The sequence below is a fragment of the Pseudomonas profundi genome, from assembly GCF_008638305.1.
GTDB lineage: Bacteria > Pseudomonadota > Gammaproteobacteria > Pseudomonadales > Pseudomonadaceae > Halopseudomonas > Halopseudomonas profundi.
This window is the reverse complement of the sequence record NZ_VTPZ01000013.1, coordinates 57672-113078: the sequence shown is the minus strand read 5'-3', so window position 1 is coordinate 113078 and position 55407 is coordinate 57672. Positions and strand designations below refer to the sequence as shown.

General features: G+C 59.1%; 60 protein-coding genes (1 of these 60 cut by a window edge). 38 read left to right on the top strand and 22 right to left on the bottom strand.

Translation table 11 applies throughout. The features are described 5' to 3' along the window. Positions 1 to 22: 22 nt before the first annotated feature. Both FZE95_RS16130 and FZE95_RS16125 read left to right on the top strand, forming a co-directional pair. Positions 23 to 331: a hypothetical protein gene (locus FZE95_RS16130; protein WP_150301904.1), complete on the top strand. Its 309-nt coding sequence runs from the start codon at positions 23 to 25 to the stop codon at positions 329 to 331. A gap of 254 nt (positions 332 to 585) precedes the next feature. Next, complete coding sequence (locus tag FZE95_RS16125) at positions 586 to 2391, top strand: phenylacyl-CoA dehydrogenase (RefSeq protein ID WP_150301903.1); 1806 nt, start codon at positions 586 to 588, stop codon at positions 2389 to 2391. Positions 2392 to 2567: 176 nt separating this feature from the next. Here the strand turns inward: FZE95_RS16125 and egtB are convergent, their stop codons facing one another. From egtB to yjgA, 3 genes are all read right to left on the bottom strand, one after another. Beyond that, the gene (gene egtB, locus FZE95_RS16120) at positions 2568 to 3767 is read right to left on the bottom strand and encodes an ergothioneine biosynthesis protein EgtB (RefSeq protein ID WP_150301902.1); all 1200 of its coding nucleotides are present in this window, start codon (positions 3765 to 3767) and stop codon (positions 2568 to 2570) included. Continuing rightward, positions 3764 to 4747, bottom strand: coding sequence for an L-histidine N(alpha)-methyltransferase (gene egtD / locus FZE95_RS16115; protein ID WP_190324589.1), 984 nt, complete (start codon positions 4745 to 4747; stop codon positions 3764 to 3766). Before egtD ends, egtB begins: the two co-directional genes overlap by 4 nt. Before the next feature lie 108 nt (positions 4748 to 4855). Further along, positions 4856 to 5377 carry a ribosome biogenesis factor YjgA gene (yjgA, locus tag FZE95_RS16110; protein WP_150301900.1) on the bottom strand — a complete coding sequence of 174 codons (522 nt, stop codon included), beginning with the start codon at positions 5375 to 5377 and terminating at the stop codon, positions 4856 to 4858. Positions 5378 to 5479: 102 nt separating this feature from the next. On the opposite strand from yjgA, the gene pmbA reads away from it, so the two are divergent. Beyond that, complete coding sequence (pmbA, locus tag FZE95_RS16105) at positions 5480 to 6838, top strand: metalloprotease PmbA (RefSeq protein ID WP_150301899.1); 1359 nt, start codon at positions 5480 to 5482, stop codon at positions 6836 to 6838. 12 nt (positions 6839 to 6850) lie between these two features. Here pmbA and FZE95_RS16100 read toward each other — a convergent pair whose 3' ends face one another. The 10 genes from FZE95_RS16100 to FZE95_RS16055 form a co-directional block, all read right to left on the bottom strand. Further along, on the bottom strand, positions 6851 to 7123 hold the full coding sequence (locus FZE95_RS16100) for an HPr family phosphocarrier protein (protein ID WP_150301898.1): 273 nt from the start codon (positions 7121 to 7123) through the stop codon (positions 6851 to 6853). 1 nt (position 7124) lies between these two features. Continuing rightward, the gene (rapZ, locus tag FZE95_RS16095; RefSeq protein WP_150301897.1) at positions 7125 to 7979 is read right to left on the bottom strand and encodes an RNase adapter RapZ; all 855 of its coding nucleotides are present in this window, start codon (positions 7977 to 7979) and stop codon (positions 7125 to 7127) included. A 6-nt stretch (positions 7980 to 7985) separates the two neighbouring features. Beyond that, positions 7986 to 8444, bottom strand: coding sequence for a PTS IIA-like nitrogen regulatory protein PtsN (gene ptsN, locus FZE95_RS16090; RefSeq protein ID WP_150301896.1), 459 nt, complete (start codon positions 8442 to 8444; stop codon positions 7986 to 7988). A gap of 21 nt (positions 8445 to 8465) precedes the next feature. Further along, positions 8466 to 8774: a ribosome hibernation-promoting factor, HPF/YfiA family gene (gene hpf, locus FZE95_RS16085; protein WP_150301895.1), complete on the bottom strand. Its 309-nt coding sequence runs from the start codon at positions 8772 to 8774 to the stop codon at positions 8466 to 8468. Between the two features lie 76 nt (positions 8775 to 8850). Then, a complete protein-coding gene (locus FZE95_RS16080; protein ID WP_150301894.1) occupies positions 8851 to 10353 on the bottom strand; it encodes an RNA polymerase factor sigma-54 in 1503 nt (500 codons plus the stop codon). A gap of 92 nt (positions 10354 to 10445) precedes the next feature. Next, a complete protein-coding gene (lptB, locus tag FZE95_RS16075) occupies positions 10446 to 11171 on the bottom strand; it encodes an LPS export ABC transporter ATP-binding protein (protein WP_150301893.1) in 726 nt (241 codons plus the stop codon). Beyond that, positions 11164 to 11703: a lipopolysaccharide transport periplasmic protein LptA gene (gene lptA / locus FZE95_RS16070; RefSeq protein WP_150301892.1), complete on the bottom strand. Its 540-nt coding sequence runs from the start codon at positions 11701 to 11703 to the stop codon at positions 11164 to 11166. Before lptA ends, lptB begins: the two co-directional genes overlap by 8 nt. Then, entirely contained in the window at positions 11690 to 12271 is a 582-nt protein-coding gene (lptC, locus tag FZE95_RS16065; RefSeq protein ID WP_150301891.1) for an LPS export ABC transporter periplasmic protein LptC, read from the bottom strand. Before lptC ends, lptA begins: the two co-directional genes overlap by 14 nt. Further along, on the bottom strand, positions 12268 to 12804 hold the full coding sequence (locus FZE95_RS16060; protein WP_223825096.1) for a KdsC family phosphatase: 537 nt from the start codon (positions 12802 to 12804) through the stop codon (positions 12268 to 12270). Before FZE95_RS16060 ends, lptC begins: the two co-directional genes overlap by 4 nt. Then, the gene (locus FZE95_RS16055) at positions 12801 to 13772 is read right to left on the bottom strand and encodes a KpsF/GutQ family sugar-phosphate isomerase (RefSeq protein ID WP_150301890.1); all 972 of its coding nucleotides are present in this window, start codon (positions 13770 to 13772) and stop codon (positions 12801 to 12803) included. Before FZE95_RS16055 ends, FZE95_RS16060 begins: the two co-directional genes overlap by 4 nt. 252 nt (positions 13773 to 14024) lie before the next feature. Between FZE95_RS16055 and FZE95_RS16050 the strand changes: the two genes are divergently transcribed. The 10 genes from FZE95_RS16050 to hisC all read left to right on the top strand — a co-directional run bounded on the left by FZE95_RS16050 (position 14025) and on the right by hisC (position 21784). Beyond that, a complete protein-coding gene (locus FZE95_RS16050) occupies positions 14025 to 14840 on the top strand; it encodes an ATP-binding cassette domain-containing protein (protein WP_150301889.1) in 816 nt (271 codons plus the stop codon). Then, positions 14837 to 15622 carry a lipid asymmetry maintenance ABC transporter permease subunit MlaE gene (gene mlaE, locus FZE95_RS16045; RefSeq protein WP_150301888.1) on the top strand — a complete coding sequence of 262 codons (786 nt, stop codon included), beginning with the start codon at positions 14837 to 14839 and terminating at the stop codon, positions 15620 to 15622. Before FZE95_RS16050 ends, mlaE begins: the two co-directional genes overlap by 4 nt. A 19-nt stretch (positions 15623 to 15641) precedes the next feature. Then, positions 15642 to 16109: an outer membrane lipid asymmetry maintenance protein MlaD gene (gene mlaD / locus FZE95_RS16040; RefSeq protein ID WP_150301887.1), complete on the top strand. Its 468-nt coding sequence runs from the start codon at positions 15642 to 15644 to the stop codon at positions 16107 to 16109. A gap of 12 nt (positions 16110 to 16121) precedes the next feature. Then, positions 16122 to 16769, top strand: a complete 648-nt coding sequence (locus FZE95_RS16035; RefSeq protein ID WP_150301886.1) for an MlaC/ttg2D family ABC transporter substrate-binding protein — start codon at positions 16122 to 16124, stop codon at positions 16767 to 16769. Then, a complete protein-coding gene (locus FZE95_RS16030) occupies positions 16766 to 17086 on the top strand; it encodes an STAS domain-containing protein (protein ID WP_190324588.1) in 321 nt (106 codons plus the stop codon). The genes FZE95_RS16035 and FZE95_RS16030 overlap by 4 nt, the downstream gene beginning before the upstream one ends. A 31-nt stretch (positions 17087 to 17117) precedes the next feature. After that, complete coding sequence (locus FZE95_RS16025) at positions 17118 to 17357, top strand: BolA family protein (protein ID WP_150301884.1); 240 nt, start codon at positions 17118 to 17120, stop codon at positions 17355 to 17357. Between the two features lie 27 nt (positions 17358 to 17384). Further along, entirely contained in the window at positions 17385 to 18650 is a 1266-nt protein-coding gene (gene murA / locus FZE95_RS16020) for a UDP-N-acetylglucosamine 1-carboxyvinyltransferase (RefSeq protein WP_150301883.1), read from the top strand. 10 nt (positions 18651 to 18660) lie between these two features. Continuing rightward, a complete protein-coding gene (gene hisG / locus FZE95_RS16015; protein WP_150301882.1) occupies positions 18661 to 19308 on the top strand; it encodes an ATP phosphoribosyltransferase in 648 nt (215 codons plus the stop codon). Between the two features lie 32 nt (positions 19309 to 19340). Then, positions 19341 to 20651, top strand: a complete 1311-nt coding sequence (hisD, locus tag FZE95_RS16010) for a histidinol dehydrogenase (RefSeq protein WP_150301881.1) — start codon at positions 19341 to 19343, stop codon at positions 20649 to 20651. 77 nt (positions 20652 to 20728) lie between these two features. Next, positions 20729 to 21784: a histidinol-phosphate transaminase gene (gene hisC, locus FZE95_RS16005; RefSeq protein WP_150301880.1), complete on the top strand. Its 1056-nt coding sequence runs from the start codon at positions 20729 to 20731 to the stop codon at positions 21782 to 21784. A gap of 46 nt (positions 21785 to 21830) precedes the next feature. Here the strand turns inward: hisC and FZE95_RS16000 are convergent, their stop codons facing one another. Continuing rightward, on the bottom strand, positions 21831 to 22973 hold the full coding sequence (locus FZE95_RS16000) for a S1C family serine protease (protein WP_150301879.1): 1143 nt from the start codon (positions 22971 to 22973) through the stop codon (positions 21831 to 21833). A 140-nt stretch (positions 22974 to 23113) separates the two neighbouring features. On the opposite strand from FZE95_RS16000, the gene FZE95_RS15995 reads away from it, so the two are divergent. The 5 genes from FZE95_RS15995 to tadA all read left to right on the top strand — a co-directional run bounded on the left by FZE95_RS15995 (position 23114) and on the right by tadA (position 27799). After that, entirely contained in the window at positions 23114 to 23887 is a 774-nt protein-coding gene (locus FZE95_RS15995) for a Nif3-like dinuclear metal center hexameric protein (protein ID WP_150301878.1), read from the top strand. A gap of 139 nt (positions 23888 to 24026) precedes the next feature. Then, the gene (cysD, locus tag FZE95_RS15990; RefSeq protein WP_150301877.1) at positions 24027 to 24932 is read left to right on the top strand and encodes a sulfate adenylyltransferase subunit CysD; all 906 of its coding nucleotides are present in this window, start codon (positions 24027 to 24029) and stop codon (positions 24930 to 24932) included. 67 nt (positions 24933 to 24999) lie between these two features. Further along, positions 25000 to 25365 (top strand): four helix bundle protein, encoded by a 366-nt coding sequence (locus FZE95_RS15985; RefSeq protein ID WP_150301876.1) that lies wholly within the window; start codon positions 25000 to 25002, stop codon positions 25363 to 25365. 64 nt (positions 25366 to 25429) lie between these two features. Continuing rightward, entirely contained in the window at positions 25430 to 27337 is a 1908-nt protein-coding gene (gene cysN / locus FZE95_RS15980) for a sulfate adenylyltransferase subunit CysN (RefSeq protein ID WP_150301875.1), read from the top strand. Between the two features lie 3 nt (positions 27338 to 27340). Next, on the top strand, positions 27341 to 27799 hold the full coding sequence (gene tadA, locus FZE95_RS15975; protein WP_150301874.1) for a tRNA adenosine(34) deaminase TadA: 459 nt from the start codon (positions 27341 to 27343) through the stop codon (positions 27797 to 27799). A gap of 78 nt (positions 27800 to 27877) precedes the next feature. Here the strand turns inward: tadA and mltF are convergent, their stop codons facing one another. Continuing rightward, positions 27878 to 29275, bottom strand: coding sequence for a membrane-bound lytic murein transglycosylase MltF (gene mltF, locus FZE95_RS15970; protein WP_150301873.1), 1398 nt, complete (start codon positions 29273 to 29275; stop codon positions 27878 to 27880). A 361-nt stretch (positions 29276 to 29636) separates the two neighbouring features. Here mltF and purL point away from each other — a divergent pair, with 361 nt between their 5' ends. Together purL and FZE95_RS15960 are read left to right on the top strand one after the other, a co-directional pair. After that, positions 29637 to 33533, top strand: a complete 3897-nt coding sequence (gene purL / locus FZE95_RS15965) for a phosphoribosylformylglycinamidine synthase (protein ID WP_150301872.1) — start codon at positions 29637 to 29639, stop codon at positions 33531 to 33533. 158 nt (positions 33534 to 33691) lie between these two features. Next, positions 33692 to 34003 carry a Nif3-like dinuclear metal center hexameric protein gene (locus FZE95_RS15960; protein WP_150301871.1) on the top strand — a complete coding sequence of 104 codons (312 nt, stop codon included), beginning with the start codon at positions 33692 to 33694 and terminating at the stop codon, positions 34001 to 34003. A 90-nt stretch (positions 34004 to 34093) separates the two neighbouring features. On the opposite strand, the gene FZE95_RS15955 is transcribed toward FZE95_RS15960, so the two are convergent. From FZE95_RS15955 to FZE95_RS15945, 3 genes are all read right to left on the bottom strand, one after another. Continuing rightward, positions 34094 to 35068, bottom strand: coding sequence for a cytochrome-c peroxidase (locus tag FZE95_RS15955; RefSeq protein WP_223825098.1), 975 nt, complete (start codon positions 35066 to 35068; stop codon positions 34094 to 34096). Positions 35069 to 35220: 152 nt separating this feature from the next. Next, the gene (locus FZE95_RS15950; protein ID WP_150301869.1) at positions 35221 to 35709 is read right to left on the bottom strand and encodes a L,D-transpeptidase family protein; all 489 of its coding nucleotides are present in this window, start codon (positions 35707 to 35709) and stop codon (positions 35221 to 35223) included. After that, the gene (locus FZE95_RS15945) at positions 35706 to 36266 is read right to left on the bottom strand and encodes an NUDIX hydrolase (RefSeq protein WP_150301868.1); all 561 of its coding nucleotides are present in this window, start codon (positions 36264 to 36266) and stop codon (positions 35706 to 35708) included. Before FZE95_RS15945 ends, FZE95_RS15950 begins: the two co-directional genes overlap by 4 nt. Before the next feature lie 311 nt (positions 36267 to 36577). Here FZE95_RS15945 and FZE95_RS15940 point away from each other — a divergent pair, with 311 nt between their 5' ends. From FZE95_RS15940 to purT, 4 genes are read left to right on the top strand one after another with little or no spacing between them, the layout of a single operon-like run. Continuing rightward, positions 36578 to 37186, top strand: coding sequence for a CoA pyrophosphatase (locus FZE95_RS15940; protein ID WP_150301867.1), 609 nt, complete (start codon positions 36578 to 36580; stop codon positions 37184 to 37186). After that, complete coding sequence (locus FZE95_RS15935; RefSeq protein WP_150301866.1) at positions 37183 to 37707, top strand: gamma carbonic anhydrase family protein; 525 nt, start codon at positions 37183 to 37185, stop codon at positions 37705 to 37707. The genes FZE95_RS15940 and FZE95_RS15935 overlap by 4 nt, the downstream gene beginning before the upstream one ends. A 6-nt stretch (positions 37708 to 37713) precedes the next feature. Continuing rightward, a complete protein-coding gene (locus FZE95_RS15930; RefSeq protein ID WP_150301865.1) occupies positions 37714 to 37929 on the top strand; it encodes a DUF1289 domain-containing protein in 216 nt (71 codons plus the stop codon). After that, positions 37926 to 39107 (top strand): formate-dependent phosphoribosylglycinamide formyltransferase, encoded by a 1182-nt coding sequence (gene purT, locus FZE95_RS15925; protein ID WP_150301864.1) that lies wholly within the window; start codon positions 37926 to 37928, stop codon positions 39105 to 39107. The genes FZE95_RS15930 and purT overlap by 4 nt, the downstream gene beginning before the upstream one ends. A gap of 27 nt (positions 39108 to 39134) precedes the next feature. Here the strand turns inward: purT and FZE95_RS15920 are convergent, their stop codons facing one another. Further along, positions 39135 to 40418 (bottom strand): HlyC/CorC family transporter, encoded by a 1284-nt coding sequence (locus FZE95_RS15920; protein ID WP_371923558.1) that lies wholly within the window; start codon positions 40416 to 40418, stop codon positions 39135 to 39137. 28 nt (positions 40419 to 40446) lie between these two features. Continuing rightward, the gene (locus tag FZE95_RS15915; RefSeq protein WP_150301863.1) at positions 40447 to 41247 is read right to left on the bottom strand and encodes a cytochrome C assembly family protein; all 801 of its coding nucleotides are present in this window, start codon (positions 41245 to 41247) and stop codon (positions 40447 to 40449) included. A gap of 156 nt (positions 41248 to 41403) precedes the next feature. Between FZE95_RS15915 and ffh the strand changes: the two genes are divergently transcribed. The 11 genes from ffh (at position 41404) to FZE95_RS15860 (ending at position 50786) form a co-directional block, all read left to right on the top strand. Continuing rightward, positions 41404 to 42807 (top strand): signal recognition particle protein, encoded by a 1404-nt coding sequence (gene ffh / locus FZE95_RS15910; RefSeq protein ID WP_150301862.1) that lies wholly within the window; start codon positions 41404 to 41406, stop codon positions 42805 to 42807. A gap of 137 nt (positions 42808 to 42944) precedes the next feature. After that, positions 42945 to 43193 carry a 30S ribosomal protein S16 gene (gene rpsP, locus FZE95_RS15905; RefSeq protein WP_150301861.1) on the top strand — a complete coding sequence of 83 codons (249 nt, stop codon included), beginning with the start codon at positions 42945 to 42947 and terminating at the stop codon, positions 43191 to 43193. 2 nt (positions 43194 to 43195) lie between these two features. Further along, a complete protein-coding gene (gene rimM, locus FZE95_RS15900) occupies positions 43196 to 43738 on the top strand; it encodes a ribosome maturation factor RimM (RefSeq protein ID WP_150301860.1) in 543 nt (180 codons plus the stop codon). Positions 43739 to 43741: 3 nt separating this feature from the next. After that, entirely contained in the window at positions 43742 to 44491 is a 750-nt protein-coding gene (trmD, locus tag FZE95_RS15895; RefSeq protein WP_150301859.1) for a tRNA (guanosine(37)-N1)-methyltransferase TrmD, read from the top strand. 30 nt (positions 44492 to 44521) lie between these two features. Further along, entirely contained in the window at positions 44522 to 44869 is a 348-nt protein-coding gene (gene rplS / locus FZE95_RS15890; protein WP_371923559.1) for a 50S ribosomal protein L19, read from the top strand. 168 nt (positions 44870 to 45037) lie between these two features. Continuing rightward, positions 45038 to 45934: a site-specific tyrosine recombinase XerD gene (gene xerD / locus FZE95_RS15885; protein ID WP_223825097.1), complete on the top strand. Its 897-nt coding sequence runs from the start codon at positions 45038 to 45040 to the stop codon at positions 45932 to 45934. A 48-nt stretch (positions 45935 to 45982) separates the two neighbouring features. After that, a complete protein-coding gene (dsbC, locus tag FZE95_RS15880; protein ID WP_150301856.1) occupies positions 45983 to 46702 on the top strand; it encodes a bifunctional protein-disulfide isomerase/oxidoreductase DsbC in 720 nt (239 codons plus the stop codon). Between the two features lie 79 nt (positions 46703 to 46781). Then, the gene (locus FZE95_RS15875) at positions 46782 to 48086 is read left to right on the top strand and encodes a homoserine dehydrogenase (RefSeq protein WP_150301855.1); all 1305 of its coding nucleotides are present in this window, start codon (positions 46782 to 46784) and stop codon (positions 48084 to 48086) included. A 90-nt stretch (positions 48087 to 48176) separates the two neighbouring features. Then, a complete protein-coding gene (thrC, locus tag FZE95_RS15870; RefSeq protein WP_150301854.1) occupies positions 48177 to 49586 on the top strand; it encodes a threonine synthase in 1410 nt (469 codons plus the stop codon). A gap of 142 nt (positions 49587 to 49728) precedes the next feature. Then, positions 49729 to 50313, top strand: coding sequence for an exopolysaccharide biosynthesis protein (locus FZE95_RS15865; protein ID WP_150301853.1), 585 nt, complete (start codon positions 49729 to 49731; stop codon positions 50311 to 50313). Between the two features lie 38 nt (positions 50314 to 50351). Next, a complete protein-coding gene (locus tag FZE95_RS15860) occupies positions 50352 to 50786 on the top strand; it encodes a CopD family protein (RefSeq protein WP_150301852.1) in 435 nt (144 codons plus the stop codon). Positions 50787 to 50797: 11 nt separating this feature from the next. Here FZE95_RS15860 and FZE95_RS15855 read toward each other — a convergent pair whose 3' ends face one another. Then, complete coding sequence (locus FZE95_RS15855) at positions 50798 to 51295, bottom strand: DUF2231 domain-containing protein (protein WP_371923578.1); 498 nt, start codon at positions 51293 to 51295, stop codon at positions 50798 to 50800. A gap of 81 nt (positions 51296 to 51376) precedes the next feature. On the opposite strand from FZE95_RS15855, the gene coxB reads away from it, so the two are divergent. The 3 genes from coxB to FZE95_RS15840 are packed head-to-tail and all read left to right on the top strand — an operon-like array spanning position 51377 to position 54904. Continuing rightward, positions 51377 to 52045 carry a cytochrome c oxidase subunit II gene (gene coxB / locus FZE95_RS15850; protein WP_150301850.1) on the top strand — a complete coding sequence of 223 codons (669 nt, stop codon included), beginning with the start codon at positions 51377 to 51379 and terminating at the stop codon, positions 52043 to 52045. Beyond that, a complete protein-coding gene (ctaD, locus tag FZE95_RS15845) occupies positions 52038 to 54554 on the top strand; it encodes a cytochrome c oxidase subunit I (RefSeq protein WP_150301849.1) in 2517 nt (838 codons plus the stop codon). The genes coxB and ctaD overlap by 8 nt, the downstream gene beginning before the upstream one ends. Continuing rightward, complete coding sequence (locus tag FZE95_RS15840) at positions 54554 to 54904, top strand: hypothetical protein (RefSeq protein ID WP_150301848.1); 351 nt, start codon at positions 54554 to 54556, stop codon at positions 54902 to 54904. The genes ctaD and FZE95_RS15840 overlap by 1 nt, the downstream gene beginning before the upstream one ends. Before the next feature lie 27 nt (positions 54905 to 54931). Here FZE95_RS15840 and FZE95_RS15835 read toward each other — a convergent pair whose 3' ends face one another. After that, a protein-coding gene (locus FZE95_RS15835; RefSeq protein ID WP_150301847.1) for an endonuclease/exonuclease/phosphatase family protein crosses the window boundary here: on the bottom strand, positions 54932 to 55407 show its 3' end. It continues 586 nt past the right edge of the window; only the last 476 of its 1062 coding nucleotides appear in the window; the start codon falls outside the window, past its right edge — the gene reads right to left on this strand; the stop codon is at positions 54932 to 54934.

Genomic DNA, 55407 nt, shown 5'->3' with positions numbered 1-55407 from the left:
GGCTGAAGGGAGGCAAAGTGCCATGGCTAGCTTGGATCTTGTGTCATCGGGGATGAACAGCGTCAGGCAGGGGCAGTATCGTGCGAACACAGCGGCGGCGGAAATCGCACGCAGTGGTGTGCAATCCGATCCCGCAGCCTCGCAAGCCATTCCCGTTCAGCCCGCCAATGGCCAACCCGCCGCCACCACGGCCGTCGATTCCAATCGGCCGGTCAACCTGGTCGACAGTCTTGTCGAGCTGCAGCGCGGTCAACGTGAAGTCGAAGCCGGCGCAGCGGTAATTGATACAGCCAATGAAGTGCTCGGCACGCTGCTCGACGTAACAGCCTGAATCACATTTTCTGTAACCCCTCCTTGGATTCGTTACCCTAACGTCACGGCTGCAATCGCTGCCAGCGGGCGGCTTCGCCGTATCCTGCTTCCCCCAATCCGAAAAATACTTGCCTGGAGCGACCGCGCGGGCTTGACATGTCTATGCGGTAAACGTAAGTTTCAAACGTCTGTTTGAATGCTGCCTTTGGCAGCCCTGTTTGCAGCGTTCGTCTGCTCTTGAAATCCCGATATAACCGTTGAGGTCAAGTTACCATGCCAGAATACAAGGCTCCCCTGCGTGACATCCGTTTCGTCCGCGACGAAGTTCTGGGTTATGAAGAACACTACAAGAGCCTGCCGGGCTGCGAAGAGGCAACCCCGGATATGGTCGATGCCATTCTGGAAGAGGGTGCCAAGTTCTGTGAGCAGGTTATCGCTCCGCTGAACCGTGTTGGCGACACCGAAGGTTGCACCTGGAGCGCGGAGGGGGTGACCACTCCGACCGGCTTCAAGGAAGCCTACGCCCAGTATGTTGAAGGTGGCTGGCCGAGCCTGGCCCATGACGTAGCCCATGGCGGTCAGGGTCTGCCCGAGTCACTGGGACTGGCGGTCAGTGAAATGATCGGTCAGGCGAACTGGTCCTGGGGCATGTACCCGGGCCTGTCCCACGGCGCCATGAATACACTGGACGCCCACGGTACTGACGAACAGAAGCACACTTATCTGAGCAAGCTGGTGTCCGGCCAGTGGACCGGCACCATGTGCCTGACCGAACCACATTGCGGTACCGACCTGGGCATGCTGCGTACCAAGGCCGAGCCGAATGCCGACGGCAGCTACAAGATTTCCGGCACCAAGATCTTCATCTCTTCCGGTGAGCACGACATGGCCGAGAACATCGTCCACATCGTCCTCGCCCGCTTGCCCGACGCACCGGCTGGCACCAAGGGTATTTCGCTGTTCATCGTGCCGAAGTTCCTGCCTGACGCCAGCGGCGACAAGGGCGAGCGCAACGGTGTGACCTGTGGTTCGCTGGAACACAAGATGGGTATCCACGGCAACGCCACCTGCGTGATGAACTTCGACGCGGCGACCGGTTTTCTGATCGGACCGCCGAACAAGGGTCTGAACTGCATGTTCACCTTCATGAACACGGCCCGTCTGGGTACCGCGTTGCAGGGGCTGGCGCATGCTGAAGTGGGTTTCCAGGGTGGTATCAAGTATGCGCGTGAGCGTCTGCAGATGCGTGCTCTGACTGGTCCGAAGGCGCCGGAAAAAGCAGCTGATCCGATCATCGTGCACCCTGATGTACGCCGTATGCTGCTGACCATGAAGGCCTTTGCCGAAGGTAACCGGGCAATGGTGTACTTCACTGCCAAGCAGGTCGATATCGTCAAGAACAGTCCTGATGAAGCGGCGCGCAAGCAGGCTGACGCATTGCTCGCATTCCTTACGCCGATTGCCAAGGCCTTCATGACCGAAGTTGGCTTCGAAGCGGCCAACCACGGCGTGCAGATTTACGGCGGCCACGGTTTCATCTCCGAGTGGGGCATGGAGCAGAACGTACGTGATGCACGTATCGCCATGCTGTACGAAGGCACCACCGGTATCCAGGCGCTGGATCTGTTGGGCCGTAAGGTACTCATGACCCAGGGCGAGGCGCTCAAGGGCTTCACCAAGATCGTGCACAAGTTCTGTCAGGCGCAGGAAGGCAATGAGGCAACCGCCGAATTCGTTGCTCCCCTGGCGCAGCTGAACAAGGAATGGGCTGACCTGACCATGAAGGTCGGTATGGCTGCAATGAAGGATCGCGAGATGGTCGGCGCAGCATCGGTCGACTACCTCATGTACTCCGGTTACGTATGCCTGGCGTATTTCTGGGCGGATATGGCACGCGTTGCGGCCGGGAAGCTGGCTGAAGGCACTTCCGAGGAAGCCTTCTACAAGGCGAAGCTGCAGACTGCACGCTTCTACTTCCAGCGCATCCTGCCGCGTACGCGCATGCACGTTGAGGCGATGCTGTCCGGTTCTGCGAACCTGATGGATATGGACGAAGAGGACTTTGCGCTGGGGTACTAAGTCGGTTGCGGTATCCGAAGGGCTGCCCCGCATGGGGCGGCCCTTTTTTTGCCTGGATCTCGCCGGGATAGGTGAGTATCGCGGGCCGGATTTGGGCTCGCCGATGGGGTTGGTGTTGCTGCAGGCTTGGCGTAGCGCAGGCGCGCTACACCCCCAGGTTGGTCCGGCGCAGAGATCTATCGCGCCAACCGCAACCCACTGAACTGCCAGCGCGCCGACGCCGGGAAGAAGTTGCGATAACTGAGGCGAGCATGGCCGGATGGGGTGGCCAGTGAGCTGCCGCGCAGCACCATCTGGTTTATCATGAATTTGCCGTTATATTCGCCGACGGCCCCGGGCGCGGGCTGATATCCGGGGTAGGGCAGGTAGGCGCTATTGGTCCATTGCCATACCTCACCGAACAGGCCCGGCAGCTCCCGGTGTGACGCTGCAGCAAACTCCCATTCCGCCTCGGTGGGAAGTCGCGCCCCGGCCCAGCGGGCGTAAGCGTCTGCTTCATAGAAACTGATATGCATGACCGGAGCGCTGTGGTCGAGCAACTGTTCTCCGTGCAGGGTGAAGCGACGCCAGCTTTCCCCATCGTGACGCCAGTACAAGGGCCCCTGGAGGTGCTCGTTAGAGACCATGTCCCAGCCGTCCGAGAGCCATAGTTCCGGGCGTTCATAGCCGCCGTCGGCCATGAACGCGAGATAGTCACCGTTGCTGACGTTGCGACTGGCAAGCTCGAAGGGCTCGAGCCAGGCTCTGTGCCGCGGGCGTTCATTGTCGAAGCAGAAATCGCTGCCCTGATGGCCGATGTCGATCAGCCCACCGTCAAGGGCAACGAAGGTATTGGCTGCTTGTACATCCGTCGCGCCGTCTGCAGAAGATGACCGCCACGCCGGCAACAGCGGATTCAGGGAAAAGTGGTGTTTGAGGTCGGTGAGCATCAGTTCCTGGTGCTGTTGTTCATGATTCAGACCCAGTTCGATCAGGTCCAGCGCATCCTCGGTCAGATTGCCGGCTTGGATTGCTGCGCGCATGTGAGCGTCAACATGGGCACGGTAAGCAAGCACATCGTCCAGTGTGGGGCGGGATAACATTCCCCGCTCCGCGCGAAGATGGCGTTCGCCCACCCCGACATAATAGGAATTGAAGAGCACCCTGAACGCAGGGTCGAAGGCTGCGGGTGGGTTTGGCGACGCCGACAGAATAAACGTCTCGAAGAACCAGCTGGTATGCGCCAGATGCCATTTGACAGGACTGGCTTCGGCCATCGATTGCAGCTGGCAGTCTTCAGCCGACAGGCCCTCGACCAAGGCCAGGGAGTACTGGCGTACCTCATGAAAGCGCGCTGCAACGCGGGTCGAACGAGAGATTGGTTGATGCATGCTCATTGGCCTGGCTCCGCAAGAAAAACACCAAACCATTGGTAAGGATCGGTCCAGAACTGGCATTGGGCAAAACCGGCTTCAATCAACATGTCGCGGAAGCCGTTCGGGGTGTATTTGTGGGAGTACTCGGTGAGCAGGTGTTCGCCGGCGCGAAAGCAGCGGTTGGTCTGGCTGCCAAGCTCTACGCGGTGGTCACGCTGGGCTACCAGTTGCATTTCGATGCGGTTGTGCACGCAATCGTACCGTGCCCGGTGACTGAAATTCGTCCGGTCAAAGTCCGAGCCGATTTTTTGGTTAACCACGTCCAGCACGTGCAGGTTGAATTCTGCGGTGACGCCCGCCGCATCGTCATAGGCTGCCTCGAGGATCTCGACCGGTTTGATCAGATCAATCCCGATCAGCAGCCTGCCATGCTTGCCACAGTTACGGCGAATATTACGCAAAAGCCGTAGCGCATCGGCACGGGCAAAATTGCCGATCGACGAGCCGGGGTAGAAAAATACCGGCGGCGCATCCGGACATTCGCTGAGTAGGGTGGAGAGATCAAGGTCACGGGTGAAATCGCTGACTACGCCAATGCATTCCACTTCGGGGTTATGGGCCGCGACTTCGATCAGCGAGCTTTGCAGGAAATCGCCGGCGATATCGACGCCGACCAGACGTTCCGGGGCGACATGGTGCAGCCATTCGCGAGATTTGCCGCAGTCGCCGCACCCCAGGTCAATCCACTGCGAGCCTGAGGGCAGCACGTCAGCAATTTCCCGCGCATAGCGGCGAAATATGCCGGCTTCAGTCCGCGTGGGGTAATACTCGCTGAGCTCGCAGATGCGGTTGAACAGCTGACACCCGGTATCATCGTAAAAATATTTGGAATCAATCCGGGCGGTGGGTTGCAGCAGCCCGTCGAGCAGGCTGGCGTTCTCCTGAAGTACGTCGTGCTGTATAGCGTTTTCGATGCGCGGTAGCGGCAGGGCAATATTCACGGGAAGCCTCAGCGTCAGGTCTACGACTTCTGAAACTAGCAGTCGCGCGCGGCTTTTGCCAACCCGATGCAGGCCAGATTAAGCCATGGTGCCCACGCGGAGCTTTGCTCAACCTTCGTCTTCTACTATTCCGCGGATCAGCTTGAACAGCTTGCGCGAGGCTGCCGGTGGCTTGTTTTCCGCAGTCTCCTTGCCGGCCTGACGCACGAGTTGCCGGAGCTGTTGACGGTCAGTTTGAGGGTACAGTGCGACAAAGGCATCCTGCTCCTCCGGTTTGCCAGTCAGCAACCGGTCACGCCAGCGTTCGAGCTGATGAAAATGTTGAGCGTGCGCCTGACTGCTACTGTCCAGCCGGTCAACGTAAGCCTGTATGGCGTCGATATCCTGATCGCGCATCAGCTTGCCGACAAAGCTCAGATGGCGTTTGAGGGCACCGCGCGCAGTATGCCGGTGGGCTTCATCCAGCGCCCTGCGTAGCTTGTCGGTGAGTTCGAGCTTGTCCAGCTGGGCTGGTTTCAGTTCAGTCAGACGCCGGCCAAGTTCCTGTAACTCATTCAGTTCGCGTTTTACCTGGCTTTTACTCTTGCCCTCGTCTTCGTCGTTCTGCTCTTCGTCGTTAAAATCTGTCATGGTGATCCCATTACGGCCTTTCGCCGGGTCTGTTCGATGCGCCATGATACCCGTTCACACTGCGGCTGTCCGGAGTACAATGGCGACCACAAAGGAGAACTTATGACTGATAACCTGCCTACCCGGAACGATGATCCGCAGGCCCTGCAAGCCGCTCTCGAGCAGCGCGTGGCCTTCATTCTGGACGAGTCGAAACGTCAGGGCGCTTCAGCCTGCGAGGTGGTCGTCAGCCACAATACCGGCCTCTCGGTCGGCGTACGCCAGGGTGAGGTGGAGAACGTCGAATTCAATCGCGACCAGGGCTTTGGTATCACGCTGTATTCGGGTCAGCGCAAGGGTTCTGCCAGCACCTCCGATACCTCCGACGATGCAATACGTTCGGCTATCGAAGCGGCGCTGGTTATCGCCCGTCACGCCTCCGAAGATCCCTATGCAGGGCTTGCTGACCCAGAACTGATGGCCAGGAATTTGCCGGATCTGGACCTCTACCATCCCTGGGAGCTCGGCGCCGAAGCGGCCATCCAGCGGGCCCTGGACAGCGAAGCTGCGGCGCTTGCACTGGACAGCCGGCTGAGCAGCGATGGTTCGCACGTCAGCAGCCACCAGGGTTGCCGGGTCTATGGCAACAGCAATGGTTTCATCGGCAGCTCGATTGGAACGCGGCACAGCGTAGCGACCTTGACCATTGCAGCGGACGCTCAGGGCATGCAGCGCGATTACTGGTATGGCGTGGACCGTATTGCAGAGCGTCTGCCAACTGCCGAGGCACTCGGCCAGAAGGCCGCCGAGCGGACGCTGGCGAGATTGGGAGCGCGCTCCATCAAGACTGCCAGGGTGCCGGTTCTGTTTGCGGCGGATCAGGCCGCCGGGCTGCTCGGGCATCTCGTTGGCGCGATTGCTGGCGGAGCGGTTTATCGTCAATCCACTTTTCTGCTGGATGCGTTAGGCCAGCCGGTATTCCCTGACTGGGTCACGATCGATGAACGCCCGCACCTGAAGCAGGCGCTGGGCAGCACCGCTTTCGACGGCGATGGCCTGGCGACGCGGGAGAAATCCTTCATTGAACGCGGTGTGCTGCAGAGCTGGATCCTGGGCACCTATTCCGGGCGCAAGCTGGGCTTGCCGAGCACCGCCAACGCTGGCGGGGTGAACAATTTGCACGTGTCCTGCAATATTCCGGGCGGTCTGGATGCTTTGCTCAAGGAAATGGGCACCGGTTTGCTGGTGACCGAACTGATGGGCCAGGGCGTGAATGGCGTGACGGGGGACTATTCCCGTGGTGCGGGTGGGTTCTGGGTCGAAGAAGGTGAGATCGCTTACGCTGTGAAGGAAGTCACTATCGCCGGCAATCTTCGCGATATGTTCGGCCAGCTGCGTTGCGTGGGTGCAGACGAAGAGCGCCGGGGCAATTACCTTACCGGCAGTTGGCTGGTCGACGGCATGACAGTGGGCGGGGAATAAGCGCGACGGCCACTACTCGCCTTCTTCAAAGTAGTTGTTGACCAGTGCCGTCAGCTCTTGCATGGCCTGGTCAGCCTGCTCGCCTTCGCAGGCGATGCAGATCTCGGTTCCCTTGCTCGCCGCCAGCATCATGACCTGCATGATGCTTTTGCCATTGACCATCTGATCCTCGCTGCAACCGATGCGGACATCGCAATCAAAACGGTTCGCTATCCCGACGAATTTGGCTGCGGCCCGTGCGTGGAGGCCTAACTTGTTGATGATCTCGAGATTGGCTTTTGGCATGTCAGGGCAAGTCACGGTGTCGTATCTGCAGGTTGGGGGTATGCGCGCTCAGCTCCCGTACCAGGCGCTCGGCAATATAGACTGAGCGGTGATGCCCGCCTGTACAGCCAATGCCGACGCTCATATAGCTGCGTTCGCCGGCAGCGTAGCGGGGCAGCCACTTTGCCAGAAAATTGTAGATATCCTGATACATCTCCTGAACGTCCGGTTCCCCTTCCAGGTAATCACAAATTTCCTTGTCCTTGCCGCAAAACGGGCGTAGCTCCGCTTTCCAGTAAGGATTGGGCAGGCAGCGCACATCGAACACCAGGTCGGCATCGACCGGTACGCCACGTTTGAATCCGAACGATTGGATCAGCACGGAGGGGGCGTTGCCCTCGCTGCTGAGTAAACGCTGTTTCAGCAGATCACGCAGTTGGTACAGAGTCAGATGGCTGGTGTCGATCTTGAGATTGGCCAGATCAATGATTGGTTCGAGCAAGCGCAGTTCTGCCGCAATGGCTTCACCCAGCGATTTGCTTTCATCCGTCAGCGGGTGCTTGCGGCGCGTTTCCGAGAAGCGCTTGATAAGCACTTCGTCCGTAGCCGCGAGAAACAGCACGTCACAGCGAATTCCGGTATCGCGGACTCGTTGCAGCAGTTCGGGGAAGCGCTCGAGGTCACTCGCCAGGTTACGCGCATCAATACTGATCGCTACCTTCGGCAGGTGTTGGTCGGTGTCGTTGGCCTGTCTGGCCAGCTCGGGTAGCAGCCCGGCGGGCAGGTTGTCGATGCAGTAGAAACCGTTGTCTTCCAACAGATGCAGTGCGGTACTTTTGCCGGAGCCGGATCGGCCACTGACCACAACCAGGCGCATGGATCTTTAACTCCCTTCGTCGGTGCCGATCATCACTTCATAGAGTGTCTGGGCATCAGGTGATTGTCGCAGGGCTTCTCGCAGCGCTTGCTGGTCGAGCTTTTCAGCAAGCATTTTGAGTATCTGCAGATGTTCTTCGGTCGCTTCCTGAGGCACCAGCAGCACAAAGATGAGATCTACCGGTTCGCCATCCAGGGCGTCGAAATCAATCTTGCTGTCGAGCTGTAAAAGTGAGCCTATCGCCTGGGTACACCCAGGCATGCGGCAATGAGGGATGGCAATGCCATGTCCGAATCCGGTCGAGCCGAGTTTCTCCCGGGCAACCAGGCTTTCGAAAATCGCGTCGGGATCCAGGTTGGTGTGCTGAGAGATCAATTTGCCGATCAGCTCCAGCACACGTTTCTTGGATGCCCCCTGCACACCTGCAAAGGTGCGCTCGGGGGTCAGGATATGGTCTATTTGCATGGTCACGCGGCGTTGATGGCCTTAGCGGTCGTTGGCGCCCTGTAGGCGGTTGAGGTTCTTTTCCTTGTATTTGATCAGCTGGCGATCAAGCTTGTCGATCAGCATGTCAATTGCCGCATACATATCAGTGTGTTCTGCGTTTGCGACGACTTCCCCCCCGGAGACATGGAGAATGGCTTCGGCTTTCTGACGCAGCTTTTCAACTTCAAGGATGACTTGGACGTTGGTGATCTTGTCGAAATGCCGCTCGATGCGTGCCATTTTTTCAGTGACGTAATCACGCAATCCGTCAGTGAGCTCGAGTTGGTGACCGCTGATATTGAGTTGCATACGGCTTCTCCTGATTGGCTTTATGTTACTGGGTGAACCCGATCACCCGGTGGTGCCACCTTGATTCCTTGTACTGTCAAACCAGTCGTTTGCGTTCGCTCGATGGAGCGATGTTGAGTGATTCCCGATACTTGGCAATAGTTCGGCGGGCCACGTGAATGCCCTGTTCCTCCAGTAAACCAGCGATCTTGCTGTCGCTCAATGGTTTCTTCGGGTTTTCAGCCGCAACCAGTTTTCTGATCAAGGCGCGGATGGCGGTTGAGGAGAATTCACCGCCCTCACTGGTGCTTACGTGGCTCGAGAAAAAGTACTTGAGTTCGAAGATTCCGCGCGGGGTGTGCATGAATTTCTGTGTGGTGACGCGGGAAATGGTCGATTCATGCATGCCGACTGCTTCGGCAATATCATGCAACACGAGTGGCTTCATCGCCTCTTCGCCGTGCTCGAGAAAACCGCGCTGGTGCTCGACAATTTGCGTAGCAACTTTCATCAGCGTCTCGTTGCGGCTCTGTAGGCTCTTGATGAACCAGCGCGCTTCCTGCAGATGATTGCGCAGGTAGGTATTGTCGTTGCTGGTATCGGCGCGGCGTACCATGGAGGCGTAGGTATTGTTGACCCGCACCTTGGGTACCGATTCCTGGTTCAGCTCGACCACCCAGCGATTGCTGTCACGGCGGACAATCACATCCGGAATAACGTATTCGGCATCGCCGGAGGCAATCTCCGAGCCGGGCCTGGGGTTCAGCGTCTGGATCAGGGCAATGGCATCGCGCAGCTGGTCTTCCTTGAGCTTGGAACGCCGCATCAGCTGGGAGAAGTCGCGGTTTCCGAGCAGCTCCAGATGGTTGTCGACTACCCGTCGGGCCTGCTCGAGCATCGGTGTATCCGCTGGTAGCTGGCGTAGTTGCAGCAGCAGGCATTCACGCAGATCCCGGGCGGCCACGCCCACCGGCTCGAACTGCTGGAGCCTGTGCAGAACCATTTCGACTTCGTCGAGATCCGCTTCCAGCTCCGGGTCGAGGGAGGAGAGAATGTCTTCCAGTGACTCCTGCAGATAGCCGTCGGCGTTGATCCCATCAATCAGCGCTACGGCGATCTGGTAATCCGTTTCGGACATCGGAACCAGGTTCAGCTGCCATTCAAGGTGGCTCTGCAGGGTTTCGCCGGTGCCGGTGCGCGATGTGAAGTCCCAGTCTTCGTCATCGTTGCTGGGCAACGAGCTAGCCGAGGTCTGGTAGACGTCTTCCCACTGAGTGTCGACCGGCAGTTCGTTGGGTATCTGCTCATTCCAGCTGCCTTCTTCCTGCGCCTGGCCGTGTTGTTCGATGGCATCAAGGGCGACGGGTTCGGGCATGGTGACCGCCGGGGCGTCATCGTTATCGGATGCGTTGTTGCCGGCATCGCCAGAAAAATCGTCATCGCCATCATCCGCCATTTCAAGCAACGGATTGGCTTCGAGCGCCTCCTGAACCTCCTGTTGCAGATCCAGGCTGGAAAGTTGAAGCAAACGGATGGCCTGCTGCAGCTGGGGCGTCATGGTCAGCTGCTGCCCCATCTTGAGGACGAGCGTTGGTTTCATTTTCCGTTGAACTACCTTGTGCGCTGAATCAGAACCGTGGGAGCGCCGCGTGGCGCTTTGCCTTTAAGATCATGCCTGAAGCCAAGCGGCTTTTATAGACGGAAGGCGTGACCGAGGTAGACGTCCCTCACCAATTGATTGGATAACACGGTTTCCGCGTCTCCTTCGGCAATGATGTGTCCGTCATTTACAATGTAAGCCTTGTCGCAAATATCCAGGGTTTCGCGCACGTTGTGATCGGTAATGAGTACGCCGATGTCCTTGTCCTTGAGATGCTGGATAATCTGCTTGATGTCATTGACCGATATGGGGTCCACGCCGGCAAAAGGCTCATCGAGCAAGATGAAGCGGGGCTCAGTGGCCAACGCGCGGGCGATTTCTGCTCGTCTGCGCTCACCGCCGGACAGGCTCATGCCCTTGCTGTCTTTCAGGTGATGGATATGGAATTCGCGCAGCAGGGATTCGAGTTTGCCCTCGCGGCCCTTGCGATTAAGGTCCTTGCGGGTCTCGAGAATTGCCATGATGTTCTCGCCAACAGTCAGCTTGCGGAAGATTGACGCTTCCTGCGGCAGATAACCAATGCCCTGACGGGCGCGGCCATGCATGGGCAGACCGGTCACATCCACGCCGTTGATCTGGATCTTGCCCTCATCGGCTTTGACCAGCCCCACGATCATGTAGAAACAGGTCGTTTTGCCTGCGCCGTTAGGCCCCAGCAGACCCACGACTTCGCCGCTGGTAATCGACAGGGAGACATCCCGCACCACTTTGCGCGATTTGTAGGCTTTGGCCAGATGGTGCGCCTGTAGCTTAATCATTGCTGGCCGGCTCCGGCTCGGGCGTACGATTGCGCGGCTGGATCACCATCTCGATGCGGCCGGGCTGTTCGGCGTTTTCGCCGGGGCGCCCGGCATCAACGACTTCCTCCGCAACGTTATAGGTGACGTACTCGCCTTCAAATGTGTTGCCGTCCTGGTCCAGGTGGGCATTGGTGATCAGGACCACCCGTTCCTCGGCCGCATAGTATTCAATGGTCCGCCCGCGTGCATTGACCGGGCCCTTGCCCGGGTTTGGCGTCTGCCTGAATGTCGCGGGGTTGCCCACGCTGACGATCTTGCGGACTTCGCCCTCGGCGTCAGTGGTCAGCGTCACTTCGTTACCCGTCAGGCGCATGCTGCCCTGGGTCACGATGACGTCACCGGTATACACAGCGATGTTTCGCCGGTCATCGAGGTTGGCCGTATTGGCTTGAATGCGGATGGGCTGGCTGCTGTCTTCAGGAAGGGCGATTGCCTGAAAACAGGGGCCGAGCAACAGGGCAACAAGCGCCAGGGATTTAACGCACCTCATGTAGGCCTCGTACGTTGGACAGCAGCTGCATGCGGCCGTCTTGGAAATAGACATGCATGCCAGTGGCGGTAGTGACGCCGCTGGCTGCTTCGATTCTAACGTCCTGATCGGTCTCGGCGTAATCCCTCGCGGGAAATACCGTCAGTGCCGACGTGGTCATTTGCGATACCGGCTCATCGGGTATTTCCTGCTTGAGCAAGACATCATCGTTCAGCTGCACCCGGTCACCGCCTTCGGTGATCCACCCGGTTTGCGATGTCACTAACCAGGGCTGTTGTTCGTCTGCACGGAAATACAGCAGATTCGGCGCTTCCAGTCGGGTGCTGTCCTCGGTGGCAAGGTGCGTAGCGCGCCGGCTGGTCAGCTCGTAGCGCACCGTGCCATCGGGATTGAGCATAGTGATCTGGCTGTTTTCCATGAAGAAATCAGGCTGCGTCGGATCATCCACCAGCACCGTTTCAGTGAAGCTGCCGGGTCGGATGTTCCAGTAGCCCATCGCCAATGCGATCGCCAGCGCCAGGCCGACGATGGCACCCACTACCAGGTAGCGAGGCGGATTGAAACTCACAGGTAAGCAGCCTGCGCGGCGTCAAGCGTGCCCTGGGCGCGCATGATCAGTTCGCAGAATTCGCGTGCAGCGCCCATCCCGCCAGCATTGTGCGTTACGCCGTGGGCATGCTCGCGCACAAAAGGGTCAGCGCTGGCAACGGCCATGCCTAGCCCGACCTGACGCATGACCGGCAGATCCGGGAGGTCGTCCCCAAGGAACGCGATCTGTTGATCCTTGAAATTGACCCGCTGGCGAAGCTCCTCCAGCGCGTTGAGTTTGTCTTCGCGGCCCTGAATCAGGTGTTGGATGCCCAGGTTGGCGGCACGCTTTTCGACCAGGGGAGAGTTGCGTCCGCTGATGATTGCGGTCTCGACACCCGAGGCGATGAGCATCTTGATGCCGTGACCGTCCAGCGTGTTGAAGGACTTGAACTCGGTGCCGTCCGGCATGAAATAGAGCCGTCCGTCAGTCAGTACGCCGTCGACATCAAAGATCGCCAGGCGTATGGCCTGGGCCCGTTCAAACAGGTGCATTTCATTGGACTGGTTCATACTACTCCTGCGCGTAACAAGTCATGCATGTTCAGGGCGCCAACCGGTTTGCCGGCGTCGTCGACCACGAACAGGCCGTTTATCTTGGCGTCCTCCATTACCTTCAACGCCTCGGCAGCCAGCGCACCCTGCGCCACGGTTTTGGCCCGTGGGGTCATGACGCTGGCGATGCTGGCGCTATGGATGTCGACGCTGTGATCGAGTGTGCGACGCAGATCGCCGTCGGTGAATATGCCAATCAGCGAGCCACTTTCATCGGCAACGCCGGTCAGGCCGAGCCCTTTGCGGGTCATTTCCAGGAGCGCATCGCGCAGGCGTGTATCGGGCGTGACCATCGGCATACGCTCGCCAGCGTGCATGATGTCATCGACCAGGAGCAACAGGCGTCTTCCGAGTGCGCCGCCGGGATGGGAAAAAGCGAAATCCTCTGCACTGAAGCCGCGGGCCTCCAGCATGGCAATAGCCAGGGCATCGCCCATTACCAGCGCAGTGGTGGTGCTTGAGGTGGGTGCCAGATTCAGCGGGCAGGCCTCCATCTCCACACCGGTGTGCAGGTTGGCCACGGCGGCCCGCGCCAGTGTGGAATCCGGATTTCCGGTAATGCTGATCATCGGCACGCCAAGGCGCTTGATCAGGGGCAACAGGGTAACCAGTTCGGCGGTGTTGCCTGAATTCGACAGGGCAATGACCACGTCCTCGCGGGTGATCATCCCCATATCGCCATGGCTGGCTTCGCCGGGGTGCACGAAGAAAGCCGGCGAGCCGGTACTGGCAAGGGTCGCGGCCATCTTGCGCCCGATGTGGCCGGATTTGCCCATACCTGTGACGACTATGCGCGCCTTGCAGTCCAACAGGGTCTGACAGGCGCGGCTAAAGTGCTGGTCCAGTCGGGCCAGGAGGCTGTCAACGGCGTCGCGCTCCATGCTGATGGTGCGCTGTGCTGAGGCGATGAAATCGAATTCGGACATGGGATATGCGTCTTGGTGTGGTCAGGCCGCGAGTATAACGTCTTGTTTCGCCCAACTCACCCCGGGTCGAAGCCGGTTTTCGGGTAACGCTGCATTATCCGGCGCGCAACGAACAACCACGCCGCAATCGCCGGAAATCAAACGTCAATCGGCTCTGATTTCGCGCAGCTTGGGGCGAGCCGGTTGAACTGGTATATTAGCGCGTTCATTTTTGCCGCAGCTTCGCGGCACCCAAGGATCAGGTTTGTTCATATGGCCGTATCGCCGGACCACATCGTTGATATGCAAAAGGTTTCCTTCTCGCGAGGAGAACGCCTGATCTTTGATAACGTCGACATTCGTATTCCCCGGGGCAAAGTCACCGGGATCATGGGGCCATCCGGTTGCGGCAAGACCACGCTGTTGCGCCTGATCGGCGCCCAGCTACGTCCGGACAGCGGTTCCATCATGGTCAATGATCAGGATATCCCCAGGTTGGGCCGCAGCGAGCTGTTCGAGGCGCGCCAGCAGATGGGCATGTTGTTTCAGAGTGGCGCGCTGTTTACCGATCTCAGCGTGTTCGAGAATGTCGCCTTCCCGCTGCGCGTTCATACCGATCTGCCGGAAGAAATGGTGCGCGATATCGTCTTGCTCAAGCTTCAGGCGGTAGGGCTGCGTGGCGCTTATCAGCTGATGCCTGACGAGTTGTCCGGCGGCATGCAGCGCCGCGTCGCATTGGCTCGGGCTATCGCGCTGGACCCCCAGTTGATGATGTACGACGAGCCATTCGTAGGGCAGGACCCGATTTCGATGGGCGTATTGGTTCGTCTGATCAGGCTGTTGAATGATGCGTTGGGGCTCTCGAGCATTGTCGTTTCGCATGATCTGGCCGAGACCGCCGGCATTGCCGACTATTTATATGTGGTAGGTGACGGTCAGGTGCTTGGGCACGGCAAGCCCGAGGATCTGATGAACTCGGATAATCCACGTATCCGCCAGTTCATGCAGGGCGAGCCGGACGGTCCGGTCCCCTTCCATTATCCGGCGAATGGCTACGTCGATGATCTATTGGGCAGGGAGAGCCGATGAAAGCTTCGATGACTGACCGGGTTGCGCTATTGGGACGGTCTGGCCTGGATATTGTCGCCGCGCTGGGACGCTCCGGGATTTTCCTGTTTCAGGCGCTGGCGGGTAGGTCACGGTTTGGTAACGCGTTCGGTCTGCTGGTGCGCCAGTTGTATTCGGTCGGCGTACTGTCGATGGTCATCATCGTGGTGTCCGGGCTGTTCATCGGCATGGTGCTGGCGCTGCAGGGCTATAACATTCTGTCCGGCTACGGCTCGGAACAAGCGGTCGGCCAGATGGTCGCGCTGACCCTGCTGCGTGAGCTGGGGCCGGTGGTCACCGCGCTGCTGTTTGCGGGTCGCGCCGGTTCGGCCCTGACTGCAGAAATCGGCTTGATGAAGGCCACCGAGCAGTTGTCCAGCCTGGAAATGATCGGCGTTGATCCTCTCAAATACGTGATCGCGCCGCGGCTCTGGGCCGGATTTATTTCCATGCCCTTACTGGCAATGATTTTCTGCGTGGTGGGAATCTGGGGCGGCGCAATGGTCGCGGTCGACTGGCTCGGCGTATACTCCGGCTCCTATTGGTCGAATATGCAGAACGCCGTCCAGTTTGGTGACGATGTACTCAACGGACTGATCAAGGCCCTGGTGTTCGCCTTCGTGGTGACCTGGATTGCAGTATTCCAGGGCTATGATTGCGACCCGACTTCCGAAGGCATCAGCCGGGCGACCACCCGCACTGTCGTCTACGCGTCTCTGGCCGTTCTGAGCCTGGACTTCATTCTTACCGCTTTGATGTTTTGATTACCCAAGGAAACCCAAGATGCGTATGCGTACTCTGGAACTGACAGTTGGCGTGTTCATTCTCGCCGGATTGCTGGCTCTCGCGGTTCTTGCCGTGCGGGTCAGTGGCCTGTCGACGAATGCGACCGGGGATGTCTATAAGGTCTACGCCCATTTCGACAACGTGTCGGGACTGACCACCCGCGCCCGCGTCACCATGGCGGGTGTAACTATCGGCCAGGTGACCGATATCCAGTTCGACAAGAACCGCTACACCGGCCGCGTGGAAATGGCGATATTTGACGATGTGGATACTTTGCCGTCGGACAGTGCCGCCTCGATTGTTACCGCAGGTCTGCTTGGTGAGAAGTACATCGGAATTTCAGTCGGTGGGGATGACATGATGCTCGCCGACGGTGATGAAATCTATGACACTCAGTCAGCCCTGGTGCTTGAAGAGTTGATCGGGCGCTTCCTGCTCAATACCGTCAGCAGCAGCGACGAATAACCGGAGAGAAAAATGCGAAATGTAATCAAGCTGGCCCTGATGCTGGCTCTGTCTGTCCCCCTGTTTGCGCACGCGGCTTCCGCTACCCCGCAGCAAGTGGTGGAAGATACGTCAAACCGTGTGATGGACGTGCTCGATTCCAACCGGGAGCTGTACAAAAAGGATTCTGAAGCCTTCCTGGAAGGTCTCAGCGAAGTGCTGGACCCTGTGGTGGACTACGAAGGCATCGCACGCAGCGTCATGACAGTGCGTTTCAGCCGTGACGCCAGCCCGGAACAGATCCAGCGGTTCATCGAGACCTTCAAGCGAAGCATGGTGCAGTTCTACGGCAACGCTCTGCTGGAATTCGATAGCGGCAAGATCAAGGTTCTGCCGCCGCGTAGTCGCGACCAGCAGCGTGATGATCGCGCCAGCGTCAATATGGAAATCCAGACCGCCAACGGGACGATTTACCCGGCCACTTACACCATGGTCAACAAGGATGGTCAGTGGATGGTGCGTAACGTGATTGTCGAAGGCATCAACATTGGTTTGCTGTTCCGCGACCAGTTCGCCCAGGCCATGCAGGCGCATGGCAACGATCTGGACAAGGTTATCGACAACTGGGGCGGGGTGGTTGCCCAGTCCCGCGAGAAGGTCGAAGAAGGTGTCGAGCAGTGAGTGCACGCGTCGTCAGCGATGATGGCAGCAGGATAAAAATTGAAGGCGAGCTCGATTTCGTCACGGCGGTATCCGTACGCTCCGAGCTCGAAAGAGCGATAGGTAAGGCCGGGGATGACGTCCTCCTGGACTTGTCCGGTGTCAGCCGGGCGAACAGTGTTGGTCTGTCACTTATTCTGGTCGCTGCCCGTAAACAGACCGAAAAGGGTGGCAATCTACGCCTGACCGAGGTCCCGCAGGCACTGCGGAGCATTGCCACCGTATGTCAGCTTGATGAGTGGCTGGCGTCGGTGACCGAGTCACCCCAGGCCAGCTGAACCGCACCGAAACGCCACAGGAGAGAACCTCATGCATGCACATGACGTGAAGAAGATGCTCGAAGAGCAATTGCCGGGAGCCCAGGTGGAAGTGGAAGGCGAAGGCTGCAATTTTCAGCTTAACGTCATCAGTGACGAACTGGCGGCGCTGCCACCGGTCAAGCGCCAGCAACAGGTCTATGCGCTGCTCAATCAGCCGATAACCGACGGCAGCATACATGCCGTGACAATGAAATTTTTTACCCGTGAAACCTGGGCAAGCCGTTCCTGAGAAAAGGCCCCGACTAAAGAGACCCGCATGGACAAACTGATCATCACCGGCGGCGACAGCCTCGACGGCGAAATCCGCATTTCCGGGGCCAAGAATTCGGCCCTGCCGATTCTGGCCGCCACCCTGCTGGCTGATGAGCCGGTTACTATCTGCAACCTGCCGCACCTGCACGACATTACCACCATGATCGAGCTGTTCGGCCGGATGGGTGTCGAGCCCGTGGTCGACGAGCGGCTCAATGTTGAAGTCGATCCGACTCGCATCACCACCCTGGTTGCGCCCTATGAGCTGGTCAAGACGATGCGCGCATCGATCCTGGTGCTTGGGCCGATGCTGGCACATTTCGGCCAGGCTGAAGTGGCGTTGCCGGGCGGTTGTGCTATCGGTACGCGTCCTGTCGATCTGCATATCCGTGGCCTGGAAGCCATGGGTGCGGAGATCACCGTGGATGGCGGTTACATCAAGGCCAGGACGCCTCCGGGCGGTCTGCGCGGTGCGCATTTCTTCTTCGATACCGTGAGTGTGACCGGTACTGAAAACGTACTGATGGCAGCGACCCTGGCCAAGGGGCGCACGGTGCTGGAAAACGCCGCCCGTGAACCGGAGGTCATCGATCTGGCTGAATGCCTGATCGCCATGGGCGCGAATATTACTGGTCATGGCACGGCAACGATTGTTATTGAAGGCGTCGAGCGGCTGCACGCTGCGCGCTACTCGGTCATGCCGGACCGGATCGAGACCGGTACCTATCTGGTCGCCGCTGCCGCCACCCGGGGCCGCGTCAAGCTCAAGGATACCGACCCATCCATCCTGGAAGCGGTACTGCTCAAACTGGAAGAGGCTGGTGCCTTGATCGATACCGGCAAGAACTGGATCAGCCTGGATATGAAGGGCAACCGGCCCAAGGCGATCAATCTGCGCACGGCGCCGTACCCGGCGTTCCCGACCGATATGCAAGCTCAGTTTATAGCCATGAATGCGGTGGCCGAAGGCACCGGGACTGTCGTTGAAACGGTTTTCGAGAACCGTTTCATGCACGTTCAGGAAATGAACCGCATGGGCGCCAACATCCTGATTGAAGGCAACACGGCGATCGTAAGCGGAGTCGAGCGGCTCAAGGGTGCGCCAGTCATGGCTACCGACCTGCGCGCCTCGGCAAGTCTGGTGATTGCCGGTCTGGTTGCCGATGGCGAGACGCTGGTCGATCGCATCTATCACATCGATCGCGGATACGAATGCATCGAGGAAAAGTTGCAAACGCTGGGGGCCTGCATTCGTCGGGTGCCCGCTTGAGGGAGCAGTAATGAGCCAGAGTCTGACAATTGCCCTGTCCAAGGGCCGTATCCTGGACGACACGCTGCCGCTGCTGAAGCTCGCCGGCATCGAACCGATCGAGGATCTGGAGAAAAGCCGCAAACTGATCTTTCCCACCAGCGATCCGGATGTGCGTTTGTTGATCGTGCGCGCCACCGATGTGCCGACTTACGTCGAACTCGGCGCTGCCGATCTGGGCGTGGCGGGCAAGGATGTGCTGATGGAGTACGACAGCCAGGGCCTGTATGAGCCGCTGGATCTGAAAATCGCCAATTGCCGGCTGATGACCGCAGGCCCGGTAAACACACCCGAGCCCAAGGGCCGGCTGCGCGTGGCCACCAAGTTCGTCAATGTTGCGCGACGCTATTATGCGGAGCAGGGGCGTCAGGTGGAGGTGATCAAGCTCTACGGTTCGATGGAGTTGGCGCCATTGGTGGGGCTGGCCGACAAGATCATCGATGTGGTCGACACCGGCAATACGTTGCGCGCCAACGGGTTGGAACCGCAGGAGCTGATCTGCCATATCAGCTCGCGACTGATCGTCAACAAGGCTGCGATGAAGATGAAGCACGCCCGCATCAAGGCGCTGATCGATGTGCTCGGCGATGCTGTGGAGCGTCGCAGTGAAACCGAATAACCTGTCCTTCTTTCAACAAAGGTAGCTATCCCATGAACACGCCATTGAAAATCGCCCGTCTCGACGCCGACCAGGTCGATTTCAATCAGCATCTGGATGCGCTGCTGGCGTGGGAAGGCGTGTCTGATCGGGCGGTAAACCAGCGCGTCGAGGAGATCATCGAGGCCGTACGCCAGCGTGGCGACGCCGCACTGGTCGAATATACGGCGCGCTTCGACGGTCTCGACGTCGCGAACATGGCTGAGTTGATTCTCGGCCGTGAACGCCTTGAGGTCGCCCTTGAACGTATCACGCCCGAACAGCGCACCGCCCTGGAAGTGGCTGCCGAGCGCGTGCGCGTCTATCACGAACATCAGCGTCAGGCGTCCTGGCGCTACACTGAAGCTGACGGCACGGTGCTGGGCCAGCAGATCACTGCACTTGATCGGGCCGGGCTCTACGTTCCCGGGGGCAAGGCCTCCTATCCGTCCTCGGTGCTGATGAACGCCATACCTGCCAAGGTCGCTGGCGTACCTGAAGTGGTCATGGTGGTGCCTACCCCACGCGGCGAAATCAACGAGCTGGTATTGGCTGCCGCCTGCCTGGCCGGTGTCGATCGCGTGATTACCATCGGTGGCGCCCAGGCAGTCGCTGCGCTGGCCTACGGCACCGAAAGTGTCCCGCGCGTAGACAAGATTGTCGGGCCGGGAAATATCTATGTCGCCACCGCCAAGCGTGCAGTGTTCGGTCAGGTCGGTATCGACATGATTGCCGGACCTTCGGAGATCCTGGTGATCTGCGACGGCCAGACAGATCCGGACTGGATCGCCATGGATCTGTTCTCGCAGGCTGAGCATGACGAGAATGCCCAGTCGATTCTGTTGTCGCCGGATGCCGCGTTTCTCGACGCGGTACAGGCCAGTCTCGACAAGCTGCTGTCCAGTCTGGAGCGCTCCGATATGGTGCGCGTGTCGATCGAAACCCGCGGCGCGCTGATCAAGGTAGCCAGTCTGGAACAGGCGATCGAAGTATCCAATCGTATCGCGCCCGAGCACCTGGAGTTGTCTGTAGCGGACCCCGATGCGCTGCTACCGCAGATCCGCCATGCCGGCGCCATCTTTATGGGCCGCTTCACGCCTGAAGCATTGGGTGATTACTGCGCGGGTCCCAATCACGTGTTGCCAACATCCGGTACCGCGCGGTTCTCCTCGCCGCTTGGCGTCTATGACTTCCAGAAACGTTCGTCGGTGATCTTTTGCTCACCCGAGGGCGCCTCCGAGCTGGCAAAAACCGCATCTGTGCTGGCGCGGGGCGAAAGCCTGACGGCGCATGCGCGCAGTGCGGAATACCGAATAAAAGATTAATGGCCGAAGCTGACCATCGGCTGGGTGCTTGTCACTCCCAGCTTCCAGCTTTTGACGTTTATACCGAGGATTGATTAGTGAGCCGCTTCTGGAGTCCCTTTGTCAAAGACCTGGTGCCCTATGTCCCGGGCGAGCAGCCGAAGCTGGATAACCTGGTCAAACTCAACACCAACGAAAACCCCTACGGCCCATCGCCGCGGGTACTCGAAGCGATTCGCGGCGGGGTGGATGCTGGCCTGCGGCTGTATCCTGCGCCCAATGCCGATAGCCTGAAGTCGGCCATCGCCGGGTATTACTCGGTCACGCCACAGCAAGTATTTGTGGGCAATGGCTCCGATGAGGTGCTCGCGCATATTTTTCATGGTCTGTTCCAGCACGGCCGGCCGGTATTGTTCCCGGATATCAGCTACAGCTTCTATCCGGTGTACTGTGGGCTCTACGGGATCGAAGCCCGTACGGTAGAACTGGCAGATGATTTCACTATTTGTCCGGATGATTATCAGCAGCCCAACGGCGGTATCATTTTCCCTAACCCGAATGCACCCACGGGCATACTGTTGGGCCTGGACAAGATCGAAGCCATTCTTCAGACCAACACCGAATCAGTGGTGGTGGTGGATGAAGCCTATGTCGATTTCGGCGGCGAGACGGCAATCGGACTGGTTGACCGTTATCCCAATCTGCTGGTGACCCAGACCCTGTCCAAGTCGCGCTCGCTCGCTGGCATGCGGGTTGGTCTCGCGGTGGGCCATCCGGAGCTTATCGAAGCGCTTGAGCGGATTAAGAACAGCTTCAATTCCTACCCGCTGGATCGTCTGGCTATCCTGGGGGCGGTCGCGGCTTTTGATGACGAGGAATACTTTCGCACAACGTGCCAGGCCGTCATGCGTAGCCGGGAGAATCTGAGCCAGGCATTGCAGGCGCTGGGATTTGAAGTGTTGCCCTCGGCGGCCAACTTTATCTTTGCCAGGCATCGCGAGCGTGACGCTGCGGGGCTGGCGCAGGGTCTGCGTGAGCAGCGGGTCATCGTACGGCATTTCAATGCGCCACGGATCAACCAGTTTCTGCGCATCACCATCGGTACTGAAGAACAGAATCAGGCCTTGCTCGAGGCGCTGAAACAACTCATCTGATTCGTTGGCCGGCAGGGGCCGTAAGCCCCTCACTGCGCGAGCCCGCTCAGGGCTTGAAGCTAGGCCGAACCCCGACTTGCGCGACAAAGGTGTGCTTCTTGCCGTCGCGCATCACCTCCATGGTTACTTTCTCTCCGGGATCGGCGCGCGCGACCTGGTTCATGGCGTCGCGACCACTGCTGGCGGGCTGTTCATCAATACGCAGAATCAGATCTCCCGGCTGGAGGCCCGCCTGCCAGGCGGGACCATCTCGATACAGTCCGGTAATCACGATGCCCTCGCTCTGCTTCAGATTGTATGACGCTGCCAGATCCGGTGTTACCGGTTGCACTTCCACGCCGAGCCAGCCGCGGATTACCCGACCAGCGGCGATGATCTCCTGCATGACCTCATAGGCCAGTCGCGCCGGGATGGCGAAACCGATTCCCTGGGAGCCGCCTGACTGGGAGAAAATCGCGGTATTGATGCCGATCAGATTGCCGTGGGCATCTATCAGCGCACCGCCCGAGTTGCCCTGGTTGATGGCAGCATCGGTCTGGATGAAGTCTTCATAGGTGTTCAGCCCCAGCTGATTGCGCCCTGTGGCGCTGATAATGCCCATGGTTACCGTCTGGCCCAGGCCGAAGGGATTACCGATTGCCATGACCACATCGCCGGTGCGCTGTCTGAGTTCGTCGTTGGAGCTGATGGTGACCGCTGGCAAGTTGGGCAAATCGATTTTGAGCACTGCGAGATCGGTTTCCGGGTCGGTGCCGATCAGGCGCGCCAGCGCTTCACGACCGTCCTGCAAGGCTACGAGAATTTCGTCGGCGTCGGCGATGACGTGGTTATTGGTCAGCAGATAGCCGTCGGGACTCAGAATTACCGCTGAACCCAGGCTGGACTGACGCCGCGCGGGTGCGGGCATGGTGTCGGAATAATCCCTGAGGGTCGGCGCTCGGGGCTGCCCATTGGTCTCGCTGAGTTCCTTGCTGGTAAAGATGCTGGCAACCGCGGGCGCTGCGCGTTGTACCGCGTCGCTATAGGAGGCGGGACCCACTGACGGAGCCGCCGCCTGCGGAGCGACCTGAATCGCTACATTGCTTTTTTCAGGTAAACCGAGCCAGTGGGGATACTTCTGGACGATCAGCAGTGCCGCCAGCAGGCCGCAGGCCACCGGCCACGCGAGATTACGCACGAGGTCCTTCATTAATCTGTCCCTTGAATCATGGTCGGCCTGTCTAAACCGATCATTATAAGTACATGCCGCAGTCCTGTGGAGCGCAAGTTCTTGAAAAGACTCCGTCCGGGTCCGAGAATGCAGGGTCTGTCCATTGGCTGGAGAATATCATGAGCGATCAACGCTCGGTCACGCGCAGCGATCTCGTTGCCTACTGCGACGCCATGCTGGAGAGTTCGGCCTTTCAGGACTACTGCCCGAACGGGTTGCAGGTCGAAGGCCGCAACCAGGTGCGGCGATTGATTACCGGCGTCACTGCCAGTCAGGCATTGGTTGATGCCGCGATAGAGCAGGGCGCGGATATGCTACTGGTCCATCATGGGTATTTCTGGAAGGGCGAAGGTGCTCCGCTAACAGGGATCAAGAAAAAACGACTCAAGGCCCTGCTGGAAAACGATATCAGCCTGCTTGCCTATCATCTGCCGCTGGACGTGCATGCCGAGGTAGGCAATAACGTCCAGCTTGCGCGGTTGCTGGGCTGGCAGATTCGCGGCGGCCTCGAGCCGGCCAATCCGCGGTCGGTAGGGTTGCATGGCGAACTCGAGACAGCCCAATCGGGGGCCGAGGTGGCGGCGAGTCTCGAGCGCGCCCTGGGGCGGATGCCGTTGCACATTGCCGGAAACGACCGGCCGATCAAGCGTATTGCCTGGTGTACGGGCGCAGCCCAAGGCTACATCGAGAAGGCCATAGCGCTCGGGATGGATGCCTTCGTCACCGGTGAAATATCCGAGCCGACCGTTCACAGTGCGCGGGAAAACGGGATCCATTTCTTCGCCGCCGGCCACCACGCCACCGAGCGTTACGGTGTACAAGCGCTGGGTGAGAGACTCGCCGCGCATTTCGGCATCGAGCACCGCTTTGTCGATATCGATAATCCGGTCTGATTGGTTGCCGACCCGGTTGCGCTGAGTTGGTCTGCCCAATATATGGATATGCTTTAAAGGTATTAAAAGGCGTCTTATTAGATGCAAGTGCCTTTGTTACAATGCCGGCCTATCTGAAGTCCTTCATCGTGAGTACGCCATGCTCGAAAAACTGACACATCTCAAGCAACTGGAAGCCGAAAGCATCCACATCATTCGCGAGGTGGCCGCCGAGTTTCAGAATCCGGTGATGCTGTATTCGATCGGTAAGGACTCTGCGGTCATGTTGCACCTGGCCCGCAAAGCCTTTTATCCAGGCCGCCTGCCGTTCCCGGTCATGCACGTCGACACCGGCTGGAAATTCCGCGAAATGTACAGTTTCCGCGAACGCATCGTCGACGAAATGGAGCTGGACCTGCTGGTCCACAAGAACCCGGAAGGCGTAGCCCAGGGCATCGGTCCGTTCACCCATGGCAGCGCTGTGCACACCGATGTGATGAAGACCCAGGGTCTGAAGCAGGCATTGGACAAGTACGGCTTCGATGCGGCCTTTGGTGGCGCCCGCCGCGATGAAGAAAAATCGCGAGCGAAAGAGCGCGTCTATTCCTTCCGTGACAAGCATCACCGCTGGGATCCGAAAAACCAGCGTCCGGAACTGTGGAATATCTACAACGGCAAGGTACACAAGGGCGAAAGTATCCGCGTCTTCCCGCTGTCGAACTGGACCGAGCTGGATATCTGGCAATACATCTACCTCGAAAGCATCCCGATTGTGCCGTTGTATTTCGCCGCCAAGCGTCCGGTGGTTGAGCGCAACGGTTCGCTGATCATGGTCGATGACGAGCGCATGCCGCTCGAAGAGGGCGAAGTGCCAGAGGAAAAGATGGTTCGTTTCCGCACCCTCGGCTGTTATCCGCTCACCGGCGCAGTGGAATCCACCGCCGCCACCCTGCCGGAAATCATTCAGGAAATGCTTTTGACCCGCACGTCTGAGCGCCAGGGCCGGGTGATCGATCACGATCAAGCCGGATCGATGGAGGAGAAGAAGAGGCAGGGGTATTTCTAGCCGAAGGCGGAAATGCCTGGCAGCTTGAAGCGGGAAGCTTGAAGCTTGAAGTGACACGGAGATTGTCATGGATTTCGAGAAACTTGAAGTGTGGAAGCGTTCAGCGCGATTGTCGGTGAGTTTGTACAAGAACGTGTCGGGCCACCGCGACTGGGGATATCGGGACCAAATTACCCGCTCTGGTTTGTCCGTCCCGAGCAATATCGCAGAAGGGATGAGTAGGGAAGGACCGCGTGAAAAGGTCCGTTTTCTACTCATTGCCAAAGGTTCTTGTGCGGAGTTGCGCACGCAGCTTTATATCGGCCAAGCAGCTGGAATGCTGCTGCCTGAGTACGCTGCACGCGCGGTCAATGAGACGCGCGAGATAGCCGCCATGCTGGCAAGCTTGATAAATACTATCCGTTCGCAATCTCAAGCGGATGGCACGAAATAACTCACTGGTTTTGCTTCAAGCTTCCAGCTTCAAGCTTCCAGCTTTAAAGAACCGGAAAAATATCATGTCACACCAGTCAGACCTCATAAGCGAAGACATCCTGGCCTATCTGGGGCAGCACGAGCGTAAGGAGCTGCTGCGCTTTCTGACCTGCGGCAACGTCGATGACGGCAAAAGCACCTTGATCGGCCGCCTGCTGCATGACTCCAAGATGATCTATGAAGATCATATGGAAGCCATTACCCGAGACTCCAAAAAGTCCGGCACCACGGGTGAGGAAGTCGACCTCGCACTTTTGGTTGACGGCCTGCAGGCCGAGCGCGAGCAGGGCATCACCATTGATGTTGCTTACCGCTATTTTTCGACTGCCAAGCGTAAATTCATCATTGCCGACACTCCCGGCCATGAGCAGTACACCCGCAACATGGCCACCGGGGCGTCTACCTGTGACCTGGCGATTATCCTGATCGATGCACGCTATGGCGTGCAGACGCAAACGCGTCGGCACAGTTTTATCGCCTCGCTGCTGGGCATCAAGCACATCGTGGTTGCCGTCAACAAGATGGACCTGATGGAGTTTGATCAGACTGTCTTCGATCGGATCTGCGACGATTACCGCCAGTTCGCCGGTGGCCTTGAACTGCTGGATGGCAGCAGTGTGCACTTCGTGCCGATGTCTGCGCTCAAGGGCGACAATGTGGTCAATCGCAGTGAGCGGAGTCCCTGGTATACCGGGCCCTCGCTGATGGAGATTCTCGAGACGGTTGAGATCGCTGCCGACCGCAATCTCACCGATCTGCGCTTTCCGGTTCAGTTGGTTACCCGGCCGAACCTGAACTTCCGCGGCTTTGCCGGTACCGTTGCGTCCGGCATCGTTCACAAGGGCGACGAGCTGGTGGTGCTTCCTTCGGGCAAGACCAGCCGGGTCAAGTCCATCGTGACCTTCGACGGCGAACTGGAAAGCGCAGGGCCCGGTCAGGCGGTGACCTTGACCATGGAAGACGAGGTGGATATCTCCCGGGGCGACATGCTGGCCCACGTGGATAACCGTCCGTTGATCGGCGATCAGTTCGAAGCCGATATCGTGTGGATGGCCGAGCAGCCGATGCAGCCGGGACGCAAATACGATATCAAGCGTGCAACCAGCACCAGCCCGGGCTCCTTCACGCGCATCCTGCATCAGATCGATGTCAATACGATGGAAAAGCAGACGGCTGCGCAGCTGGAACTGAATGAGATTGGTCGGGTCGAGTTGGCGCTGGAGCGACCAATTGCCTATGATGATTACCGGGCCAATCACGTCTCGGGCGCCTTTATTATTGTCGACCGCATGACCAATGGCACCGTGGGCGCGGGAATGATCGTGGCCAAGGGGCTGATTGGGCAGAACACCACGGGCAGTCACCATGGCCGGCTGGCCCATGTGACCGCGTCGGAACGCGCTGTGCGTTTCGGTCAGGAGCCGGTCACCGTTCTCTTTACCGGGCTGTCCGGTTCCGGCAAGAGCACCATTGCCTACGCGGTGGAGCGCAAACTGTTCGACAGCGGCCGTGCCTGTTACGTGCTGGATGGCAAGGTGCTGCGTCAGGATCTCAGCAAGGGGCTGGGTCAGAACGCTCTGGGTCGTGCCGAAAACCTGCAGAAGGGCGCTCGTATCGCCAGGCAGCTGAACGAAGCCGGGCTGATTGCGTTGGGCGCTTTCATGGCTCCGACCGAGGAAGGTCGCGCCGCAGCCAAGCACATTCTTGGCGATCGCTGCCTGTTGGTGTATCTGGATGCGCCGCTCGAGGTCTGTCAGGCACGTGATCCGTCCGGCCTCTACGCGGCCAACGCGGATGACACCGTACCGGGGATTTCCTACCCCTATGAGGAACCTGAAGACGCTGCTCTAGTGCTGAACACGGCGGAAATGGACCTTGATAGCTGTGTGGAGAAGGTGGTTGGTCTGCTGCGTGAACGTTCGCTGATCTGATCCATGAAGCCGGCCGATATCGACTTCATGCGCCTCGCGCTGGCGGAGGCCGAGCAGGCCGCCGCCCGTGGCGAGGTGCCGGTTGGTGCCGTGCTGGTTCAGGATGGCCAGATTATCGGTAGGGGGTTCAATCAGCCCATCCTCAGTCATGATCCCAGCGCCCACGCTGAAATGGTGGCGCTGCGTCAGGCGGCTGCGGCGCAGCAGAACTACCGCTTACCCGATTCCACTTTGTACGTGACGCTCGAGCCCTGCACCATGTGCACGGGGCTGCTGATTCATAGCCGAGTCAAAAGGCTTGTGTTTGGTGCCCGCGAGCCCCGCGCGGGCGCGGTGGTAAGCCGTAGCCGGATTCTGGAGCAATCATGGATGAATCATCGCGTTGAAGTGGAAGGTGGCGTGCTGGAAGAGGAGTGTTCCGCTGTTCTGACGGCATTTTTCAGGGCGCGCCGGGAGCGCTAGTTCGCTCAAACCCGGGGCACCTTCTTTCGCTACCTTCCTGGACGCTCGTCCCCCCGTCAGAGTCCTGCAAATTGTTGATCAGATCCCCTGCGGTAGCTGCTCCAGGATACCGGGCGTATGGTAGTTGCTGTCCGGCAGACGACCTGTTTCAGACTGCGGCTGGGTTATCCATTGCAGGATTTCGTAATACCGGCGAATGTTCTGTACGTAGTTGACCGGTTCCACGCCGCGGGCATAACCGTAACGGGTCTGGGTGTACCACTGCTTCTTGGCGAGCAGGGGGAGATGGTCTTTTACATCAATCCAGCGGTCTGGATCGCGTCCGTTGTTGCGGGTCAGAATGCGTGCATCTTCCAGATGCCCGAGGCCGACGTTGTAGGCGGCCAGGGCAAACCAGGTGCGGTCTGGCTCAGGAATATCCGTCGCCAGTTGATCCCGCACCCAGACCAGATAGCGCGCCCCGCCAAAAATGCTCTGCTTGGGATCAATGCGGTTGGTCACGCCGACAAATTTCGCTGTCGGCAGGGTCAGCATCATCAATCCGCGAACGCCGGTGGGCGAGCGTGCATCGGGGTCCCACAGCGATTCCTGATAGGCCATGCCGGCAAGCAACCGCCAATCCAGGGCATATTGATCACCTGCTTGACGGAAGTGGGTCTCAAACCGCGGCAACCGGCTCTGCATATGGCGTGCGAAGGCCCGTGCGCCGACATAATCAAGCACATCGGAATGGCCATAGAATCGTTCAACCAGCTGATCAAGGGTGCCGTTTGCCTTGATCGTCTCGAAGAATGAAGAGATCGCTTCGAGCAGGCTGTCGTCGTTGCTGTGCGGCAGCACCCAGGCGATAGGGCGGGGCTGGTCGAGATCAAAGCCGACCCGGACAGCGGGGTAGAACGCCTGGTTGACTACCAGCTCGTTGGAATACACCACTGCGTGATCGATTTCGTCATCGTTGACCAGGCGTAGCAGGTCGACGACCTCCAGATTGTCGGATTCCTCGAACATCAGTTCAGGGTGTTCGAGTTGCAGGTCACGCAACTGGTCGGCCAGCGTACTGCCCTTCAGTACCATGACGCGTTTGCCGTAGATATCACCGAGGTTGCGTGGTTGACGGGTGCCGCGTCGATAGACCACCTGTGGTGTGGCATCCAGATAGGGTTCGGCGAAGCGGACCTGACCCTCGCGGGCCGGGTTGATGGTCAGGCCCGCTGCAGCCAGGTCCGGACCGTTCTCTGCGCCTAGACGCTGGTAAATTTCGTCGAGCGTATAGGATGTGCTGAGATCCAGCTCCACACCCAGACTATCGGCGAAACGTTTGCTGAGTTCGTACTCGAGACCCGTATCGCCGTTACGGTCCTGATAATAGGTGGTGGGCGTATTGCGGGTGATCACGCGGAGCACACCCTCTTCATGAATCTGCTCCAGTCGGTTGGGCTTCTCGCAGCCGACCAACAGCACGGCCAGAGTTAACATGGCCCAGGTTGCTGCGCGGGCGTTGCATGACCAATTGGCTGCTGCCCACCCAGCGCATCGCCCAAACAGGCCTGGTGAGCGCGAACGTGAAGTAGGCGCGCTTCGCAGCATATCTGGCCGTGTCCTGGCTGCCTCGCGTGGAGCCTGCGAAGAGGTGTTGATCAAAGGGATGGGACGCATGGGCGCAAGTATATGCAAATCCGTCGTCCCGCAATAGCGGCGGTTGCAGTAGTGTTGCACGGGCCGCCGCTGCGTATCAGCAGACTGGCAGAGTCGCTCCCCAGCGTGGTGGGAAGGCAGCGCTTGAGGTATCCTATGGGCCTTCAAATTTTCCTTCCAGCACCCCGAGGCCTATATCGACATGCAAATTCTGCGTGGAGCCCCAGCCCTTTCCGATTTTCGCCGTGACAAGCTGCTCGCGCGCCTTCAATCCAGTGTGCCTGCGGTGCAGGGCCTGTATGCGGAATTCATGCATTTCGCCGAGCTGGCGGCGGAGCTGGATACGCACAGCGAACAGGTGCTCGCGCGCCTGCTCAGGTACGGGCCATCGGTCACGGTAGAAGCGCCCGGCGATAATCTTGTTCTGGTTGTCCCGCGCTTTGGAACCATCTCGCCCTGGTCGAGTAAAGCCACCGATATCGCGCATAACTGCGGTCTCGATGCTGTGGTTCGCTTGGAACGCGGGACAGCCTATTACATTCGTGGCGAGCTGAGCGCTGCGGATCGCCTGATCGTGGCGGATTTGCTGCATGATCGCATGACCGAGTTGGCGCTGGAGGATTTGCAGGCGGCGGAGAACCTGTTCAAGCACACCGAGCCCAAGCCGCTGGGCACCGTCGATATCCTGTCCGGCGGACGCGACGCACTGCAGCAGGCCAATATCGAGCTGGGCCTGGCGTTGGCCGATGACGAAATTGATTACCTCGTAGACAGCTTCAAGGGTCTGGAGCGCAATCCCAGCGACGTCGAGCTGATGATGTTCGCCCAAGCCAACTCCGAGCATTGCCGACACAAGATATTCAACGCGACCTGGGATATTGACGGCCAGGCGCAGGAAAAAAGCCTGTTCGGCATGATCAAGAACACCTATGAGATGCACAGCGAAGGCGTGCTCTCTGCGTACAAGGACAACGCCTCGGTCATCGAAGGCTTCGTCGCCGGGCGCTTTTTCCCGGATGCGGCCAGCGGCGAGTACCGCGCTCACCAGGAGCCGGTGCACATTCTGATGAAGGTTGAGACGCACAATCATCCGACGGCGATCGCACCGTTCCCGGGCGCTTCGACCGGCTCCGGCGGTGAGATTCGTGACGAGGGTGCTACTGGCCGCGGCGGCAAGCCCAAGGCCGGACTCGCCGGTTTCACGGTATCCAACCTGCGTATCCCCGGCTTCGTACAGCCGTGGGAAGAGAACAACGGCAAACCGGATCGTATCGTCACGCCCCTGCAGATCATGATCGAAGGCCCGCTGGGCGGCGCTGCGTTCAATAACGAATTCGGACGGCCCAATCTGACCGGGTATTTCCGCACCTTCGAGCAGACCCTGGCGTCGCCCCGTGGGCCGGAGATCCGCGGTTATCACAAGCCGATCATGCTGGCCGGTGGTATGGGCAACATCCGCGCCAATCATGTCGAGAAAGCCGAGATACCGGTTGGTGCGAAGCTGATCGTCCTGGGCGGTCCGGCCATGTTGATTGGTCTGGGTGGCGGGGCGGCTTCCTCGATGGCGACCGGTAGCAGTGCCGAGGATCTGGACTTTGCCTCGGTGCAGCGCGAGAACCCGGAAATGGAACGTCGTTGCCAGGAAGTGATCGACCGTTGCTGGCAACTGGGCGATAAAAACCCGATCCGTTTTATCCATGACGTCGGCGCCGGCGGCCTGTCCAATGCCTTCCCCGAGCTGGTGAACGATGGGGGCCGGGGCGGCCGTTTCGAGCTGCGTAACATTCCTAACGATGAACCGGGGATGAGCCCGCTGGAGATCTGGTCCAACGAATCGCAGGAACGCTACGTGATGGCGGTCGATCCGGCGGATTTCGAGCGATTCCAGGCGATCTGCGAGCGTGAGCGTTGCCCCTTTGCGGTGGTCGGCGAAGCCACCGAAGAGCAATTGCTGACGCTGAGCGATAGCCATTTCGGCAACAATCCGGTAGACATGCCGCTCTCGGTTCTGCTTGGCAAACCGCCGCGCATGCACCGCAGCGTTCAGCGTGAAGCCGAGCAGGGCGACGACTTCGACGGCACCCAGCTTGAACTGTCCGAAGCCGTTGGCCGCGTTCTCAGACTGCCGGCTGTGGCCAGTAAAAGCTTCCTGATCACTATCGGCGATCGCAGCATCACCGGTCTGGTGGCACGTGACCAGATGGTCGGCCCCTGGCAGGTGCCGGTGGCTGATTGTGCGGTGACGGCAACCAGCTTCGATGTGTACACCGGTGAAGCCATGGCGCTGGGCGAACGCACTCCGCTGGCGCTGCTGGACGCACCTGCTTCAGGTCGTATGGCGGTGGCCGAAGTGGTGACCAATCTGGCCGCGTCGCGGATCGACAAGCTTTCGGATATCAAGCTGTCCGCAAACTGGATGGCTGCCGCCGGGCATCCCGGTGAGGATGTGCGCTTGTATGAAACCGTCCGCGCGGTCGGTATGGAACTATGCCCGGAGCTGGGTATAACCATTCCGGTGGGCAAGGATTCCATGTCCATGCAGACCCGTTGGCAGCAGGGTGACGAAGCGAAGAGCGTGACGTCACCGATGTCCTTGGTGGTCACAGGCTTCGCTCCGGTGCAGGACGTGCGCCAGACCCTGACGCCACAGCTGCGCCTGGATCAGGGTGACACCGATCTGATCCTGATCGACCTGGGACGTGGGCAGAACCGTCTGGGTGGTTCGGCACTGGCGCAGGTGTACAACCGCATGGGCAGTAAAGCCCCGGACCTGGATGATGCCGAGGATCTGAAAGCATTTTTTGCGGTCATTCAAGGCCTGAACAACGATGGGCTGCTGCTTGCCTACCATGACCGTTCCGATGGTGGCCTGCTGACAACGCTGGCGGAAATGGCCTTTGCCGGGCATTGCGGGCTGAAAATCAATCTGGATGTACTGGCCGACCAGGTGTCCGAGCTGCCCGCTGCGCTGTTCAACGAGGAACTGGGCGCGGTGATTCAGGTACGCCAGGCGGCTACCGAGCAGGTGCTCAATGCCTTGAGCGCGGTCGGGTTGGGTGACTGCAGTGCGGTGATCGGCTGTCCGGTGAAGGAGCAGACGCTGAACTTCACCTACAACGAACAGATCGTGCTCAGCGGTACCCGCGGTGCCTGGCAGCAGGCCTGGAGCGAGACCAGCTGGCAGATCCAGCGGCTGCGTGACAACGCCGATTGCGCGGATATGGAATTCGAAAGCCTGGCGGATGACGCCAATCCCGGTCTGCAAGCGCTGCTCAGTTACGATATCAACGAGGATGTCGCAGCACCCTATATCAATTCGGGTATCCGTCCGCGCGTGGCCATCCTGCGTGAGCAGGGCGTCAACGGCCAGGTCGAAATGGCCGCGGCGTTCACCCGTGCGGGCTTCAATGCCATCGACGTTCACATGAGCGATATCCTCAGCGGCCGAATCGAGCTCGACAGCTTCCGCGGGCTGGTTGCCTGCGGCGGGTTCTCTTATGGTGACGTGCTCGGCGCGGGTGAAGGCTGGGCCAAGTCGATTCTGTTCAACGACACCGCACGCCAGGCCTTCAGTGATTTCTTCGCTCGTCCGGAAACCTTCGCGCTGGGGATCTGTAACGGCTGTCAGATGCTGTCCAATCTGCGCGAGCTGATTCCGGGCAGCGAGCATTGGCCGCGTTTCGTACGCAACCGTTCCGAGCAGTTCGAGGCGCGGGTGGCGATGGTTGAAGTGCAGCCGTCTCCGTCAGTCTTCCTCAGCGGCATGGCCGGCTCGCGACTGCCGATCGCCATTGCCCACGGTGAAGGTCATGCCGAGTTTTCCTCGAGCGCCGCCGTTGATGCCTGCGAGGCAAACAGTAGCGTTGCCCTGCGCTATATCGACAACCGCGGCCGCATGACCGAGCGCTATCCGTCCAACCCGGGCGGCTCACCGCGTGGCATTACCGGTCTGACGACCGCGGACGGTCGCGTAACCATCATGATGCCGCACCCTGAGCGGGTCTTCCGTGCGGTGCAGAACTCCTGGTATCCGGAGGACTGGAGCGAGGATGGCGGCTGGATGCGCATGTTCCGCAATGCGCGGGCCTGGGTCGGTTAAGAAGACCTGGTAGCAAGACGAAACCCGGAGCCTGGCTTCGGGTTTTTTATTGGGCGTTGATCCTCTGCAGCCTGATTCCGCTTGCGCGTCGGGCGGCATTTGTGAAAAGCGCCGAGCACTGCAACACTTCACTGAATTCTGTGTGCCGGAGCGCTCCCATGTACAAGCTGTGCTTTTATGTCCCTGAATCCCATCTCGAGCCTGTCAAGCAGGCCATATTCGACGCCGGAGGTGGTTGCATTGGCGATTATGAACACTGTTGCTGGCAAGTGCTGGGTCAGGGTCAGTTTCGTCCGGGGGCCGGCGCGCAGCCGTTTATCGGCAAGCCGGGCGAGCTGGAGAAGGTGGCGGAATACCGGGTGGAACTGGTGTGCAGCGATGATCTGGTCGCCGAGTCAGTCGCTGCGTTGAAGGCGGCTCATCCCTATGAAGAACCGGCCTACGATGTGTGGTTGTTAGCTGAATTCTGAGGCGTCGCGGACTGCAGCGCGAGCCTCCGGCAGGGCGCCGTCCGTGGCGCCTGTTGCATAGTCCGAGCGAGGTCGCTTGCGATGTAGCTGTTATTCACTCTTCCCTGTGTTCGGTTCGGGACTGGTCTCGAACGGGATAGGACGCGGTGTATCGTTGGTGGACGGTGGCAGGTGCGGTAGCTGGAAGTCGGGCTGATCACCAGTGAGGGTTTTGAGGAAGGCGACGATATTGCCGATTTCGTCTTCCTTCAATTGGCGGCCCAGCTGCAAACGGCCCATGACATCCACGGCCTTTTCCAGCTCCCAATAGGCGCCGTCGTGGAAATAGGGGTAGGTCAACTCCACGTTCCGCAGGGTTGGCACCTTGAAGTTGAAGCGGTCGCTGTCCTTGCCGGTGACGGCGACACGGCCTTCGGCCGGGTTGGTGGTCTGATAGGGTTCGACCACGCCCATGCGCTGGAAGGAGGTGCCGCCAGCCGCGGGGCCGTTATGACAGGCAACGCAGCCGATATCCTTGAATGTCTGGTAACCGAGCAGTTCCTCTTCACTCAATGCCTTGTCATCACCCTTGAGCCATCGGTCGAAGCGTGAATTGGGCGTGACCAGCGTTTCTTCGAACACAGCGATGGCGTCGGTGACGTTATCGATGGTGATTTCCTGGGTGCCGTAGATCTCCTCGAATGCCTGCAGGTACTGGGGTATCGAACTGATCACGTCCAGCGCCAGTACGTGGGTGGAAGCCATTTCCATAGGGTTGGAAATCGGGCCTCCAGCCTGCTCCTGAAGGTTGGCAGCGCGGCCATCCCAGAACTGCGCCACGTTCAGGCTGGAGTTCAACACGGTTGGCGAGTTGATCGGACCTTCCTGCCAGTTGTGACCGATAGAGGTGGGCAGGTTATCGCTGCCCCCGGTGCTGAGGTTGTGGCAGGAGTTGCAAGAGATGAAGCCGGAACGGGACAGGCGAGGGTCAAACCACAGCTTCTTGCCCAGCTCGACCTTGGCCGGTTCTGTTACCTTCGCTTCCTGAATGGGCTGGATGGGCTCGCTGGTGGCACGATCGGCCATGGCCGCCGGACTCAGGCCCAGGCTGGCCGCGATGGCCAGATACAGCAGCTTGATCTTCATGGAAATCTCCTCTCTTGAACGTCAACAGGCTCATCCGCCGTGTTCTTGATGAAGAGTCTCCCTTAAATGCCAGAGACAGGTGTTGACCTGAATCAAGGTCTGATTTCGACAATGGTTTGATCCGGCACCAGGTCCCACAGTTCCTGCATGCTCTTGTTGTCCAGCGCAATACAGCCGTTGGTCCAGTCGAGCCCCTTGAAGAACCACTCGGGATATTCCTCGTCCTCCGGTGTGCCATGGATCATGATCATGTTGCCCGGGTCCAGGCCGCGTTCATAGGCCGTTGCGCGATCCTTCAGATTCGGATAATCAAGATGCAGGCTCAGATTGTAATTAGGGCTCTTGTGGCGCCAGTCGATCCTGTAGATGCCCTCCGGGGTGCGCTGGTCCCCTCGCTGGCGTTTATGCCCTACCGGTTGCTTGCCGAGCGCTACCCGGTATTCCCGGATGACTTTGCCGTCGCTGATTACTTCCAGCCGGCGCTCTTGCTTGTGCACCAGCAGTTTGTCGATCGGCGGAGGGCTGGCCAAGCACAACGACGCGAACAGGACGGACAGGAGCGCCACCAACAGTCGTGTCATGACAGTGAGCCAGGGCGTCGATGTGGCGGCCAGGGTATGTCGAGCATGCGAACCGGGAATTCGCGGGTGTGTATGTCGGCATAATACTGGCGCAGCGTCTTGCTGATGGTGGGAAAGGCCAGCTGGTCCCAGGGGATATCCGATTCGCCGAACAGCCGAACCTCCAGGCTCTCTTCACCGGCGGCGAACTCCATGTCGGCCAATTGTCCGCGGAAGAACATGTAAACCTGATTGATATGCGGCAGGTTGAACAGCATATACAACTGCTGCGCCTCCACCCGCGCTCTGGCTTCTTCCCAGGTCTCGCGCAGCGCTGCTTGCTCGGTGGTCTCGCCATTTTCCATGAAGCCGGCCGGGAGGGTCCAGAAACCATGGCGTGGCTCGATTGCCCGGCGGCACAGCAGTACCTGGTGCTCGTGGGTCACCAGGCAACCGGCGACAATGCGCGGGTTCTGGTAGTGAATCGTCTCGCAATGAGCGCAGACGAAACGCACGCGATTATCGCCGGCTGGAATGCGTTCGGAGACTGCTTCCCCGCATTGGCTGCAAAATTTCATCTGGTAACGGCTTCGCTTCGTGGAAGATACATGCTGTGTCATATCTTGCGGTTCATCCGGTCATGCGGCAAGCCCTGCGAGCGCAGCGGCCGGTACACTCCGCTTCTATAAGGGGTTATTCAGCCCGGGCAGGGTTCTGGTTCTCATCAGATGATCATGACATCATACGTGTCTGTCGATATCCCGCAGCGTTTGACCGGTCCTGCGAACCTTATCTCAATGGTCGCGCGGGCGAGCGGAATGCCGAATCAGTCGAGCCTCCACGGCGCCGTCGATATCCACAGACTCAAGGCAAACAGCGAGGTATGTGCATGCTGGACAAGCTGCGCATGCGGGTAATGGATCACAAGCCGCGCATCATCGAAGCGGCGGGCCTGCCGGAGGCTGCCGTGCTGATCCCGATTACCTGTGTGCACAATGAACCTGAGATCCTTCTGACGCTGCGCTCGAGGCGATTATCGACGCATTCAGGGGAAGTCGCCTTCCCGGGAGGGCGACGTGACCCGGGCGATGTTGACCTGCAATTCACTGCCTTGCGGGAAACCCATGAAGAAATCGGGCTGAGCCCGGAGCTGATCGAGGTGATCGGCCCGATGGACAGTCTGGTATCGCGCTTTGGCATCAAGGTCACCCCATACGTAGGCATCCTCCCGGACGAATTTGAACTGACGCCGAACGCGGACGAGATTGAAGAGATCTTTTGCGTGCCGGTGAGGTATCTGCTCGAAGATCCCCGCGAAATGACCCACCGTATCGATTACGAAGGCCGTAGCTGGTACGTGCCCAGTTACCGTTATGAGGGTTTCAAGATCTGGGGGCTGACCGCTCTGATGTTGACTGAACTGATGAACGTCGCCTTTGATGCCAATATCCCGTTGAGCGTCCCTTATGAGTCGGACCAGGAGAAGAAATCACGATGAAATACAGCCTCGGAGATAGCCGCGTAGAAATGGCAGACGATGCCTGGATTGCAGAGACCGCTGTGGTCGTCGGCAAGGTGCGCCTGGAAGCGGGCGCCAGCGTCTGGTTCGGAGCGGTATTGCGCGGAGACAATGAGCTGATCCTGCTGGGCGAGCATAGCAACGTGCAGGACGGCGCGGTGATGCATACCGACCCGGGTTCGCCGCTCACCCTGGGCAAGGGCGTTACCGTGGGACATAACGCCATGCTGCATGGCTGTACCGTGGGCGATTACAGCCTGATCGGGATCAACGCCGTGGTGCTTAACGGGGCGAAAATTGGCAAGCATTGCATTATCGGTGCCAATGCTCTGATACCCGAAGGCAAGGAAATCCCCGACGGGTCGCTGGTAATGGGTTCGCCAGGCAAGGTCGTCAGACAATTGAGCGAAGACCAGAAAAGGGCGATTGAGGCGGGCGCAGCGCACTATGTGCATAACGCCCAGCGCTACCGTCGCGACCTCAAGCCGCAACGCGATTGACTGGTTATGCATACGACAGTACGTTCTCCCTGCGTCAGCATTTGCGTGCTGGATGATCAGGATATCTGCACCGGTTGTCAGCGCACCGGCCAGGAAATCACCCGCTGGGGCCGGATCAGCGATGCCGAGAAGCAGGAAATTCTCAAGCTGTGCGAGCAGCGTGCACGCGACCAGGGCTTGTGGATCAGTGCGTCAACAGATACTCGAGGAAACCCGCCATGACTACCATCGGAACGCCCCACGCGGCGAATGCTACGCGGGTAATGCTGCTGGGTTCGGGGGAGCTGGGTAAGGAGCTGGTCATCGAGCTGCAGCGGCTGGGCTGTGAGACGATCGCCGTCGACCGCTACGATAACGCGCCAGCGATGCAGGTGGCGCATCGTCGCCACGTACTCAACATGCTGGACGGTCGATTGTTGCGTGAGGTGATCGAAGCTGAACAGCCTGACTATATCGTTCCCGAGATCGAGGCGATTGCCACGCCCATGCTGGTCGAGCTTGAGCAGGAAGGCTATCACGTGATTCCGACCGCCGAAGCTGCCTGGCTGACGATGAACCGCGAGGGCATACGAAGGCTGGCCGCTGAAGAGCTCGGTCTGCCTGTTTCGGCCTATCAGTTCGCCGAAACCCATGATGAATATCTTGCCGCGGTGGATGCGGTGGGTTTGCCCTGCGTGGTCAAGCCGGTGATGAGTTCATCCGGAAAGGGCCAGAGTCTGGTACGTAATCAATCAGACGTGGCTCCCGCCTGGGATTACGCCCAGGCGGGAGGTCGGGCGGGGCAGGGCAAGGTGATTGTCGAAGGCTTTGTCGATTTCGATTATGAGGTCACGCTGCTGACCGTCCGCCATCTCGGCGGCACTCAATTCTGCGCCCCGATTGGCCATCGCCAGGAAGCGGGCGACTACCATGAATCGTGGCAGCCCCAGGCGATGTCCGAAGCCGCGCTGGCCGAGGCGCAGCGGATCGCACTGGCGGTGACGGACGCCCTGGGCGGGCGTGGTGTGTTTGGCGTGGAGCTCTTCGTCAAGGGCGATCAGGTCTGGTTCAGCGAAGTGTCGCCGCGCCCGCACGATACCGGCATGGTCACCATGATCTCCCAGGACCTGTCCGAATTTGCCTTGCACGCACGCGCCATACTCGGCCTGCCGATTCCGTTGATCCGCCAGTTAGGACCGTCCGCGTCGGCAGTTCTGCTGGTCAACGGCACGTCGGACAACGTCAGTTTCGATAACCTGCAGCAGGCGCTTGCCGAGCCTGATACCCAGCTGCGTCTGTTTGGTAAGCCCGAGGTGGAGGGTCGGCGACGTATGGGCGTTGCGTTGGCACGCGGCGCAACGGTGGAAGAGGCGCGCGACACAGCGATGCGCGCGGCAGGTTCGATCGAAGTCAGGCTATAACCCGAGGTGTGTGCCGCCTGAAAGAAGTTAAAGCGGTTTTGCGGCCATGATCTGATCCAGCGCCCGGTTCCATACGCGGGCGCTTTTGACCATGTTGTCCTTGGTCTGAAGTATCTCGATCCGATACTGCCCTATCGCCAGGCAGACGCTGGTTTCGGGAATGCTCTCCAGCTGTTCGGTAATCAATCCATTCAACGTTTTAGGGCCATCCGCCGGCAGTTTCCATTGCAGCTGACGGTTCACATCACGAAGCGCAGCGCTGCCATCAATCACAAAGGTGCCGTCATCCTGGGGGTGTACATCCTGACTCGGCATCAGATCGGTGGTGAACTCGCCCACGATCTCTTCGAGGATATCTTCCAGTGTGACCAGCCCGATCACATCGCCATATTCATCCACCACAAAGGCAATCCGGCGCTTGTTCTTCTGGAAGTTGAACAGCTGCGTATGCAGCGGCGTGCTTTCCGGGATGAAATAGGGCTCCTTGCAAGCCGAAATCAGCGAGTCCTTGGTCAGGGTGCCGCGGCTCAGCAAGCGGGCAATCGAGCGCATGTGCACGATGCCGGTGATATTGTTGATGTCGCCCTGGTAGACCGGCAAGCGGGTGTGATGGCAGGTGCGCAACTGATTGAGGATGGTCGATAGAGGATCGTCGAGATCGATGCCCATCGCTTCGTTACGCGGCACCATGATGTCGTTAACCGTCATCTTTTCCAGGTCGAGGATACCCAGCAGCATATTCTGGCGGCTGCGGGTGATGCCCAGACCGGCCTCGCGGACGACGGTGCGCAATTCCTCGGTGGAGAGCTGGCCTTCGTCCGCGTCGGCAGGATTGACCCCGATCAGCTTGAGCAGGCCGTTGCTCAGCGCGTTACAGACCCAGACAAGGGGATAGAACAGCCGCTGCAGCAGTTCCAGAATGATGCCGACGCGGAAGGCGATCAATTCCGGGCGCAGCGCGGCCAGCGTTTTCGGCGTGATTTCGCCGAATATCAGAATGACGACGGTCAGCCCGATGGTCGCAATCGCAATGCCGGCGTCCCCCCATATGCGCACGGCGACAATGGTGGCGATCGAGGCGGCGAGGATGTTGACGATATTATTGCCGACCAGAATGGTACCCAGCAGACGGTCCGGGCGCTCAAGCAGGCGCGAGGCGCGTCTGGCGGACTTGTTTCCTTCCTTGCTCAGATGCTTCAACCGATAACGGTTGAGGCTCATCATGCCGGTTTCGGAGCTGGAGAAAAAAGCGGAAAGAAGGATCAGCACTGCCAGGCTGAGCATCAGCATGCCGATGGGGGCTTCGTTCAAGGGATTGCCTCGGAACTATAAGAAGTGATCACAGTGGGAGTATGAATTCGCGTACCAGTTTGCTACCGAAATACGCGAGCATCAACACCAGGAAACCGGCGAGGGTCCAACGAATTGCATTGCTGCCGCGCCAGCCGCGTACGTGCCGGCCCCATAGCAGAATGCCGAACAGGACCCATGCCAGACAGGATAGTAGGGTTTTATGCGCGACGTCCTGGGCGAACATGTTTTCCAGAAATACAAAACCTGATATGAGTGCCAGGGTCAGCAGGACCTCGCCGCACATGAGGAACTGGAACAGCAGGCGCTCCATGGTCTGTAACGGCGGGAAAGTGCGGATGAAGCGGGTTGGGCGCTTGTGTTTGAGCTGATATTCCTGGATTGCCAGCATCGCTGCCTGGAACGCGGCAATTGACAGGATGCCGTAAGCCAGGATCGACAGCAGTATGTGCACAATCAGGCCGTGGCGGTCGGCAACGAAAATAGTGCCATGGTCGGGTAATAATGCAGCCAGCAAAACGGTAACCAGAGCCAATGGATACAGGCTCAGCAGCAACGTCATCACCGGAGCCCGGAAGCTGGACGCAAGCGTGAGTCCCACCACCAGCCAGGCAATCAGTGATGCCGCATTGAAAAAACCGAGCGACAGTCCCTGACCAGAGAACAGCTGCAGAAAAAGACTGACCGCGTGTACCAGAAGCGCAACGAACCCGACCACACGCAAAATATGGGCATTCGCTGTCAGGCGCTTGCTGAAGCACTGAAATTGATAAAGCGTGCCGCCCAGGTAAAGCCCGGCAGCCAGCATGCTGGGGATCAGAGCAGTCATACGTCCTTGAGAGTGGTTATCAATAAAATGGAGTGTGGCATAAGCCGCGGTGCTGATAAAGCGCTTCCCTGTAATCTGCGCATAGGCATAGGTATACTTGCCGGCTAACAGGCTTCTCTACCCGTGGCGGGCGCGTGAAGCAAAGGAGAATCATCGATGTTTGAAAATCTTACCGAACGCCTTTCCCATAGTCTGCGCGGCGTTACCGGCCGGGCCAAGCTGACCGAAGAGAACATCAAGGACACGCTGCGCGAAGTGCGCATGGCATTGCTTGAAGCCGACGTGGCGCTGCCCGTGGTGAAGAGTTTTGTTGATCAGGTGCGGGAACGTGCGGTTGGGCAGGAGGTTTCGCGCAGCCTGTCGCCCGGTCAGGTGTTCGTCAAGATCATCAAGACCGAGCTGGAAGCGGTCATGGGAGAGTCCGAGGGTCTTAATCTCAATGTTGCGCCCCCAGCGATCATCCTCATGGCCGGTTTGCAGGGTGCAGGTAAAACCACCTCGGTTGCCAAGCTGGGCAAAACCCTGCGCGAACGCCAGAAGAAAAAGGTGATGGTGGTCAGTGCTGATGTGTATCGCCCGGCGGCGATCAAGCAGCTCGAGACACTGGCGGCCGAAGTCGATATCAATTTCTTCCCGTCGGATATCAGTCAGCGTCCGGTGGCCATTGTCGAAGCGGCTATACGTGAAGCGCGAAACCGCTTCATGGACGTCCTGATTATCGACACCGCCGGCCGTCTGGCGATCGACGCCGACATGATGGACGAGATCCGCGAAGTGCATGCGGCGGCGAAACCGGCCGAAACCCTGTTTGTGGTCGACGCCATGACCGGTCAGGATGCGGCTGCCACCGCGCAGGCCTTTAACGAGGCGCTGCCGCTGACCGGTGTGATTCTCACCAAGGTCGACGGGGATGCCCGTGGCGGCGCCGCATTGTCGGTACGTCACATCACCGGCAAACCGATCAAATTCCTGGGTGTCGGGGAAAAAACCGACGCGCTCGAAGTGTTCCATCCGGATCGTATCGCCTCGCGTATTCTCGGTATGGGCGATGTGCTCAGTCTGATCGAGCAGGCCGAAAGCAAACTGGACAAGGACAAGGCAGAGAAGCTTGCCAAGAAGCTCAAGAAGGGCAAGGGCTTCGACCTGGAAGACTTCCGTGACCAGCTGCAGCAGATGCGTGGTATGGGTGGGCTGGGGTCGCTGATGGACAAACTGCCGATGATGGGCAAGATCAATCCGTCGCAGATGGAAACGGCCCAGACCCAGGCTGAAAAACAGTTCAAGCAGATGGAGGCCATCATAAACTCGATGACCCCCGCTGAGCGGCGCAACCCTGATATAATCAGCGGTTCGCGCAAGCGCCGGATTGCCGCCGGTTCCGGTTCCCAGATTCAGGATATCGGACGCGTCATCAAGCAGCACAAGCAGATGCAGAAGATGATGAAGAAAGTCAGCGGCAAGGGCGGTATGGCCAAGCTGATGCGCGGCATGGGTGGAATGGGCGGCGCAGGCGGTGGCGGCGGCATGTTGCCCCCCGGTGGCGGAATGCCCAAGTTCTGATCAGACCTGTCGCTGAATCGGCGCCAGGCAAATAACTGTTTTCAATGGCCGCGTTATTCCGTAGAATACGCGACCTTTCGGGCTATAGGCTCGTTGAAATATTGTAGCGTTACTCAAATACAGGAAACGATGTCCACATGGTAACCATTCGTCTAGCTCGTGGTGGCTCCAAGAAGCGCCCCTTCTATCATCTGACCGTCGCTAACAGCCGCAACGCCCGTGATGGCCGTTTCGTGGAGCGTGTAGGTTTCTTCAACCCGGTTGCTGCCGGTGCTGAAACCCGCCTGTCGGTCAACCAGGAGCGCGTAGCTTACTGGCTGAGCCAGGGTGCACAGCCGTCTGAGCGTGTTGCATCACTGCTGAAGGAAAATCAGGCTTCCGCCTGAGTATGACCAGCGTGCCTGAGTCCGCTGAATCGCCTCTGGTGGTTCTCGGCAAGATTGTCGGGGCTCATGGAATTCGCGGGGCGGTCAAGGTGTATTCGCATACCGACCCGCTGGATAACATTCTGGACTATCCGCGATGGACGCTCCGCAAGGGCGCCGATAAGCGGACAGTAACCTTCACCGATGCCCGGCTTCAGGGGCGGGTGCTGGTAGTGCAGCTCAAAGGGCTGGACAACCGCAACCAGGCGCTTGATCTGACGGACTTCGAGATATGTGTAGTGCAGAGCGCATTGCCTGATCTCGACGAAGGTGAGTTTTACTGGCATCAGTTGGAAGGTTTGCAGGTAGTGAACCTTGAAGGTCAGTTGCTTGGTCGCGTAGACCATCTACTGGAAACCGGCTCCAACGACGTGTTTGTAGTCAAGCCCTGCGAAGGCAGTCTGGACCAGCGTGAGCGGCTATTGCCCTATCTGCCGGACCAGTACGTGAAAGACATCAATCTGAGCACAGGCATTGTGCAGGTTGATTGGGATCCGGAGTTCTGACCGGTGTGGGCCGGTGTAGTTACCCTGTTTCCCGAGATGTTTGCAGCGCTTACCGATTACGGCGTAACCGGTCGTGCGGTAAAGCGTGGCCAGCTGAGCGTTGCGTTCAGCAATCCCCGTGATCACGCCCATGATCGTCATCGAACAGTCGATGACCGGCCATTTGGTGGTGGACCGGGAATGCTGATGAAGGTGGAACCACTGCTCGACGCCATCGAGGCTATCCGGCAGCAGGCCCCAACGCCGCCACGGGTGATCTACCTGTCACCCCAGGGGCAGCCGCTCAGCCAGGAGCGCGCCGCCGAGCTGGCGCAGCTGGAAAGCGTAGTGCTGCTCTGCGGGCGCTACGAAGGCATTGACGAGCGGATCATTGAGCGCTGTGTCGATGAAGAAGTGTCCATCGGCGATTACGTTCTGTCCGGTGGTGAGCTGGGAGCCATGGTGCTCCTGGATGCAATGACCCGGCTGATTCCCGGTGTGCTCGGGCATGCGGATTCAGCGGTAGAAGATTCGTTTTCGGAAGGGTGGCTGGATTGTCCACACTACACTCGGCCGGAAGAGTTTGCAGGGCAGCGCGTACCGGAGGTGCTGCTCAGTGGTAATCACGCGTTGATCCGGCGCTGGCGACTCAAGCAGTCCCTGGGCAGAACCTGGCAACGCCGGCCAGAGTTGCTCGAGGATCTTATGCTGAGCAAAGAACAGCAACAGCTGTTGGCGGAATTTATCCGCGAGCAGGAAACCGATAACCATTAGCAAGTCCGGCGGCTTGTGCAGGAGTTTGTGATGTCTAATATTATTGCCCAGATCGAAGCTGAACAGATGACCAAAGAGATCCCCGCGTTCGCGCCGGGTGACACCGTTATTGTTCAGGTAAAAGTAAAGGAAGGTGATCGTCAGCGCCTGCAGGCCTTTGAAGGCGTGGTTATCGGTAAGCGTAGCCGTGGGCTGAACTCTGCCTTCACAGTGCGCAAGATTTCCAACGGTTTCGGTGTGGAGCGTACTTTCCAGACCTACTCGCCGTTGATCGACAGCATCAACGTCAAACGTCGCGGTGACGTGCGCAAGGCCAAGCTGTACTACCTGCGTGCCCTGTCCGGCAAGGCCGCACGTATCAAGGAAAAGCTGGGCTGATTTCAGTCCTGCAGCACAAAAAGCAGCCTTCGGGCTGCTTTTTTGTTGCCTGATGGTTTTATGATGGACAGCCACCAAGATGAGATAAGCATGTCCGCCAGTATTAATCGGGGTCGCCCGGCGAAACACGTATCTGGTGCCGGGGCGGCAGCCTCGCCTGAAGCTGCGCTGGCCACAGCTGATGTGCGTGCCATCGAGCGCTATATTGAAAGCCTGTGGCTGGAGCGCGGGCTTTCGCGTCAGACCCTGGCCGCCTATCGCACCGATCTGGAGTTGTTGGGCGGCTGGTTGAATCAGCGCCGCTCGGGCCTCCTGGCAGCCACACGAACAATGCTGATGGAGCATCTTGCCTGGCGCATCGGTAAGGGCTATCACGCCCGCTCCACTGCTCGGCATTTGTCCTGCATCCGCGGCTTTTACCGCCACGCGCTGCGCCAGAGTCTGATCACTGAAGATCCTACGCTGGACATCGCACTGCCCAAGCTGGGGCGTTCGCTGCCCAAGTCGCTCAGCGAGGCGGATGTCGAAGCGCTACTGGATGCACCGGATGTCGACGACACCCTGGGGCTGCGCGATCGCTGCATGCTCGAGGTGCTGTACGCATGTGGTCTGCGGGTTACCGAGCTGGTTGAGCTGCGCCTGGATCAGGTCAATATCCGCCAGGGTGTCGTGCGGGTAACAGGCAAGGGTAACAAGGAGCGCCTGGTCCCACTCGGTGAGGAAGCCTTGAGCTGGCTTGATCGTTACATGCGGGAGTCCCGTCCGGCTTTGCTCAATGGTCAGCCCAGTGATGTTTTGTTTCCCAGCAAGCAGGCGCGGCAGATGACCCGGCAGACGTTCTGGCACCGAATCAAGCTGCACGCCGTGCAGGCGAATATTCGCGGTGGGTTGTCGCCGCATACCCTGCGGCATGCGTTTGCCACCCATTTGCTCAACCACGGCGCTGACCTGCGTGTGGTACAAATGCTTCTTGGACATACCGATCTGTCTACCACGCAGATCTACACTCACGTCGCACGCCATCGCCTGAAGGATCTGCACGCCAGCCATCATCCACGTGGGTGAGGGGGCGGTTTCATGCTAAGCTTGCGCGTCTTCCGGAGGATCGAACCAATGCGTTTCAGATATGTTGCCGGCTGTCTGCTGGCCCTGTGCGCTGCGCAGGTCTCGGCTGATGCCGAAAAAGTCATCCGTGCCAGCCTCGACAAACTCAACCTGAGTGGCGACATCAAGGCGGTAAGTCCCGCACCTGTTGACGGTCTGTACCAGGTTCAGCTTGAAAGCGGTCGTCTGTTGTATGCCAGCGAAGATGGCAGCCACATCATTCAGGGTGCGATATTCGATGTCAGCGGTGCGCAGCCGCGCAACCTGACCGCCGAGGCGGAAGCCAAGGGCATCGGTGAAGCCATTGATGCGATCCCGAAAAACGAACTGGTGATCTTTCCCGCCGAAGAGCGGAAGGCTCATATCACCGTGTTCACGGATACCGATTGCGGCTATTGCCGCAAGCTGCACGCCGAAGTAGACGAGTTGAACAAGCTGGGTATCGAAGTCCGCTACGCGGCTTTCCCCCGCGGCGGCATGTCGACCGAGACAGCACGCACCATGCAGTCGATCTGGTGCGCGGAGGATCAACAGGCTGCGATGACCCGCGCCAAGCAGGGCGACAGCGTGAAGGAAGCGACCTGCGATAACCCGGTCGCCAAGCATTTTGAGCTGGGTCGTCAGGTTGGGGTACAGGGTACCCCCGCGATTTTCCTCGGTAATGGCGTGCTGATTCCTGGCTACAAGCCGGCTGCAGCACTGGCCAAGGAAGCCCTCGCCAACCAATAGGGTTGGCAGTTCGATCCGGACATACCTGGATGGTTCTCAATTCAGATAAACAACACAGCGGATAAGTAGGGGCCTTAGTTTGAAACCGGTCAAAGTTGGAATATGTGGTCTGGGCACCGTTGGCGGTGGCACCTTTAACGTCCTGCAACGCAACGCAGCGGAAATCGTGCGGCGCGCCGGGCGTGACATCGAGGTGGCACAGATTGCCACGCGGCGACTCAACCCGGCGTGCAGCCTCGGCGACACCGAGGTGGTCGACGATGTGTTCACGCTGGTCAACAATCCTGACATCGACATTATCGTCGAGCTGATCGGTGGCAATGACGTCGCCAGGCAAGTAGTCCTGCAGGCCATTGCCAACGGCAAGCACGTCGTCACCGCCAACAAGGCCCTGATTGCGGTGCATGGCAACGAGATCTTCGAGGCTGCACGGGAGAAGGGGGTCATGGTCGCCTTTGAAGCGTCCGTGGCAGGCGGTATCCCGATCATCAAGGCGCTGCGTGAAGGCCTGGCGGCCAACCGCATTGACTGGGTTGCCGGAATCATCAACGGCACCGGCAACTTCATTCTCACCGAGATGCGCGACAAGGGCCGTGCCTTCGCCGATGTACTGGCTGAAGCGCAGGCGCTTGGCTATGCAGAAGCTGATCCGACCTTTGACGTGGAAGGTATCGATGCGGCGCACAAGCTGACCATCATCGCCTCCATCGCCTTTGGCATTCCGCTGCAGTTCGACAAGGCCTACACCGAAGGCATTACCCAGCTGACGACGGCTGACGTGAACTATGCCGAGGAATTTGGTTATCGCATCAAGCATCTCGGTATTGCCCGACGCACCGAGTCCGGCGTTGAGCTGCGGGTACATCCCACACTGATTCCAGCCGATCGCCTGCTGGCCAACGTCAAAGGTGTGATGAACGCGGTCATGGTCAACGGTGACGCGGTTGGCTCCACGCTGTACTACGGGGCCGGGGCAGGTGCGGAACCTACCGCTTCGGCAGTCGTTGCGGACATCATTGATGTGGTGCGAACGCTGACCACGGATCCGAACAATCGGGTTCCGCATCTGGCGTTCCAGGCCGACTCGCTGTCTGATTTCCCGGTATTGCCGGTAGGGGATGTGAACACCGCCTACTATCTGCGTCTGCATGCCAAGGACCGTCCCGGTGTGCTGGCCAAAGTCGCTTCAATCCTGTCCGAGCGCGGCATCAATATCGAATCGATTATCCAGAAGGAAGCGGAGGAGCAGGATGGTCTGGTTCCGATCATTCTGATGACGCACCGGGTGCGTGAACAGAGCATGAACGAGGCCATCGCCGCTCTGGAAGCGCTGGATGATATCGCGGCGCCGCTGATGCGGATCCGTGTAGAACAACTGAATTAAAAAAGCTGGAGGCTGGAGGCTGGAGGCTGGAAGCATACGACTTCAAGCTTCGGGCTTGTGGCTTCAGGCAAAAACCTGAAGGGTTTTACGATGCGCTATATAAGCACCCGCGGGCAGTCACCGGCCCTGAATTTCGAAGATGTACTGCTTGCAGGTCTGGCCACTGATGGTGGCCTGTATGTGCCCGAGAATCTGCCGCGTTTTACCCAGGAAGAGATCGCCTCCTGGGCCGGGCTGCCTTATCACGAGCTGGCATTCAATGTGATGCGGCCCTTCGTTGCGGGCAGCATTCCTGATGCCGATTTCCGCGAAATCCTGCGCGAGACCTACGCCGTGTTCGAGCACCAGGCGGTCGCACCACTGCGTCAACTGGCCGCTAACGAATGGGTCATGGAGCTGTTCCACGGCCCGACTCTGGCGTTCAAGGATTTCGCCCTGCAGTTGCTCGGCCGTCTGCTGGACTACTTCCTGGTCAAGCGCGGCGAGCGCGTGGTGATCATGGGGGCGACCTCGGGTGATACAGGCTCTGCAGCAATTGAAGGTTGCCGCCGTTGCGAGAACGTCGATATTTTCATCCTGCATCCGAATAACCGGGTGTCGGAAGTGCAGCGCCGGCAGATGACTACCATTGCCGGGGACAACATTCACAACATTGCCATCGAAGGCAACTTCGATGATTGCCAGGAGATGGTCAAGGCCAGCTTCGCCGATCAGGCATTTCTCAAGGGTACGCGGCTGGTTGCAGTCAACTCGATCAACTGGGCGCGCATCATGGCGCAGATCGTCTACTACTTCCACGCAGCCCTGCAGCTCGGTGGGCCAGCGCGGTCGATGGCATTCTCCGTGCCCACCGGCAACTTCGGTGACATTTTCGCCGGTTACCTGGCGCGTAATATGGGTCTGCCGATCAGTCAGCTGATCGTGGCGACCAACCGTAACGATATCCTGCATCGCTTCATGAGCGGCAACCAGTACGACAAGGACGCGCTGCATCCGTCGCTGTCGCCATCGATGGATATCATGGTCTCGTCCAATTTCGAGCGCCTGCTGTTCGACATGCACGGACGCAACGGTCCGCAGGTAGCCAAGCTGATGGATCAGTTCCGCCAGACGGGCAAACTTTCAGTGGAAGAAGAACGCTGGACCGAAACCCGCCGCCTGTTTGACTCGCTCGCTGTGGATGACCAGCAAACCTGCGCCACCATCACCGAGGTCTACAAGGAATGTGGCGAGCTGCTGGATCCGCATACGGCGATTGGCGTGCGTGCCGCCCGTGAGTGCCGCCGCTCCATGAGCCTGCCGATGATCACGCTGGGCACTGCGCATCCGGTCAAGTTTCCCGATGCGGTGCGTCAGTCTTCGATCGCTGAAGAGCCGACGCTGCCTGCGCATCTGGCGGACCTGTTCGAGCGCGAAGAACGCTACAGCGTACTGCCGAACCACCTGGTTGACGTTCAACAGTTCGTTGCTGCACATGGCAACCGGGGCAAACCGCTCTAGGTCTGGCGGCCGCGCCGAAAACGATAGCTGCTGCTATTGCCCTGCGGCCCGGAGCGATCCGGGCCGCAGTCGTTTCTGAACGAACTAACGCAGCCGAATGTCTCTCCAAGCTTTGAGCTTCAGCAAGGATGACCTCCACGGTATGCGTCGACCCCTGCGAAACCTTCAACAGCTACTGGATCATCTCGCCAGGCTTAACCGGGGCCGCGACGAGGTCTCGCTGCGGCTGGTGGTGGAGTCCATCGGTACGCGTTCCTTCGGACCACTGTTGATGCTGGCCGGTATCATTCTGGCGTCCCCGCTCAGCGGAATCCCCGGCATGGCCACGACCATGGCTATATTCATCCTGCTCATTGCCGTGCAGATGCTGTTCGGGCGCAAACAGTTCTGGCTGCCAGCCTGGCTTCTCAATCGCTCGGTCAAACATGACCATCTGATCAAGGCAATATCCTGGGTGCGCCCGGTTGCGCGGCGCGTCGACTCTGTACTACGTCCGCGGTGGACGGTGCTGGTAACCAATGGCGCCGCTTACGCCATTGCCTTGATCTGTGTGGTGATCGGTTTTGGACTGCCAATGATGGAGATTGTGCCGTTTTCCGCCTCGGTGGTGGGGCTGGCATTGGCCGCCTTTGGTTTGTCGCTGGTCGTCAACGACGGGCTGCTGGTGATCCTCGCTGTGACATTGGTATGCGCAACTTTTAGTGTCGCTGTTGTCAACATACTGTGAACTGACCCGGCAAATAACAAAAGGAGACGGCCCAGCGCATGCTCTGGTTTCTCGTGCCACATCTGATTGGTTTGTTGTTCTGGGCTGCCTCGCTGCTGTATCTCCCCGCCTTGATTGCCGGAAGTCTGGTCCGGGAAAACGCGTTCCGCGAGCCCGCTGATCCCTTCGATTCGATCGCACGCATGGTATTTACGCGTATTGCTACCCCGGCGGCGTTGTTTGCAATCATTGCCGGGACGCTGGTTTTCCTGATTGATCATACGGTGGATATCTGGCTGATCGCCAAGTTGACGCTGGTGGCAGGGCTGGTGCTCTCACACGCAGCGACCGGTTTGTTGATCCTGCGTGCCGAGTCGGGCAACGGCAAGCCGACCCTTCCATGGTGCTGGGCCCTCGGCCTCGTTCAATGCCTGTTGATGATCGGAATCGTCTGGCTGGTGCTGGCCAAGCCGCCGTTGCAGGTTATGCCATGAGCAGGCGCGTGTCAGGGATCAACACCCAGCCGCTCGGCGCGTTCTCTGATCTTCTCGTGAGACACGCCGACGGCATGGTCATAAACCAGCTGTCCGCCGAGGAAACTGGTCAGGGAAATCATCACGCCGCTCAGCAGCGACAGATAGATCCCCCACGGAAACAGCGCGCTGGCCGGTTCGTCGAGGCGTATCAACCAATTGAGCGTGGCGAGCGACAGCATCATCACCGCCAGTATGCCGTGGCACCAGGCGGTGATCAGGCGGCGGATCTGGCTGACGATCACCAGGTCGAGCAGCCCGATGGTGCCCGATACCCATCCGCCCAGGGTGCCAATACCGACCAGCCAGAGGCTAGCACGCGCCCAGAAGTGATCCTGCGTAAGCACATAGGCGACATCGGTACCGATAACACCGAGCAGCGCTGCCACCGGAAAGTGAATCAGCATCGGATGGATGGGGTGACCATGAATGGCGAGTTTGCTGGCAATGGAAGCGGAATTCATCGTGATCCTCGTGGTTTCGGAGAAGTCATCGCCGGTTTCCGTTCCGGGTCGTTCTTCAGAAGGTTAGCAGGCGCAGGGCTGCTTGGCATGTGCCTGCTTGTCACCGGTTGCGGCGGGCCGTTCTCCGCACTGGATCCGGCCGGGCCGTCCGCCACCGCCGCGTCCTGGCTGTGGTGGGGAATGTTCGGCTATTTCACGCTGGTGATGCTGGTGGTGTTTGCCCTGTGGTTCTATGCCATGCACCGGGATCCAGGCGATGTAGACCAGCAGCAGTCCCAACGGTTGCAGAACCGTTGGGTCATCTGGGGCGGGCTGGTTCTTCCGGGGGTCAGCCTAACAGTGGTGCTGGCGTTCGGATTGCCAATAGGGCGGGCCATGTTGCCGCTGCCACTGGAGCACGGTGAACCCCTACGACTTAACGTTATGGCGCAGCAGTGGCGCTGGGACGTGAGCTATCCCGACAGCAATATTGTGCTGGAGGACCGGCTGGTGATTCCTGCCGGTGAGCCGGTCGACGTACACCTGAACAGCGCAGACGTGATCCATTCCTTCTGGGTGCCGCGTCTGGCCGGGAAGCTGGATGTCATCCCGGGCCGTACCAATGTCATTCGTATTCAGGCGGACCAACCCGGGACGTACCGTGGTCATTGCGCCGAATTTTGCGGGGCAGGCCACGCGCATATGCATTTTGTGGTCGAGGCCCTCGAACCAGAGGCATTTCAAACCTGGCTGATGCAGGAGCAGGCCGATGAGTGAACTCAGAAACACAGGCAACCGAGGGCGGCTGGAACAGTTTGATCGGGTATGGGGGAATCTGCCCGGCTGGGGCCAGCTGTCCGCGGTCAACCATACGTCTGTGGGGCTGCGTTTCGTTGTCACCGGCATGGTGTTTTTCCTGATTGGCGGCATTCTGGCCATGTTGCTGCGCACCCAGCTGGCGCTGCCGGAACAGGACATTCTCAGTTCCAACGCTTACAACCAGATTTTCAGCATGCACGGTACGGTGATGATGTTTCTGTTCGCCATTCCGGTGCTGGAAGGCGCAGCGATGTACCTGATTCCGAAGATGATTGGGACCCGTGACCTGGTATTCCCGCGTCTCAGCGCACTGGGGTATTACTGTTATCTGTTCGGCGGGATCATCATCGTCTCGAGTCTGTTCCTGAACATGGCCCCCGACGCCGGGTGGTTTATGTACACGCCCCTGAGTGGCTCTTTCTATTCCCCGGGGCTGGGTCCGGATTTCTGGCTGCTGGGCATTACCTTTGTAGAAATCTCGGCAATGTCCGCCGGGGTCGAGCTGGTCGTCTCGATCCTGCGCACCCGGGCCAACGGCATGTCGCTGCGCAAGATGCCGATCTTCTGCTGGTACATTCTGGCGATGGCCTTGATGATCGTCTTTGGTTTTCCGCCGCTGATTCTCGGCAGCATCCTGCTTGAGCTCGAGCGCGCCGCAGGCATGGTATTCTTCGAAGTGGCAGGCGGTGGTGATCCACTGTTGTGGCAGCATCTGTTCTGGCTGTTCGGGCACCCAGAGGTGTACATCATCTTTCTGCCGGGTGCGGGAATAGTCTCGACACTGATTCCGGTATTTGCCCAGCGCCCGCTGCTCGGTTATCGCTGGATAGTGCTGGCGATCATTCTGATGGGCTTCATCAGTTTCGGCCTTTGGGTCCACCACATGTTTACCGTGGGCATTCCCTCGCTGGCGTTGGCGTTCTTCTCGATGGCAAGCATGCTGGTGGCAATACCCACCGCTATCCAGTTCTTCGCCTGGATCGCCACACTATGGACCGGGCGGGTGGTGTTTCACCTGCCCATGCTGTGGATTCTCGGCTTTCTGATCATCTTCGTCGCTGGCGGTCTGACGGGCGTTATGCTGGCGCTGGTGCCGTTTGACTGGCAGGTGCACGACACGCACTTTGTGGTCGCGCACATGCACTACGTACTGGTCGGCGGCATGCTGTTTCCGCTGATTGCCGGGTTCTATTACTGGTTACCCCATGTGTCCGGGCGCATGCCCTCGGACACGCTGGGTCGCTGGGGCTTCTGGCTTACGTTTATCGGCTTTAATGTCACCTTTCTGATCATGCATCTGACCGGCCTGTTTGGCATGCCACGCCGCGTCTATACCTATGAGGCGGGATTGGGCTGGGATCTGTTCAACCTGATTTCGTCGATCGGCGGTTTCATCATGGCCATCGGTATCGCTGCGGTTATCGTCGACGTGTTGCTGCATTTCCGCTTTGGCAGGCCGGCGCGGCAGAACCCGTGGAACGCCGACTCGCTTGAATGGGCGGTTGAAATGCCGGTCAGTCCGTACAACTTTGCCAGTCTGCCCAACGTGCCGACCCGGCATCCCCTGTTCGAGGATCCGGCGCTCCCGCAGGATATTGCCGATGGTAAATTCGGCCTGGCAGATGTCAGCCATGGCCGGCGCGAGATATACGGCTCGCAAGCCGGCACCGGCAAGGTCATGCAGGTCATACATTTGCCCACGAACTCATGGCTACCGCTGCAAAGCGGGGCGATCATTGCTGTGGTCTGTCTGGGCCTGCTGACCAAAAGTTACTGGGTGGCGCTTGTAGCGGCGGTATTTGCGGTGCTCTCCCTGTTGCGTTGGAGCTGGCATAACGGTGCCCATGCCAGCAGCGCGCCGCTGACCGCCGATGAACGCACCGATCCACCGCTGCATTCGCGAACCTTCAACAGCCCGGGGTTATGGGGCATGAACGTGGCGATGATGGGCAATGGGACGCTCTACGCGTCACTCCTGTTCGGCTGGTTTTATCTGTGGACCGCCGCGCCGCAATGGCAGGCACCGCAGGAGGGTCCGCTTGCGTTATGGCCGTTACTGCTCAGTGGGGCGCTGCTGACGGTCGCTGCGCTGGTGTTTCGCTATGCAGTAGGTCGATTGCGCGCAGGAAACGCCAAGGGCATGCAGGGCCTGTTCTGGATTTCGTCTGTCATCGGCCTGGCACACTTTGCGCTACTGTTGTGGGTGCTGCTCAGTGCGCCCCTGCAAGCGACCGAGCTTGCGCATGATTCGGTACTGACTGTCATGCTCATGTATCTGCTGATTCACAGTGGTCTGTCGACTGTCGTTACGGCGATGCAGGCTATGCGAGTCCAGTTCGGCTATGTCAGTGTGCGCGTACCTTACGAGCCTTTCGTGGTGTGGCCACTGTGGGTCTATACGCTGGCGATCTTCTGGCTGGCTGTCGCGGCTTTCGTCTGGCTGCCTATGGGGTGGGGAGGTAGCTGATGTTTTCGATTTCACATCCGATACAGCTGGTCATGGGGCTGATCATCTGGTCAGGCTGGTTTGCTGTGCTGTATGGGCTGCAGGGAATAGGCTGCAATGTCGCACCGCCCGCTGCGGAGCTCGGCCCCTGGACATGGATTAACGCGCTGCTGCTGGGCTTGGGGGCGTGCGTCACGTTGTTGCTGCTCATTGCCGCTTATCGATGCTGGAAAGCCGGGCCGGATACCAGCGCCACCGAGGACTCGCATCGGAAATTCATCGCCCGTATCAGCGGCGGCATTTATCTGTTATCCGCCGTCGCTGCTGCAGCGGTAACGTTACCGGTGGTGATCTACCCGCCTTGTGTGTAAAGGCGGGGTGCATTGCGGCGCCGCACGTCACTCTTCCTGATCGCGTGAGCGTGCTTCTTCGATTGTCTCGCGGGCTTGCTCTTTCTCCTCGGCGTCCGCTGTCGGCTTTTCGTGCTCATGCGCTTCGTCCGGCGTGTAGCAGAGCGTTGCCATGATGGGGAAATGATCAGAGCCAAACTTTTTCAGTCGCTTGATTGCGCACAGTTTGAAGTGCCGGGTAACGAATATATGGTCGAGCGGCCAGCGTAGCAGCACGTGCCAGGCATTGTAGGTATTGAACATGCCACGGCCACAGCGCAGATCCAGCATCCCGCTCACGCGGCTGAACGTGCGGGTGGTACGGGACCAGGCGACATCATTCAGATCGCCAATCAATAATGCGGGCTCGTTACGTTCATGAATATGCTTGCCGACCAGCAACAGCTCGGCGTCACGCCAGAGTGACTCCTTGCTCTCGTTGGGCGCGGGTGGGCGTGGATGCAAAGCATGAAAATTGATGGTGC

Bases quoted from the DNA above. Each gene is read 5' to 3' on its own strand.
- cysD (WP_150301877.1), top strand. From the start codon at position 24,027: ATGCTCGAAAAACTGACACATCTCAAGCAACTGGAAGCCGAAAGCATC.
- FZE95_RS15840 (WP_150301848.1), top strand. From the start codon at position 54,554: ATGTTTTCGATTTCACATCCGATACAGCTGGTCATGGGGCTGATCATC.
- pmbA (WP_150301899.1), top strand. From the start codon at position 5,480: ATGACTGATAACCTGCCTACCCGGAACGATGATCCGCAGGCCCTGCAA.
- FZE95_RS15940 (WP_150301867.1), top strand. From the start codon at position 36,578: ATGCTGGACAAGCTGCGCATGCGGGTAATGGATCACAAGCCGCGCATC.
- FZE95_RS16060 (WP_223825096.1), bottom strand. From the start codon at position 12,804: ATGAACCAGTCCAATGAAATGCACCTGTTTGAACGGGCCCAGGCCATA.
- FZE95_RS15950 (WP_150301869.1), bottom strand. From the start codon at position 35,709: ATGACACGACTGTTGGTGGCGCTCCTGTCCGTCCTGTTCGCGTCGTTG.
- purT (WP_150301864.1), top strand. From the start codon at position 37,926: ATGACTACCATCGGAACGCCCCACGCGGCGAATGCTACGCGGGTAATG.
- FZE95_RS16100 (WP_150301898.1), bottom strand. From the start codon at position 7,123: ATGCCAAAAGCCAATCTCGAGATCATCAACAAGTTAGGCCTCCACGCA.
- mlaE (WP_150301888.1), top strand. From the start codon at position 14,837: ATGAAAGCTTCGATGACTGACCGGGTTGCGCTATTGGGACGGTCTGGC.
- FZE95_RS16000 (WP_150301879.1), bottom strand. From the start codon at position 22,973: ATGAAGGACCTCGTGCGTAATCTCGCGTGGCCGGTGGCCTGCGGCCTG.
- FZE95_RS15860 (WP_150301852.1), top strand. From the start codon at position 50,352: ATGCTCTGGTTTCTCGTGCCACATCTGATTGGTTTGTTGTTCTGGGCT.
- rapZ (WP_150301897.1), bottom strand. From the start codon at position 7,979: ATGCGCCTGGTTGTGGTCAGTGGCCGATCCGGCTCCGGCAAAAGTACC.
- tadA (WP_150301874.1), top strand. From the start codon at position 27,341: ATGAAGCCGGCCGATATCGACTTCATGCGCCTCGCGCTGGCGGAGGCC.
- FZE95_RS15955 (WP_223825098.1), bottom strand. From the start codon at position 35,068: ATGGCCGATCGTGCCACCAGCGAGCCCATCCAGCCCATTCAGGAAGCG.
- dsbC (WP_150301856.1), top strand. From the start codon at position 45,983: ATGCGTTTCAGATATGTTGCCGGCTGTCTGCTGGCCCTGTGCGCTGCG.
- rplS (WP_371923559.1), top strand. From the start codon at position 44,522: ATGTCTAATATTATTGCCCAGATCGAAGCTGAACAGATGACCAAAGAG.
- FZE95_RS15935 (WP_150301866.1), top strand. From the start codon at position 37,183: ATGAAATACAGCCTCGGAGATAGCCGCGTAGAAATGGCAGACGATGCC.
- mltF (WP_150301873.1), bottom strand. From the start codon at position 29,275: ATGTTAACTCTGGCCGTGCTGTTGGTCGGCTGCGAGAAGCCCAACCGA.
- FZE95_RS15945 (WP_150301868.1), bottom strand. From the start codon at position 36,266: ATGAAATTTTGCAGCCAATGCGGGGAAGCAGTCTCCGAACGCATTCCA.
- FZE95_RS16055 (WP_150301890.1), bottom strand. From the start codon at position 13,772: ATGTCCGAATTCGATTTCATCGCCTCAGCACAGCGCACCATCAGCATG.
- FZE95_RS16080 (WP_150301894.1), bottom strand. From the start codon at position 10,353: ATGAAACCAACGCTCGTCCTCAAGATGGGGCAGCAGCTGACCATGACG.
- murA (WP_150301883.1), top strand. From the start codon at position 17,385: ATGGACAAACTGATCATCACCGGCGGCGACAGCCTCGACGGCGAAATC.
- lptA (WP_150301892.1), bottom strand. From the start codon at position 11,703: ATGAGGTGCGTTAAATCCCTGGCGCTTGTTGCCCTGTTGCTCGGCCCC.
- FZE95_RS15985 (WP_150301876.1), top strand. From the start codon at position 25,000: ATGGATTTCGAGAAACTTGAAGTGTGGAAGCGTTCAGCGCGATTGTCG.
- FZE95_RS16050 (WP_150301889.1), top strand. From the start codon at position 14,025: ATGGCCGTATCGCCGGACCACATCGTTGATATGCAAAAGGTTTCCTTC.
- FZE95_RS15865 (WP_150301853.1), top strand. From the start codon at position 49,729: ATGCGTCGACCCCTGCGAAACCTTCAACAGCTACTGGATCATCTCGCC.
- thrC (WP_150301854.1), top strand. From the start codon at position 48,177: ATGCGCTATATAAGCACCCGCGGGCAGTCACCGGCCCTGAATTTCGAA.
- purL (WP_150301872.1), top strand. From the start codon at position 29,637: ATGCAAATTCTGCGTGGAGCCCCAGCCCTTTCCGATTTTCGCCGTGAC.
- yjgA (WP_150301900.1), bottom strand. From the start codon at position 5,377: ATGACAGATTTTAACGACGAAGAGCAGAACGACGAAGACGAGGGCAAG.
- mlaD (WP_150301887.1), top strand. From the start codon at position 15,642: ATGCGTATGCGTACTCTGGAACTGACAGTTGGCGTGTTCATTCTCGCC.
- FZE95_RS16035 (WP_150301886.1), top strand. From the start codon at position 16,122: ATGCGAAATGTAATCAAGCTGGCCCTGATGCTGGCTCTGTCTGTCCCC.
- FZE95_RS16125 (WP_150301903.1), top strand. From the start codon at position 586: ATGCCAGAATACAAGGCTCCCCTGCGTGACATCCGTTTCGTCCGCGAC.
- coxB (WP_150301850.1), top strand. From the start codon at position 51,377: ATGTGCCTGCTTGTCACCGGTTGCGGCGGGCCGTTCTCCGCACTGGAT.
- ffh (WP_150301862.1), top strand. From the start codon at position 41,404: ATGTTTGAAAATCTTACCGAACGCCTTTCCCATAGTCTGCGCGGCGTT.
- egtB (WP_150301902.1), bottom strand. From the start codon at position 3,767: ATGAGCATGCATCAACCAATCTCTCGTTCGACCCGCGTTGCAGCGCGC.
- FZE95_RS15960 (WP_150301871.1), top strand. From the start codon at position 33,692: ATGTACAAGCTGTGCTTTTATGTCCCTGAATCCCATCTCGAGCCTGTC.
- cysN (WP_150301875.1), top strand. From the start codon at position 25,430: ATGTCACACCAGTCAGACCTCATAAGCGAAGACATCCTGGCCTATCTG.
- FZE95_RS15915 (WP_150301863.1), bottom strand. From the start codon at position 41,247: ATGACTGCTCTGATCCCCAGCATGCTGGCTGCCGGGCTTTACCTGGGC.
- hpf (WP_150301895.1), bottom strand. From the start codon at position 8,774: ATGCAACTCAATATCAGCGGTCACCAACTCGAGCTCACTGACGGATTG.
- ptsN (WP_150301896.1), bottom strand. From the start codon at position 8,444: ATGCAAATAGACCATATCCTGACCCCCGAGCGCACCTTTGCAGGTGTG.
- FZE95_RS15995 (WP_150301878.1), top strand. From the start codon at position 23,114: ATGAGCGATCAACGCTCGGTCACGCGCAGCGATCTCGTTGCCTACTGC.
- FZE95_RS16025 (WP_150301884.1), top strand. From the start codon at position 17,118: ATGCATGCACATGACGTGAAGAAGATGCTCGAAGAGCAATTGCCGGGA.
- rpsP (WP_150301861.1), top strand. From the start codon at position 42,945: ATGGTAACCATTCGTCTAGCTCGTGGTGGCTCCAAGAAGCGCCCCTTC.
- rimM (WP_150301860.1), top strand. From the start codon at position 43,196: ATGACCAGCGTGCCTGAGTCCGCTGAATCGCCTCTGGTGGTTCTCGGC.
- lptB (WP_150301893.1), bottom strand. From the start codon at position 11,171: ATGATTAAGCTACAGGCGCACCATCTGGCCAAAGCCTACAAATCGCGC.
- FZE95_RS16130 (WP_150301904.1), top strand. From the start codon at position 23: ATGGCTAGCTTGGATCTTGTGTCATCGGGGATGAACAGCGTCAGGCAG.
- FZE95_RS15930 (WP_150301865.1), top strand. From the start codon at position 37,714: ATGCATACGACAGTACGTTCTCCCTGCGTCAGCATTTGCGTGCTGGAT.
- hisG (WP_150301882.1), top strand. From the start codon at position 18,661: ATGAGCCAGAGTCTGACAATTGCCCTGTCCAAGGGCCGTATCCTGGAC.
- ctaD (WP_150301849.1), top strand. From the start codon at position 52,038: ATGAGTGAACTCAGAAACACAGGCAACCGAGGGCGGCTGGAACAGTTT.
- hisD (WP_150301881.1), top strand. From the start codon at position 19,341: ATGAACACGCCATTGAAAATCGCCCGTCTCGACGCCGACCAGGTCGAT.